At 60.8% G+C, this 57,018-nt stretch carries 49 protein-coding genes, 1 tRNA gene and 2 pseudogenes (1 of these 52 only partly in view); 25 read left to right on the forward strand and 27 right to left on the reverse strand.

The genetic code is table 11. The features are described from left to right. Positions 1–120: 120 nt before the first annotated feature. Positions 121–1,719, reverse strand: a complete 1,599-nt coding sequence (locus NKI18_RS19000; protein ID WP_352618792.1) for an alkaline phosphatase family protein — start codon at positions 1,717–1,719, stop codon at positions 121–123. Between the two features lie 208 nt (positions 1,720–1,927). Between NKI18_RS19000 and NKI18_RS19005 the strand changes: the two genes are divergently transcribed. The 4 genes from NKI18_RS19005 to NKI18_RS19020 all read left to right on the forward strand — a co-directional run bounded on the left by NKI18_RS19005 (position 1,928) and on the right by NKI18_RS19020 (position 5,044). Then, positions 1,928–2,860 carry a VOC family protein gene (locus NKI18_RS19005; RefSeq protein WP_352618794.1) on the forward strand — a complete coding sequence of 311 codons (933 nt, stop codon included), beginning with the start codon at positions 1,928–1,930 and terminating at the stop codon, positions 2,858–2,860. Positions 2,861–2,870: 10 nt separating this feature from the next. Continuing rightward, on the forward strand, positions 2,871–3,506 hold the full coding sequence (locus tag NKI18_RS19010) for an alpha/beta hydrolase (protein WP_352618797.1): 636 nt from the start codon (positions 2,871–2,873) through the stop codon (positions 3,504–3,506). Continuing rightward, positions 3,499–3,798 (forward strand): GNAT family N-acetyltransferase, encoded by a 300-nt coding sequence (locus tag NKI18_RS19015; RefSeq protein ID WP_352618800.1) that lies wholly within the window; start codon positions 3,499–3,501, stop codon positions 3,796–3,798. Before NKI18_RS19010 ends, NKI18_RS19015 begins: the two co-directional genes overlap by 8 nt. A 187-nt stretch (positions 3,799–3,985) precedes the next feature. After that, a complete protein-coding gene (locus NKI18_RS19020; protein ID WP_352618803.1) occupies positions 3,986–5,044 on the forward strand; it encodes a dipeptidase in 1,059 nt (352 codons plus the stop codon). 42 nt (positions 5,045–5,086) lie between these two features. Here the strand turns inward: NKI18_RS19020 and NKI18_RS19025 are convergent, their stop codons facing one another. Continuing rightward, entirely contained in the window at positions 5,087–5,347 is a 261-nt protein-coding gene (locus NKI18_RS19025) for a hypothetical protein (RefSeq protein ID WP_023678557.1), read from the reverse strand. A gap of 332 nt (positions 5,348–5,679) precedes the next feature. Here NKI18_RS19025 and betI point away from each other — a divergent pair, with 332 nt between their 5' ends. The 5 genes and pseudogenes from betI (at position 5,680) to NKI18_RS19050 (ending at position 9,239) form a co-directional block, all read left to right on the forward strand. Further along, positions 5,680–6,396, forward strand: a complete 717-nt coding sequence (gene betI, locus NKI18_RS19030; RefSeq protein ID WP_502900721.1) for a transcriptional regulator BetI — start codon at positions 5,680–5,682, stop codon at positions 6,394–6,396. Between the two features lie 76 nt (positions 6,397–6,472). Next, complete coding sequence (locus NKI18_RS19035) at positions 6,473–7,774, forward strand: flavin monoamine oxidase family protein (protein WP_352618807.1); 1,302 nt, start codon at positions 6,473–6,475, stop codon at positions 7,772–7,774. A gap of 20 nt (positions 7,775–7,794) precedes the next feature. Further along, positions 7,795–7,977, forward strand: a pseudogene (locus NKI18_RS19040) (aspartate aminotransferase family protein); the annotation flags it as partial. Between the two features lie 166 nt (positions 7,978–8,143). Continuing rightward, a complete protein-coding gene (locus tag NKI18_RS19045; protein WP_502894852.1) occupies positions 8,144–8,290 on the forward strand; it encodes an SDR family oxidoreductase in 147 nt (48 codons plus the stop codon). A 154-nt stretch (positions 8,291–8,444) separates the two neighbouring features. Further along, a complete protein-coding gene (locus NKI18_RS19050) occupies positions 8,445–9,239 on the forward strand; it encodes an inositol monophosphatase family protein (protein WP_352618810.1) in 795 nt (264 codons plus the stop codon). On the opposite strand, the gene NKI18_RS19055 is transcribed toward NKI18_RS19050, so the two are convergent. The 8 genes from NKI18_RS19055 to NKI18_RS19090 all read right to left on the reverse strand — a co-directional run bounded on the left by NKI18_RS19055 (position 9,229) and on the right by NKI18_RS19090 (position 19,838). Next, positions 9,229–10,305, reverse strand: a complete 1,077-nt coding sequence (locus NKI18_RS19055) for an ABC transporter ATP-binding protein (protein WP_352618812.1) — start codon at positions 10,303–10,305, stop codon at positions 9,229–9,231. The two genes, NKI18_RS19050 and NKI18_RS19055, sit on opposite strands and share 11 nt — an antisense overlap. After that, on the reverse strand, positions 10,305–12,593 hold the full coding sequence (locus tag NKI18_RS19060; RefSeq protein WP_352458281.1) for an ABC transporter permease: 2,289 nt from the start codon (positions 12,591–12,593) through the stop codon (positions 10,305–10,307). Before NKI18_RS19060 ends, NKI18_RS19055 begins: the two co-directional genes overlap by 1 nt. A 3-nt stretch (positions 12,594–12,596) precedes the next feature. After that, entirely contained in the window at positions 12,597–13,625 is a 1,029-nt protein-coding gene (locus tag NKI18_RS19065) for an ABC transporter substrate-binding protein (RefSeq protein ID WP_352618814.1), read from the reverse strand. 181 nt (positions 13,626–13,806) lie between these two features. After that, complete coding sequence (locus NKI18_RS19070) at positions 13,807–16,338, reverse strand: NAD-dependent epimerase/dehydratase family protein (protein ID WP_353020258.1); 2,532 nt, start codon at positions 16,336–16,338, stop codon at positions 13,807–13,809. A 190-nt stretch (positions 16,339–16,528) separates the two neighbouring features. After that, complete coding sequence (locus tag NKI18_RS19075; RefSeq protein ID WP_352618818.1) at positions 16,529–17,416, reverse strand: arginase family protein; 888 nt, start codon at positions 17,414–17,416, stop codon at positions 16,529–16,531. 375 nt (positions 17,417–17,791) lie between these two features. Next, on the reverse strand, positions 17,792–18,292 hold the full coding sequence (locus NKI18_RS19080) for a DUF6496 domain-containing protein (protein WP_352618820.1): 501 nt from the start codon (positions 18,290–18,292) through the stop codon (positions 17,792–17,794). Positions 18,293–18,414: 122 nt separating this feature from the next. Further along, the gene (locus NKI18_RS19085) at positions 18,415–19,092 is read right to left on the reverse strand and encodes a dienelactone hydrolase family protein (protein WP_352618822.1); all 678 of its coding nucleotides are present in this window, start codon (positions 19,090–19,092) and stop codon (positions 18,415–18,417) included. A gap of 11 nt (positions 19,093–19,103) precedes the next feature. After that, a complete protein-coding gene (locus NKI18_RS19090) occupies positions 19,104–19,838 on the reverse strand; it encodes a phosphoribosyltransferase (RefSeq protein WP_023677861.1) in 735 nt (244 codons plus the stop codon). 297 nt (positions 19,839–20,135) lie between these two features. Between NKI18_RS19090 and NKI18_RS19095 the strand changes: the two genes are divergently transcribed. Continuing rightward, positions 20,136–20,564 carry a CBS domain-containing protein gene (locus tag NKI18_RS19095; protein ID WP_023677862.1) on the forward strand — a complete coding sequence of 143 codons (429 nt, stop codon included), beginning with the start codon at positions 20,136–20,138 and terminating at the stop codon, positions 20,562–20,564. Positions 20,565–20,652: 88 nt separating this feature from the next. Here the strand turns inward: NKI18_RS19095 and NKI18_RS19100 are convergent, their stop codons facing one another. Beyond that, entirely contained in the window at positions 20,653–20,928 is a 276-nt protein-coding gene (locus tag NKI18_RS19100; protein ID WP_352618825.1) for an Hsp20/alpha crystallin family protein, read from the reverse strand. A 462-nt stretch (positions 20,929–21,390) separates the two neighbouring features. On the opposite strand from NKI18_RS19100, the gene NKI18_RS19105 reads away from it, so the two are divergent. Together NKI18_RS19105 and NKI18_RS19110 are read left to right on the forward strand one after the other, a co-directional pair. After that, positions 21,391–21,828: a DUF2267 domain-containing protein gene (locus tag NKI18_RS19105; protein ID WP_352618827.1), complete on the forward strand. Its 438-nt coding sequence runs from the start codon at positions 21,391–21,393 to the stop codon at positions 21,826–21,828. Positions 21,829–21,877: 49 nt separating this feature from the next. Beyond that, entirely contained in the window at positions 21,878–22,348 is a 471-nt protein-coding gene (locus tag NKI18_RS19110) for a YbhB/YbcL family Raf kinase inhibitor-like protein (RefSeq protein ID WP_023677865.1), read from the forward strand. Between the two features lie 24 nt (positions 22,349–22,372). Here NKI18_RS19110 and NKI18_RS19115 read toward each other — a convergent pair whose 3' ends face one another. The 5 genes from NKI18_RS19115 to dctP form a co-directional block, all read right to left on the reverse strand. Further along, positions 22,373–23,848: an FAD-dependent oxidoreductase gene (locus NKI18_RS19115; protein WP_352618829.1), complete on the reverse strand. Its 1,476-nt coding sequence runs from the start codon at positions 23,846–23,848 to the stop codon at positions 22,373–22,375. Positions 23,849–23,931: 83 nt separating this feature from the next. Continuing rightward, a complete protein-coding gene (locus NKI18_RS19120) occupies positions 23,932–24,843 on the reverse strand; it encodes a hypothetical protein (protein ID WP_352618951.1) in 912 nt (303 codons plus the stop codon). A 362-nt stretch (positions 24,844–25,205) separates the two neighbouring features. Beyond that, positions 25,206–26,576 carry a TRAP transporter large permease gene (locus NKI18_RS19125; protein WP_352618831.1) on the reverse strand — a complete coding sequence of 457 codons (1,371 nt, stop codon included), beginning with the start codon at positions 26,574–26,576 and terminating at the stop codon, positions 25,206–25,208. 3 nt (positions 26,577–26,579) lie between these two features. Then, positions 26,580–27,629: a TRAP transporter small permease subunit gene (locus NKI18_RS19130; RefSeq protein ID WP_352618833.1), complete on the reverse strand. Its 1,050-nt coding sequence runs from the start codon at positions 27,627–27,629 to the stop codon at positions 26,580–26,582. A gap of 109 nt (positions 27,630–27,738) precedes the next feature. Then, a complete protein-coding gene (gene dctP / locus NKI18_RS19135) occupies positions 27,739–28,857 on the reverse strand; it encodes a TRAP transporter substrate-binding protein DctP (RefSeq protein WP_352618835.1) in 1,119 nt (372 codons plus the stop codon). 389 nt (positions 28,858–29,246) lie between these two features. On the opposite strand from dctP, the pseudogene NKI18_RS19140 reads away from it, so the two are divergent. Beyond that, positions 29,247–30,431 (forward strand): annotated as a pseudogene (locus tag NKI18_RS19140) (IS3 family transposase). 15 nt (positions 30,432–30,446) lie between these two features. Here the strand turns inward: NKI18_RS19140 and NKI18_RS19145 are convergent. Further along, positions 30,447–31,544 carry a cupin-like domain-containing protein gene (locus NKI18_RS19145; RefSeq protein WP_352618837.1) on the reverse strand — a complete coding sequence of 366 codons (1,098 nt, stop codon included), beginning with the start codon at positions 31,542–31,544 and terminating at the stop codon, positions 30,447–30,449. A 182-nt stretch (positions 31,545–31,726) separates the two neighbouring features. Here NKI18_RS19145 and NKI18_RS19150 point away from each other — a divergent pair, with 182 nt between their 5' ends. Next, entirely contained in the window at positions 31,727–31,867 is a 141-nt protein-coding gene (locus tag NKI18_RS19150) for a hypothetical protein (RefSeq protein ID WP_352570605.1), read from the forward strand. Positions 31,868–31,934: 67 nt separating this feature from the next. On the opposite strand, the gene NKI18_RS19155 is transcribed toward NKI18_RS19150, so the two are convergent. The 3 genes from NKI18_RS19155 to NKI18_RS19165 all read right to left on the reverse strand — a co-directional run bounded on the left by NKI18_RS19155 (position 31,935) and on the right by NKI18_RS19165 (position 36,259). Further along, positions 31,935–33,260, reverse strand: coding sequence for an HlyD family type I secretion periplasmic adaptor subunit (locus tag NKI18_RS19155; protein WP_352618839.1), 1,326 nt, complete (start codon positions 33,258–33,260; stop codon positions 31,935–31,937). Further along, positions 33,257–34,864: an ATP-binding cassette domain-containing protein gene (locus NKI18_RS19160; protein ID WP_352618841.1), complete on the reverse strand. Its 1,608-nt coding sequence runs from the start codon at positions 34,862–34,864 to the stop codon at positions 33,257–33,259. The genes NKI18_RS19155 and NKI18_RS19160 overlap by 4 nt, the downstream gene beginning before the upstream one ends. A 96-nt stretch (positions 34,865–34,960) precedes the next feature. Continuing rightward, positions 34,961–36,259, reverse strand: coding sequence for a hypothetical protein (locus NKI18_RS19165; protein ID WP_353020262.1), 1,299 nt, complete (start codon positions 36,257–36,259; stop codon positions 34,961–34,963). A gap of 930 nt (positions 36,260–37,189) precedes the next feature. On the opposite strand from NKI18_RS19165, the gene NKI18_RS19170 reads away from it, so the two are divergent. From NKI18_RS19170 to NKI18_RS19190, 5 genes are all read left to right on the forward strand, one after another. Next, complete coding sequence (locus tag NKI18_RS19170; protein ID WP_352618843.1) at positions 37,190–39,340, forward strand: ATP-grasp domain-containing protein; 2,151 nt, start codon at positions 37,190–37,192, stop codon at positions 39,338–39,340. A gap of 46 nt (positions 39,341–39,386) precedes the next feature. After that, on the forward strand, positions 39,387–39,851 hold the full coding sequence (locus tag NKI18_RS19175; RefSeq protein ID WP_352457629.1) for a hypothetical protein: 465 nt from the start codon (positions 39,387–39,389) through the stop codon (positions 39,849–39,851). A gap of 311 nt (positions 39,852–40,162) precedes the next feature. Then, on the forward strand, positions 40,163–42,469 hold the full coding sequence (locus tag NKI18_RS19180) for a CapA family protein (RefSeq protein ID WP_352457628.1): 2,307 nt from the start codon (positions 40,163–40,165) through the stop codon (positions 42,467–42,469). 714 nt (positions 42,470–43,183) lie between these two features. Further along, a complete protein-coding gene (locus NKI18_RS19185) occupies positions 43,184–43,609 on the forward strand; it encodes a hypothetical protein (protein WP_352451186.1) in 426 nt (141 codons plus the stop codon). A 175-nt stretch (positions 43,610–43,784) separates the two neighbouring features. Continuing rightward, on the forward strand, positions 43,785–44,990 hold the full coding sequence (locus tag NKI18_RS19190; protein ID WP_352618846.1) for a TadE/TadG family type IV pilus assembly protein: 1,206 nt from the start codon (positions 43,785–43,787) through the stop codon (positions 44,988–44,990). A 337-nt stretch (positions 44,991–45,327) separates the two neighbouring features. Here NKI18_RS19190 and NKI18_RS19195 read toward each other — a convergent pair whose 3' ends face one another. From NKI18_RS19195 to NKI18_RS19205, 3 genes are all read right to left on the reverse strand, one after another. Continuing rightward, a complete protein-coding gene (locus NKI18_RS19195; protein ID WP_352618848.1) occupies positions 45,328–46,719 on the reverse strand; it encodes a UDP-N-acetylmuramoyl-tripeptide--D-alanyl-D-alanine ligase in 1,392 nt (463 codons plus the stop codon). A gap of 1,084 nt (positions 46,720–47,803) precedes the next feature. Then, a tRNA-Arg gene (locus NKI18_RS19200) sits at positions 47,804–47,880 on the reverse strand. 47 nt (positions 47,881–47,927) lie between these two features. Then, complete coding sequence (locus NKI18_RS19205) at positions 47,928–48,620, reverse strand: winged helix-turn-helix transcriptional regulator (RefSeq protein WP_352457625.1); 693 nt, start codon at positions 48,618–48,620, stop codon at positions 47,928–47,930. A gap of 339 nt (positions 48,621–48,959) precedes the next feature. On the opposite strand from NKI18_RS19205, the gene NKI18_RS19210 reads away from it, so the two are divergent. From NKI18_RS19210 to NKI18_RS19225, 4 genes are all read left to right on the forward strand, one after another. Further along, positions 48,960–49,286: a DUF1330 domain-containing protein gene (locus NKI18_RS19210; protein WP_352618850.1), complete on the forward strand. Its 327-nt coding sequence runs from the start codon at positions 48,960–48,962 to the stop codon at positions 49,284–49,286. Positions 49,287–49,413: 127 nt separating this feature from the next. Continuing rightward, positions 49,414–49,938: a hypothetical protein gene (locus NKI18_RS19215; RefSeq protein ID WP_502900722.1), complete on the forward strand. Its 525-nt coding sequence runs from the start codon at positions 49,414–49,416 to the stop codon at positions 49,936–49,938. Positions 49,939–50,058: 120 nt separating this feature from the next. After that, positions 50,059–50,349: a hypothetical protein gene (locus NKI18_RS19220; RefSeq protein WP_352451191.1), complete on the forward strand. Its 291-nt coding sequence runs from the start codon at positions 50,059–50,061 to the stop codon at positions 50,347–50,349. Positions 50,350–50,390: 41 nt separating this feature from the next. After that, a complete protein-coding gene (locus NKI18_RS19225; protein WP_198023575.1) occupies positions 50,391–50,534 on the forward strand; it encodes a glycine zipper domain-containing protein in 144 nt (47 codons plus the stop codon). Positions 50,535–50,606: 72 nt separating this feature from the next. Here the strand turns inward: NKI18_RS19225 and NKI18_RS19230 are convergent, their stop codons facing one another. Next, positions 50,607–51,770, reverse strand: a complete 1,164-nt coding sequence (locus NKI18_RS19230) for a M20 aminoacylase family protein (protein WP_352618854.1) — start codon at positions 51,768–51,770, stop codon at positions 50,607–50,609. Positions 51,771–52,040: 270 nt separating this feature from the next. On the opposite strand from NKI18_RS19230, the gene NKI18_RS19235 reads away from it, so the two are divergent. Then, positions 52,041–53,219, forward strand: coding sequence for a D-alanyl-D-alanine carboxypeptidase family protein (locus NKI18_RS19235; protein ID WP_352618952.1), 1,179 nt, complete (start codon positions 52,041–52,043; stop codon positions 53,217–53,219). Between the two features lie 4 nt (positions 53,220–53,223). Next, positions 53,224–54,351 carry a CobW family GTP-binding protein gene (locus NKI18_RS19240; RefSeq protein ID WP_023677879.1) on the forward strand — a complete coding sequence of 376 codons (1,128 nt, stop codon included), beginning with the start codon at positions 53,224–53,226 and terminating at the stop codon, positions 54,349–54,351. A 192-nt stretch (positions 54,352–54,543) separates the two neighbouring features. On the opposite strand, the gene NKI18_RS19245 is transcribed toward NKI18_RS19240, so the two are convergent. The 3 genes from NKI18_RS19245 to NKI18_RS19255 form a co-directional block, all read right to left on the reverse strand. Continuing rightward, positions 54,544–54,819 (reverse strand): sulfurtransferase TusA family protein, encoded by a 276-nt coding sequence (locus tag NKI18_RS19245; protein WP_352618856.1) that lies wholly within the window; start codon positions 54,817–54,819, stop codon positions 54,544–54,546. A gap of 5 nt (positions 54,820–54,824) precedes the next feature. Beyond that, complete coding sequence (locus tag NKI18_RS19250) at positions 54,825–56,150, reverse strand: L,D-transpeptidase family protein (protein WP_352618954.1); 1,326 nt, start codon at positions 56,148–56,150, stop codon at positions 54,825–54,827. A gap of 212 nt (positions 56,151–56,362) precedes the next feature. Further along, a protein-coding gene (locus NKI18_RS19255; protein ID WP_023677882.1) for an acetyl-CoA carboxylase carboxyltransferase subunit alpha crosses the window boundary here: on the reverse strand, positions 56,363–57,018 show its 3' portion. Its footprint extends 295 nt past the window's final position; only the last 656 of its 951 coding nucleotides appear in the window; its start codon lies beyond the right edge, outside the window — the gene reads right to left on this strand; the stop codon is at positions 56,363–56,365.

Consider the following 57,018-nt stretch of genomic DNA (forward strand, 5'->3'; position numbering starts at 1 on the left):
TTTGAGCATGATACTCACCGTCCCTCAGCTACAACCAGTACCAACACCCAGCCTATATGTGTCGAGACTACCTTTGCGGCCCACTCTCCCCCCCCCCCCCCCCCGCGCCCGGGGGCTTCCTCATGTTGAGGGAAAAGGCAGGCCGGCGACATGGCCGGCAATGCCACCCTGCGTCAATTCGGCGAGCGCCAGCGACTGATCGAGATGCTCGGCCCGCCACGCAAGCAATCTCTCGGCAAGTTCCAGCCGCGCCGACAGATAGGCTGGGTCGTCAGCGACGTTGGTCAGCTCGCCGGCCTCTTTCTTCAGGTCGAAGAGCAAGGGCGGTAGGCCGCCGCCGAAATGCACATATTTGAACTTTTCCGTACGGATGACGGCGAGATTGCACTGGCGTGAACCGATGCCGAAATACCGTTCGGCATCACCATCCGCGATCGAGCGGAAATCGAACTCCCAATGCGCCGCATCGCGCCAATTGTCCGGCTCCGTTGCGTCCAGGAAAGGCGCCAGCGAGCGGCCGTCGAGATGCGGCAGCACTTCGCCGCCAGTGAGCTCGAGCCCAGTGAGCTCAAGCAAGGTCGGCGCCAAATCCACCGCCTCGGTGAAGCGGTCGACGCTGCTGCCGGCAGCCTTGCGGCGGCGCGGATCGCGAATGATCAGCGGAATATGGAAGCTGCCGTCGAAGAAACCGCCCTTGCCCAGCATGAAATGATCGCCCATCATCTCGGCGTGGTCTGAGGTCAGCACGATGACGGTGTCGTCCCATGCATCGGCCGCCTTGACCGCTTGCCAGACACGGCCAAGCTGCGCGTCGACCTCCGAGATCATGCCGTAATAGAGCGCCCGGATGCGGCGAAAATTGTCGTCGCCCCAGTCGCGCACCTTGCCCTCCGAGCCGGGACGGAATTTCGACCGTTCCTGCCGGTCAAGTTCATAGGCGAGATAAGGGTGACTTGCTGCTTCGGCCTGCCAGCTTTCGGCGCGGTCAAAAGCTGGACCAATGGCCGGATCGTACATGGCGTTGTAAGGCGCCGGCACGATGAAGGGTGGGTGGGGGCTGATGAAGGAAAGATGCGCGAACCACGGGGCATCGCGCTCCTGCTCGCCGAGCCAGCGGATGAATTCGCCGGCCAGGAAGGCCGACGGCGTCTCGTCCTTCGAATAGATTGGCGGACCGTTGCTGATCGCGCCGTCGTTTTCCAGGATTTCGCCCGCCGGGCGGTGAATGGCGGGGGAGCCGGCGCCGGCATCGACGCCGCGCGCCTTGAGCCATGACAGCCAGGGCTTCTGGTGCTCGGGCAGAAGCTGGCGCACGGTGAAGCCGGGCAGCACGCCTTCATAGCTTTTCAGCTGCGGGTCGCCAGGCGCCAGCGTGCGCGGGTCGCGCGCCATGTCGGTATAACCGAACAGCGTCGGATCATAGCCGAGGGCGCGTGCCCAGAGGGCTATGTTGCCGTGGCGGGCGTCGAGCGGCGTGCCGTTGCGGCAGACACGATTGTTCATCTGGTAGAGGCCGGTGTAGAGGCAGGCGCGCGCCGGCGAGCAAGGTGCGGCGCCGCCATAGTGCTTCTGGAACAAAACGCCCTCGGCAGCCAGCGCGTCGGCATTCGGCGTCCTTACCACCTTGTGGCCAGCAGCTGACAGGCAGTCGCCCCGCCACTGGTCGCAGGTGATCAGGAGAATATTGGGGCGTTTTCCACTCAACCGCTGTATCCTCATGCTGGCTACATGCGTCGCTCATGGAGCGCAATTTCGGCGAGTATGCAAGCCGGTCCGGTTCGCCGAATGGTGAACAAAACCTGCTTGATCGTTCACTTTAACAGCACAGTCCATTCTGTGTTTGCCGCCTTTGCGGCCAGGAGGCGGATGCTCATATTTGCGTGGACAGCGGCAAGGGCCGCACCAGCGCAAGGGAAGGAGCAGAAACATGCTCGACCAGGTCAAGGGCCTGCATCACGTAACCTCGATGGCCAGCGATGCACGCCAGAACAACGAATTCTTCACCGGCACGCTCGGCCTGCGCCGGGTCAAGAAAACAGTCAATTTCGACGCACCCGACGTCTACCACCTCTATTACGGCGACGAGGTCGGCACGCCCGGCTCGGTGATGACCTATTTCCCGTTCCCGAACATCGGCAAAGGCCGCCATGGAGTCGGCGAAGTCGGTACCACCGCTTACTCGGTGCCCGAAGGCACGCTCGGTTATTGGGAGAAACGGTTTGCCGAGCAAGGTGTCACTGGGCTGTCCCGCGAGGAGACGTTCGGCGAGAAGCGTCTTGCGTTCGCCGGTCCCGACGGCGACGGGTTTGCGCTGGTCGAGGACAGAGCGGACAACCGTGCGCCATGGGCCAAGGGTGGCATTCCCACCGACGAGGCGATCCGCGGCTTTCACTCGGTGTCGCTCAGGCTGAAAGATGGCGGCGCCACCGAAGAGCTGCTGAAATTCATGGGTTATGAGGAGATCGACAAGTCCGGCAATGTCAGGCGGCTGGCGGTGAAGAACGGCAACGGCGCCGATGTCGTCGATATCGAATCGCTGCCAGGGGCCGGCTTCGCCAATCTCGGCGCCGGCTCGGTCCACCATGTCGCCTTTGCCGTCGAGAACCGCGCCAAGCAGCTCGAAGTGCGCAAGGCGCTGCTCGACACCGGTTATCAAGTGACGCCGGTAATCGACCGCGACTATTTCTGGGCGATCTACTTCCGCACACCGGGCGGCGTGCTGTTCGAAGTCGCTACCAACGAGCCGGGCTTCGACCGCGACGAGGATACCGCCCATCTTGGCGAGGCGCTGAAGCTGCCGTCGCAACACCAGCATTTGCGGCCCTATCTCGAGCAGCATCTGCAGAAACTGGAAGACTGAGGGCAAGATCATGAGCAAGGATTCGTATATTCACAAGGTGCTGCCCGGTTCACCTGATGGACCGCTGCTCTTCGTCTTCCATGGCACCGGCGGCGACGAGGCCCAGCTTCTGTCGCTTGGGCGCGATCTTGCGTCGCAAGCGACGATCGTCGCCCCTCGCGGTGATGTCTCGGAACAAGGCGGCGCACGCTTCTTCCGCCGTACCGGCGAGGGCGTCTACGACATGGGCGACCTCACGCGAGCGACGGACAAGATGGCCGGCTTCGTCAAGACGCATATCGAGGCGGCAAAGCCATCTTCGGTGCTCGGCCTCGGTTACTCCAACGGCGCCAACATCCTGGCCTCGGTGCTGTTTGCCGAACCGTCGCTGTTCGACGCAACGGTGCTGATGCATCCGCTGATCCCGTTCGAGCCGGAGGTCAAGGGCAGCCTTGGCGGCAGCCGCATCCTGGTCACCGCCGGCAGGCGGGACCCGATCTGTCCGCCTGATTTGACGGCGCGGCTTGAAGCCTATTTGCGCGCCGATGGCGCCGATGTCACAGTCGAGTGGCATGACGGCGGCCATGAGGTGCGGCCGACCGAGATCGAGGCGGCGCGGCGACTGTTTGCCCTTGCGCCGGATGAAAGGACCGCAAGCCATGTCTGACCTATTGCCGGAGATCGAGCTGGAGGACCGCGGCTCGAAGGGCCGCTATCTCCTGCGTGGGCCGGACGGCGCCGAGGCTGAGATGACGTTCACCAAGGTCGGCGAGCACCAGATCATCATCGACCATACCGAAGTGCCGGATGCATTTCGCGGCCAGGGCGCGGGGCTTCGCCTGGTCACCCGTGCCGTCGAGGATGCACGTGCGGCGGGCAAGACGATCATCCCGCTTTGCCCGTTCGCCAATGCTCAGTTCCGCCGCCATCCGGAATGGGCGGACGTGCTGAAGCGGTAAGCACAGCCCCTCGATGAATGACAGGAGAAGGGGTGCGCGGCTTTACCGCGTGCCCCTTTGGCTATCGGAGGCGTACAAACGCAAGGGGCAAACATACGGGATTTGCGCAGAGCGCCAACCTTGCCTAAGTATTGCCAGCAACCGGCTCGCCGTCCGCGGTCCGACCACTTCAACCGAATGGCCCTCCATGACCGAATCCGATCTCGTTCCCGTCTTCGACGGCCACAACGACACGCTGCTCCGGCTCTACCAGTCGAAGGATGCGGACGTCGAAAAGCTGTTCGTCGAGGGGACGCCGGGTGGCCACATCGACCTGCCGCGCGCGAAGAAAGGCGGGTTTGCCGGCGGCATGTTCGCGATCTTCCCGCCGCCTGTCGAGAAATCCAAACGCGGCGCGGTGCCGCTGGCGCCGAGCGACAGCGAGCCCTTGCCGCCCGAGGTTCCGCGCGCCGATGCGCTCAACTCCACCGTAGCGATGGCCTCGATCCTGTTCAGGCTGGAGCGGGCTTCGGCGCTTACCGTCTGCCGCAGCGCCGGCGATGTGAGGAAGGCGATGGCGCAAGGCTCGATTGCGGCGGTGTTTCATATCGAAGGGGTCGAGGCGATCGACCCTGAGCTCACCCTGCTCGATGTCCTCCACGCAGCCGGCCTGCGCTCGCTCGGCATCGTCTGGAGCCGTTCCAATGCCTTCGGCCACGGCGTGCCGTTCCGCTTCCCCTCGTCGCCCGATACAGGGCCGGGGCTGACCGATGCCGGCAAGGCGCTGGTGAAAGCCTGCAACCAGCTGAAGATCATGATCGATCTTTCGCATCTCAACGAAAAAGGTTTCCGCGACGTCGTCGAGATCAGCGACGCACCGCTGGTCGCGACCCATTCCAACGTGCACGCGATCTGCGGCCATTCGCGCAACCTCACCGAATGGCAGCTCGGCGCGATCCGCGACTCCGGCGGCATGGTCGGGCTGAACTTCGCCACCGGGTTCCTGCGCGAGGACGGCAGGATGAACGCCGACACCGGCCTCGACATCATGGTGCGCCATGTCGATTCGCTGCTGCAGGCGCTGGGCGAAGACGGCGTCGGCCTAGGCTCGGATTTCGACGGCGCCATGATCCCGGCCGTGATAGGCGATGTTGCCGGCCTGCCAAGACTGCTCGACGCATTCGCGGCACGCGGCTTCGGGCGCGCGCTGATCGAGAAGATCGCCTATCGCAACTGGCTAGGCATGCTGGAAAGGACCATCGGCTAAGCGGGTGATGCCGGCTTGACCGGAACGCGTTTTGGGGGCGGACTATTCGAAACCCATGCGTTTAAGCCAGTCCTGGCCAATGCCGCGATCACGGATGATCGGCAGCGGATCCGTCGAATCCAGGCGTGCGCAGATGCGGTAGACCTCGAGCGTCTCGGCGTTCATCTCGCCGCGTTTGTAGAAGAACATGGCCGCGGCATAGCGGGTGCGGCCCGACCATTTTTCGCCGAGCGGCGTGTTGATCAGCTGCCACTGTTCGGCGGCTTCGGTGTCGAGTTCGGGACTGTCGGTGTCGTCGGCCATATTTAGAAATCCGCGGGCGGACTGGTGCGGCGGTCGAGTTTGATGACCAGCCGCGGCGCCAGTTTGGCACGCCTCAGCAGCTTTTGATATTGCAGCTCGCGCCTGGCGTAGATCTCGACCCAAGGTCCGCTGCAGGCGGGCTCGGCGGCGCTGATCTGGTCTGCATCGCCGGGATCGCTGCCCTTTCGCCGACGGTGCCTTCGACGTCGTTTTCTCCAAGGATGCAATCTCGACGAGAACATTCGAATATGGGCAGCCGTGCAGAAGGTGCTTGACAGTGGCAAACACCGTCCCACTGATCTTCGCGGCCGAAGCCGATCGGCTAGCCGGCGATGCTGGAGACCATCACCCCGATGAAGACAACAGAGGCGCGCGAAGCCCTCCTCGAACCGGCGCGAAAAAGCGATTCCGAAAAGCGCGGCCGCAAAGCGTCGAAAGAGACAAGGCAGGTTCAACTGATCGAAGCGACTATCGATTCATTGGCCAAGCGCGGCTATTCGGAAACGACTATGGCCGACGTCGCCGACGGCGCCGGCCTGTCGCGCGGCATCGTCAATTTCCATTTCGAGAGCAAGGAGAAGCTGCTCGTCGCCACTTTGCAATACATGCATGACGAGTATTCGGCGCATTGGCGCAGCGCCTTGCAAAGGGCCGGCGATGATCCCGCCCGCCAGCTGCAGGCATTGGTGGCAGCCGATTTCAACCGCTCGATCTGCAACAAGCGCAAGCTGGCTGCCTGGTGTGCCTTCTGGGGCGAGGCCAAATCGCGACCGAAATATCAGGCGCTGAGCAGCGCACGCGATGCCGTCTACCAGAACATATTCATCGATCTTTGCGTGGCGCTCAAGCAGAGCGGCTTCTATGCCTACGAGCCGCAAGTCATGGCGCTGGCGCTCAGCGCCATGCTGGATGGTCTGTGGCTGCATTTGATGATGGGCACCGAGGACGCCACACGCGAGACGGCGCTGCAGGCCGCGAACGAGTTCCTGTCTGCGGCATTCCCCAAGCACTATCCGAACTCTGCAGCCCGCGGTGCCAGGCAGGCGTGAACCATCAAAAAGAGGGTGGACCAGCAATGAAGACAATGATCCGGCCCCTGACATTCGAGAAGATCAAGGCCGGCTAATGAAGTTCAAGATCGAACGAGCCGATGTGGCCATCGTCGGCGCCGGCTTCACCGGCCTGTCGGCCGCGCGTGAATTGAACCACGCCGGCATCGATGTCGTGCTGCTCGAAGCCCGCGACCGTGTCGGCGGCCGCGTCGAAGCCGTGCAGAACGGGCTCGGCGAGCGGATCGACAGCGGCGGCCAGTTCCTGTGCGAAGACATGCCGGAATTAATGGCGCTGGTGCGAGCGCGCAGCAAGACATTGGTCGAGACCCATGTCGCAGGCGAATTCGTCACGCAGCCGCGAATGAGCGAGGCGCAAGCCGGGCGCACTTACGGCACCGCGATGCGAATGCGCGAGCGGATGAATGCGATCGCACCCACCGACCCGACCATTGCCGGCTTGACGGTCGCGGCATGGCTCGATCGCCAGGCCGATCCCGACGATGCGAAGGCCGCCTTTCGGTCGATGATCGAGGGCCTGTGGTGCCTGGCAATGGAAAGGCTGCCGCTGTGGTACTTGATCGACAATGATCGCCGCATCACCAACGAGGTGTCGGAGCTGCAGTATTTCGTGGGCGAAACCATGCATTCGCTAGCGGATGATCTTGCGCGGGATCTCGGCGATCGACTGCGGCTGAATACAGCTGTCGAGGCCATTGAGCACGGGCCGGGAGGGGTTCGCGTCGTTTCGCCGGCCGGCGCGATCGAGGCACGAGCGGTACTGGTCGCCGTACCGCCGATGATGGCCTCGAGAGTGGATTTCGTGCCGCCGCTGCCGGCTGTGCTGAAGAGAGCCCTCGGCGTCTGGCAAAGCGGCGCGGTGATCAAAATGCTGGTGCGCTACCCCAAGGCTTTCTGGCGCGACAGGGGCTTGAGCGGCATGGTGATGTGGCGCGACCCGCACGGGCTTTTTGCCTGCGATGCCAGCAGGGACGAGGATCACGCAGCCCTTGTCGTCTTCATCGGCGGGCCGCTGGCGCAGCGCTGGCGGGATCTGGACGACGCGGCGTTGCGCGCAAAGGTGACGTCAAAGCTGGAAGAGGCGCTCGGTCTCGAGGCGGCCGGCATCATCGATCTCAGTTATCGCGACTGGACTGGGGATCGCTGGAGCGGCGGCGGTTACAGCGATCTGATCGTCGATGCGACGGCAACCGATGCCGAACGCATTATCCGCGCCGGCGCGTCGCGGATCCATTTCGCCTCGTCGGAGCTGTCGCCATCATTTCCGGGCTACGTCGAGGGCGCCATCGTCGCCGGCCGCATTGCTGCGCTAAGAATTGTTCAGTCTGCCATCGCCAGCAGAGCCTCGGGGTCATAAGCGAGGCGGATCAAGGTGCCGAGCGGATCGACGCGCGTTGCCACGAGCTCGGCCTGCTGGTCCGGCCACTGATCAACATGTGCGTGATGTCGCCGCCATTGATCATCACGCGCGAGCAGATCGACGACATGGTGTCGATCCTGCGCGAAGGCATTTCGCGCACGATGGACGATCTGCGCCGCGAAGGTGTCTGGCGGGGATAGGCGTTTATCGCCGGCAATCTCGCCATTGCTGACAGCGGTCGTCCGCGCCTACGATGTCCGGCAGGGGCCTCGATCGCCTGTCTCTGGCCGCATCTCTGGGGAAACAAAGCATTGATGACCTATCGGACCTGTTCGGCCTCGCCGGTAAAACCGCCTTAATTTCCGGATTGAGCCGCGGCATTGGTCGGCCGCTGGCAACGTGGGCGAGGTCGATGAACTGGGCGGTGCCGCGATCTTCCTGGTTTCCGACGCGTCGAGCTTCATGACCGGCCAGATCATCTATGTCGACGGCGACATGACCGGACCCGTATGAGCGCGACTGTCGCTGTCGGGCGCATGGAAGGTCGGTCGGCCTCGGGGCCGCCCCGCAAAAGGCAGGGCTCGTCATTTGCACACTCTTATCTTCACCGCTAAGCTTCTCTGGCTGGGGTATTTTCCTCAGATCACATTCGCATCCCAAGGATCTCATGACACCCGAAACAGCAACGCGCGAACAGTTCGCCATCGATCTCGCGCGGCGCGCCGGCGCGCTCGGCCTGAAGTATTTTCGCGACCTCGACAGCCTCGCCATCGAGAGCAAAGGTCATCAGGACATGGTCTCGCAGGCTGACCGCGAGGTCGAGCTGTTCATCCGTGCGGCAATGAAAGCCGCCTACCCGACCGATGGAATTGTCGGCGAGGAGCATGCCTCGGTCACCGGATCGAGCGCGCATGTCTGGGTGATCGATCCGATCGACGGCACCGCGAACTTCGTGCGGGGCATTCCGGCCTGGTGTGTGGTCATCGCCTGCGCCCTGGACGGCGACACGGTCGTGGGTGTCATCCACGAGCCCTCCACGGGCGAAACCTTCCATTGCCGCAAGGGCGGCGGCGCCTTTCTCAACGGCAGGCCGATCAGGGCAAGCGCGGCCACCAGCCTGACCGACGGCTCGTTGGGCACCGGCTTTTCCAACCGCGTCGATACGCAAAACGTCGCCACGCTCATCGGCTTGCTGTTTTCCAAGGGCGGCGTGTTTTTCCGTAACGCATCCGGCGCGCTGATGCTTGCCTATGTGGCGGCCGGCAGGCTGCTTGGCTATGTCGAAGAGCACATGAACGCCTGGGACTGCCTGGCAGGCATGCTGCTGGTGGAAGAAGCCGGCGGCATGGTCGTCAAATCCGATCCAAAGACGGTGCTGGAAAACGGCGCGCTGGTGATTTGCAGCGGTGGCGGCGTGTTCGCCCAGGTTCACCAGCTCTGCGTGCAATCCTTCAAGCTTTGATCAGAACCGGTCCGCGCTCCGGAAAGCCGACCCCGACATCGTCGCCCGCCTGAAACGGCGCATCGATATCGTGCGATATTGCAAACACCTGGCCGTGCGGCGTGGCGATGACAAGCTCGAGATGGCTGCCGATATAGGTGACCTTTTCGAGCCTGCCGGTGATCGTCCGCGGCCTGCCGGCAGGCCCGATCCCGATGCGGCTCGGACGGACGGCCAGCTTCGCCGGCCCGGCCCGGTGGCTACGCGCCGGCAGTTTCAAGGCCAGCGAACCGAGCCGGACGGTGGCTTCATCACCTTCTACCGAAATCACCTCGCAATCGAGGATATTGGCTTCGCCGATGAAGTCGGCGACGAAAGCGTTGGCCGGTGCGTCGTAGAGTTCGCGTGGCGTGCCGTCCTGTGCGATCACCGCTTTGTTCATGACGATGATACGATCCGAAACCGCCAGCGCCTCTTCCTGGTCGTGTGTGACATAGACCACCGTCAGCCCGAGCTTGATCTGGATTTCCCTGATTTCCTCGCGCACGTGCCGGCGCAGCTTGGCGTCGAGATTTGACAGCGGCTCGTCGAACAGCAGCACTTGCGGTTCGAGCACCAGCGCGCGCGCCACCGCAACACGCTGCTGCTGGCCGCCAGACAGTTCGCTGGGCAGGCGCGCCTCGAAACCGGTCAGGCCGACCAATTCCAGCCCGGCACGGGCCCGAGACGCAGCCTCCTTCTTGTCATGGCCGGAGAAACGCAAGCCATAGGAGACGTTCTCCATCACCGTCATGTGCGGAAACAGTGCATAGGACTGGAAAACCATGGACACGTCGCGGTCGGTGGCGGGCAGGCGGGTGACATCTTTGCCGCCTATCAGAATGCGGCCGCTGGACGGCATTTCAAGGCCGGCGATCATGCGCAGCGTCGTCGTCTTGCCGCAGCCGGAGGGCCCGAGAAGGGTCACCAGCTTGCCGGCTTCGATCGCAAGCGAGATGTCGTCGACCGCCGGCATGCTGGCGCCCGGATATGTCTTGGTGACATGGTCGAAGGTTACCGAGGCGGCGTTGCTGCGAATTTCGGCCATCACCCGGCTCCTGCTATTGTGGTCGGGCCGCCGGCCGTTCCGGGCAGGCTGACATTGGTGCGCACGCTCCAGCCGCCGTCGCCCTGCTGGATGCCGCGCCGGCCGATATTGCGGCTGCCGACAAGCAGCTGCATCAAGCCAATTACCATCAGCATGACGACGATCAGCACCGTCGAATAGGCGATGGCGATGCCGTATTCATTGTTCTCGACACGTCCAACGATGTAGCTGGTCGAGAGATCGTAGCGCGCGCTGACCAGAAAGATGACGGCGCTGATCGCGGTCATGGCGCGCACGAAGGAATAGACGAGCGCTGCCAGCATTGCCGATCTCAGCAAAGGCAGGATGACGCGCCTGAAGGTCTGCCACGAGTTGGCGCCAAGCGTCAGCGAGGATTCATCCAGGCTACGGTCGATCTGCGACATCGAGGCGACGCCGGCGCGCACGCCCACCGGCATGTTGCGGAAGATGAACGACAGTACGAGGATGATGCCGGTCCCGGTCAGCTCGATCGGCGGCACGTTGAAGGCAATGATGTAGCTGACGCCGATGACGGTTCCCGGAATCGCGAACGAGAGCATGGTCGCAAATTCGAAGGCGTTCTTGCCGCGGAAATTCTGGCGGACCAGAAGATAGGCGGTCAGAAGCCCGATCCCGGCCGTCAGAGGCGCCGATATCAGCGCGATCTCCATGGTCGTCCAGAAGGAGCTCCATGCCGAGCCCGACCAGTGGATGCCGAATTCGTTCCAGCCGACGGAGAACGCCTTGCGGTAGTGCTCCAGTGTCAGGCTCTGGTCGACCCCCCACAGCTTGACGAAGCTGCCATAGAAGATCACCGCGTAGACCAGTACGGTGAATGCCGTCCACAGTCCGGCGATGACATAGAGCGCGTATGTCAGCCCGGCAGGCAAGCGCGGATGGACGCCGGCGTCGCCCTTGCCGGTGACGGTGGTGTAAGAGCGCCTGCCGATCCAGAAGCGCTGCGCATAAAAGGCGCCGAGCGTGAAGGCCAGCAGCACCAGCGCCAGGATCGCGGCAAGTGCCGCATCGTTCTGCGCGCCGACAATGGCAAAGAAGATTTCTGTCGACAGCACGTCGTAATTGCCGCTCAGCACCAGCGGATTGCCGAAATCGGCCATGCTCTCGATGAAGCCGAGCAGAAAGGCGTTGGCAAGGCCCGGCCGCATCAGCGGCAGGGATACGGTCCAAAAGGTCTGCCAGCGGCTGGCTCGGAGCGTCTGGGAGGCCTCTTCCATGGACGGGCTGACGCCTTCGACGACGCCCATCAGCACCAGGAAGGCGATCGGCGTGAAGGCGAGAACCTGGGCAATGAGCAGGCCGGGAAGTCCATATACCCAGCGTGTCGGCTGGAAACCGAAGAGACCGGCCACGCTCTGCGTCACTGCCCCTGACAGTCCGAACAACAAGATGATGGCAAGGCCGATGACGAAAGCCGGCGTGATGATCGGCAACACGGTCAGGGCGCGGAGCAGCTTGCCGTGGCGGAAACCGGTACGGGTCACGACCAGCGCGAACACCAGCCCCAGAAACATGGTCAGCAGGCCGACGAGCACGGCCAGCAGCAGCGAATTCCAGGCCACGCCGCAGCGGCTGCCGCCGGCAAGACAAGCCAGGCTCCACAGCCGCGAACTGAACAGCTTGGCCAGGAACGCGACAGGCGAGTAGCCGCCGTCGTCGGTCTGCATGGCATTGGCCAGCATCATCAGGATCGGCATGAAGATGAAAATGGCAACCATGGCGACGACAAAGCCGATCGAGCCGACGACGAAGACGTCGCCAGAGACGGCGCCGCGCGCGGCAACACCCAGGGTGAAAAGGAACAGAAAGGCACCGCTGACCAGCAAGGCGCCGTAGCCCATGCCGAATTGGCGGTCGCCAAGTTCGCCGAACAGGCTGGTGAGCCAGCCGAACTGCCAACCGCGCAGCCCGATGGCGAAGCCCTGGAACAACAGCCAGCCAAATCCGGCGGCGCCGACAATGATCAGCAGCCGGCTGAAAACCGGATCGGATTTGGTGCGGCCCCACAGAAGCAGCGGCACCGCCAGCAGCAGGCCGAGCGGCGCCAGCCACAGTTTCTCGCCCTTGAGAGCCAGAACCAGTGCCGGCGCGAATTCGCTGTCGGACGGGTAACCGTCGAACAGCCAGGAAAAGCCGAAGAACCCGTCCTCGATGCCGTACCAGGGCAGCACGGCAAACCCCAGCCATCCGACCGCCATCCAAAGGACGGCGACCGGTTCAATCGGCCAGCGGGTTTCGCGGAAGCGCATCTGCTATTGCGGCAGCGATGCGACCTCCTCGTCCCATTTTTTCAGCAGGCGCTTGCGCTCTTCGCTCGAGCCGTACTTCTTGAAGTCGTAGTCGATCAGCTTGATGGTCGAGAGGTCGGGCGCCTTGTCGGAGGTTTTTGCCGCCTTGTTCGACGGAACCTGGAACGACCCCGCCTTTTGCGCCATGGACTGGACGTCGGCCTCGAGCGCCCAGTCGTAGAATTTTTTCGCAGCCTCCAGGTTCCGCGCCCCCTTGATGATCGATTCCGAGCCGATCTCGTAGCCGGTTCCCTCGCAAGGGGTGACCGGAACGATCGGGAAACCAGCCACGACCTGCGACACGGCGTCGTGGATGAAGACGATGCCGATGGTGGTCTCGCCGAGACCGGCGGCCTTGATCGGCGCCGAACCCGACTTGGTGTACTGGTTGACGTTCTTGTGCAGGGCTTTCATGTATTCGAAACCCTTGTCCTCACCAAACAGCTGAACGATGGTTGCCAGCATATTGTATGCGGTCCCCGAGGAATTGGGGTTGGCGACCTGGATGTGCCCCTTGTATTCGGGCTTGATCAGATCGGCCCAGCATTTCGGTTCGGGCAGATTGTTCTCGGCCAGCAAATCCTTGTTGTAGCCGAAGCCCAGCGCACCCGAATAGATGCCGACCGTGCGGTAGCCGGACGTTTCCGCCTGCTTGATCGCCCAGGGCTGCAACTGGTTGAGCAGCGGCGATTTGTATTCCACTGTCAGGCCCTCCTCGGCTGCCTGCAGATGCGGATCGCCGGTGCCGCCCCACCAGATGTCTGCCTTTGGGTTGGCGGCCTCGGCGCGCAATTGCGCATAGATTTCGCCAGCGCTCTTGCGGGTCATATTGACGGTGATGCCGGTCTTCTCCTCGAACGCCCGCGCCGTCTGCTGGCACCAGACCTCGTCAACGCCGCAATACATGGTCAGGCTTTCGGCGGACGCCGATGACGACGCGGCCCACATACCGGCGGCGAGGATGCCGGCGCCGAGAATTGCCCTTTTTATCATGTTGAAATTCCTCCCTAAGTTATTTGCCGACTTATGAAACCCAGATACGCGGAAAATTCAAGTTGGAAGGGTACGGCCGCCTTTGCGCCTTTCGCCGACTTCCCGCTCGATAAGTTCGACAGGTTGATGCGGATCAATCTTTGCAGTCACCTGGCCGATCGTCCAGCGCTGCTGAACATCCTCAGACGATGGCCCGGTCCCAGCCGCCATAATGCGCAGCGCTGCGCGTGCCGCGCGGCAGGCTGAGCCCGACCAGCAGGGCTCCGATCGCCAGATTGGCGAGGCTCGCGGCCGCACCGCCGACGAGGATGAACGGAGAGAGGGCAATCCAGGCTCCAAGCGCGATGTTCAGAAAGCGGACGGCGCGCGCCACCTCGGCCATCGCGGTAACGGCTACCATGATGACCAGGCAGCCGATGACATGGTCGCTGAAGTAGAGCGGCGGGCTTGTGCCGAAGCTGAGCGGCGTGATCATCAGCAGGGCGCCGGCGAGCGTGCTGGCGACAAGGGTCCACGGGAAGTTCACACCGCCGGTGATGAAGTCCCGCGCCACTGCCGATAGCGGCCGGTCGAGATCCGGCGTCGGCGTCTGGTCCTCCGAAAGCGCCGGGCCGCCGCACCAGAATGTGCGCCAGAACGGCTCTCCCGCCTGTTTCGCACGCCAAAGATACTGGCAGCTCGCCAGCACCTCGTCGACCGAATAGGGGATGAGCACGACCGTGACGGCAGCCTGGACGATGCAGAGCGTGCACAGCGCCCCGATGAGCGGCGGCTGGATGATGATGAAGCCGACGCTGACCACGCCGAGCGGGATGACCAGCAAGCCGAACAGCAGCACCATCCATGGCATGGTGCGCCAGCGGCGGCGGTCCCCGATCGCGCCGGCGAGGATATCCAGCGCATAGGCGAAGGCGCCCAGCCCGGCATCGGCGATCGGAAAGCCCTTGGAGACCCATGAGGTGACCACCGCCTCGCTGCCATTGCCGGCCGGCGTTTCGCCCGGGCCGAAGAACGGTTCCCAAAGGCCATCGATATGGCCAAGCTGATAGGCGGCGAGATAACGCGAGACGAACAGGCCGACAAAGGCGAGGCCGATTATGGGAATGCGCTGGGTGAAGAGGGAGGGCGAATAGCTCCAGCCGAGCGGGCGGTCGTCATCGGCGGCAAGGGCACGCCGGCTGATACCCGGCGTCGGCGGGATCATCACCGCGAACGCGACGATCAGCATGCCGGCCAACGTGTCGGTCGCGTAGGCTCCGGCGCTGGTGGTCCAGAACAGCAGCGGCGCGAACATCACCCAAACCCCGATCGAGGCGGTGATCCATTGCAGCCCGTGCCAGCGCCGGCGCATGCCGACAAGCGCCAGCGACAGGATGGCGAGGCCGGATACAATCTCACTGATGCCGAGCCTGCCGTCGCGCGTCTCCGGCGAGGCGATCTCATGTCCGAGCGCCGGCGGAATCGGTGCTGAAGCGGGATCGAACAGGCCGAGCGTGAAGGGCGACGCCACGAGCCACAGCCCGATCGCAACGTTGGTCAGCGGCGCCCAGAGCGTTGCGGCCCGGTGGCGTTCGGTTTCCGCCTCGACCTCGTCGTCCGAGCGCTCGAGCGGACGCTGCAGCCGTTCGGCGGCTTGGTCGAGCTCGGGCGCGGAAGCGGCGACCGCCGACGATTCAAGCTTGTTCTTCCTGTACCAGTCGGTAGGGTCCGCCTTCAGCCGCCGGATCATTTCCGGCAAGGTAGCGGTCAGGCTGTGCCGCGGCTTCCAGCCAAGCAGGCGCCTGGCGCGGGAGATGTCGATCTCGTAGTGATCGTCGGCGTTCTCGATCATCCATGGCTTGATGTCGGTCTCCTGGTCGAAAACCTTCTCCTGCATCCAGGCGCCGAGCTTCGTCACCTCTTTTGGCAGGGACAGGGTCCGCCAGGTCTCGCCGTGCAGGAGCTGCCCGATCTGCTTCTGCATGTCGTCGTAGGACGGCGTCTCTTCTTCGCCGATCAGCAGTACGGTCTCGTTGGGAAGCGCGCTACGCCGGTCGACGGTGCGCACCACGGCGTCGACGAGATCGTCCAGATGCAGGTAGGGCTGGCCGGTGGTGATGTCGCCGGTGAAAAGATAGGCGGTCGGCATGCGCTCGAAAATGCGGGCGATCTGCTGGGCGATGAAGGCCGCGTGACAATCCTCGTCATAGACACCCGCCAGTCGCAGGATCGCAACCTTGATGTCGCCGTGCTCCTTCAGGATCAGCGTCTCGGTCTCGGCCTTCGATCTCGGATAGGCCCAGGCCGGATCGATCGGCGATCGCTCGTCGATCCTGGCGCCCTTCGCCGGGCTCGGCGCATGCACCAGCAACGTGCTCGAAAACACGAACTGCTCCGTCTCGAACCCCCTCAGCGCGTTCAGCAGCCGGCGCGTTCCCTCGACGGTCACCGCGCCGTATTTCGGATTATCCTCGCCGGTCGTATCGTAATAAGCCGCGAGATGGATCACCGAGGCAACGCGGCCGCCACTCCGCTCGCGCACCTCGGCCAGTGCCTTCGCCACGCTCGCGTCCAAGGTAAGGTCGATCTCGATCGTCTCGACGCCGGGCAAGGATCGTCTGGCAACATCAAGGCCGATGATGTCGTAGCGCTCCATCAAGCCGCGAGCGATGGCTTGGCCCAGAAACCCGCTGCTGCCTGTGATCAGGACGGTGGGACGGGTTTTGCCGGTCATGGCGAATCTCCTTGGCGATAGCCGGGTAGAAGAAGCCGAATGCTTCGGTCGCACACTTGGAACCATGTTCGTTGAGAACGGTTCCCGATGAGGTAGCACCACAGAATGGGTGCGCGCGGCGATCCGTCAGACCGACGGCCATTCGTGCCGGCGGATTGCGTTCGTGCACAAGTGCAGGACTCCCATTGGTCTATCGGCCGCGAAGGGAAGCGACCAGAATGTCGATCAGCAGCTTGCCGCAGCGACGATCCGGATCGCGGTCGGGATCATAGATCGTCACCTCCATCCCAATCACGCGTGGATCGTTGCACCATGTGCGAAGGGCTTCGACAGCTTCGTCGGGCAAGACACCGCCGGCCTCCGGCGAATCGACAGCCGACATGATCTCGCTGTCCAGCACGTCGACATCGAAGTGAACGAATACACCCTCGACGTCCTGCCCCGCGACCGCGTCAAGCGCTATGCGTGCCGCATCGGCGAAGCCGCGCCGCCGCACTGCAGCCAAATCCATCCGGTGAACATCGGTGTCGAAGATGGCCTTGGACGTGTAAGTCGCGGGGTCCTGCACATCGCGATAGCCAAACGCGACTACGTCGGCCTCACGGACCAAAGGAGTGTGCTCGCCGAAATCGGTCAGGAGCGTCGGGCCATGGCCGGTCACGAAGGCCAAATCCATGCCCGCGGCTCCCTTTGACGGCGAGGTATCCGGCAATTTGAAATCGGTGTGCCCATCGAAGAAGATAAGGCCGTAGCGGCCACGACGCCGTAGCGCGAGCGCAGGGCCAAGCAACACACTGCAATCGCCGCCGAGCATGAGCAGGAACCCTCCCGAGTTCAGCTCCTCGTCGACCGCTTCGGCAAGCGTCTTGGAATACTGGCGCAGGGCCTGGGCATTGCGCACGCCCGTCGCAGGATCCACCTCAGGCCGATAAAGCGGAGCCCGAACCGAGCGCAACGGACTGGCGCCCAAACGGTCGGCGAGACCAAGCGATTGAAGTGCCTCCGGCGCCTTCCACACGCCGGGCTCCGGCTCACCCTCCTGCGGCATCAGCCCAAGATTAGAGGGCGCGCCGAGCAAAGCGATATGTCTCGTCTGAGTGGTGGCTCGCGGCATTGTCGTGCTGGCAGCTGAGGTCATGATCAGAGTTCTCCGCGTTATGGGCGATACGCATCATGCTCAAGAAACAGGCTGCGCTTTCCTGACCGGTCTCCCGCTGCCCTTGCCGCCGAGTACCTCCGGTCGGTGTCACGCGTCAGGCAGCATCGCGAGCGACGAGTATTGCTCGTCAGCGCCACCGTGTCGTCAGCGGTGATTTCGAAGTCGATGTTGTCCCGCAGATGCAGGCTCTGGTTCGCCTTGGGTAGCGGCGTTGTCCCGCGCTGCCGGGACAGAGCTCGATACCGGTCGTTTGGGCCATATCGGATTTCCAGGAGGCGAACTGCCGTCTTTGAACTATGCGTGGTGTGCGCGCGTTCTGGCGGCCTTCTGCGCCGCCGCCTTCCTTCCGCTGGCGCCTTTCGTCTCGGCGGCCTTCTTGGCGGCGGCCGAGCGCTCCTCAGCCGTGCGGCGCGAGGCCGCACGCTTGGCCTGCTGCGCCAGCGCCTCGTGCGACGCCGTGCTCTTCGGCTCGTGCTCGAGCACCTTGGAGACGGCTTTCGAGACCCGCGGGCGGCGTTTCGGCGTGCGTTCACCCTGGCCGGCCTCATAGGCGTATTCGGCGCTTTTGCGCGTGCTCTCCTTCGCCTTGCCCTTTTTGGGCGGGGGCAGGTCTACGCCTGCGCGTCTCGCCTCGGAAAGCCCGATGGCGATGGCCTGCTGGGTCGAGCGCGCGCCGTGCTCGCCGCGGCGGATTTTATCGATCTCCTCGTGCACGAACTCGCCGGCCTGTGTGCTCGGCGATTTGCCCTCGCGCTTGTCCTTTCGGGCCTTCTCGATGGTTTTCTTGTCCGGCATTGTCTTTCTCCCACATACGGGTTGCGACAGCCATTCGGGTTGCAGCTGCGCGCGGTCTTATGAGGATCATAACGCGTTGAGGACGCAAATGATCCCGGCACTGGTGATCCAAGCCCCAGCCGTCAGGACGTTGACGCCGATCTGTCCGAAACCAGATGGCGCAAAAACCATCGGCTCGCCAGACCCGCGACTTCGTCCAGGGCGCCAGGCTCCTCGAACAGATGTGTCGCGCCAGGGACGATGGCGAGCTCCTTCTCGCTGCGGAGCGCCGCCAGCGCCGAGCGGTTGAGTGCGATCACTTGCGTGTCCGCGCCTCCGACGACGAGCAAGGTCGGCGCCCGGACGCGCGGCAGGGCGTGCGCTGCAAGATCGGGCCGGCCACCACGCGAAACTACGGCCGCGGCCTGGTCGGGCCGCTCGGCCGCCGCCACCAGGGCGGCACCGGCGCCCGTGCTCGCGCCGAAATAGCCAAGACGCAACCCCGACGTGTCCGGCGAGGCGCCGAGCCAATCCGTGACGCCGACCAGCCGGTCGGCGAGCAGTCCGATATTGAAGCGCAACTCGGCCGTGACCTGGTCGATCCGCTCCTCTTCGGCCGTCAACAGGTCGATGAGGAAGGTGGCGAGGTTCGCCTCGTTCAGCCTTTTGGCCACGTGGCGGTTGCGCGGGCTGTGGCGGCTGCTTCCGCTGCCGTGGGCGAAGAGCACAAGGCCGCGAGCATCCGGGGGCAACGAAAGATTGCCCTCAAGCGCGACAAGCCCCGCGGGAACATGCACGACGTGCTCGCTATCCCGGTCCATATCCACCTCCGCTATGTCGATCTGGTGCCAGGCGCCGGACCCGCGCTCGCGCGCCCAGCCAATTCCTCTTCGGAAGCGGCAGGCTTGTGGGAAGCCGCAGGCTTGGGCACGGACCTGGCGAGGAGCGCGCGGACCTCTTCATCGCTCGTCTGCGAGAAATCCACGTACCAGCGCCCGACACCCAGCAATGGCTCTGGTGTCGTGGCGCAAACGACCTCGTCGGCGTCCGCCCGCATCGCGTCGCAAGTGTCGGGGCTACCGACGGGAACGGCCGCGACAATATGGGCGGCGTGGTTTTTTCGCAGCGCCTTGATCCCGGCCCGCATGGTCGATCCGGTCGCAAGCCCGTCATCCACGAGGATAATGGTTCGTCCATTCAACTGCGGTGGGGGTCGCCCGTCCCTATAGAGGTGCTCGCGGCGCAGAAGCTCTTTTTCCTCCTTTGCAGCGACCGCGTCGATGACATGTGGCGGGATCGCGAGACCGTTGACGATTTCGTCGTTCAGGACACGTACACCTGAGGGCGCGATCGCCCCCATGGCCAGTTCCTCGTGACCGGGGACGCCGAGCTTGCGCACGACGAAGACGTCGAGCGGTGCCTTGAGTGCCTGCGCGACCTCGTAGCCGACCGGCACGCCGCCTCGGGGCAGCGCCAATACGATCACATCGTCGCGGCCGGCAAAGCGAACGAGTTCCCCGGCGAGTTGCCGCCCGGCCTCGCGGCGATCTGAAAAGATGATAGCCATGACCTTCAATCCGCGTGCATCTGTTTCCCGGTGGATGTTTTTTCACCAGCCTGCGGCCACATTCCGTGGGATGGCTGCGGCACCGGTACCATTTTGGAACTCGCTCGCTGCCTGGACGTTCCAAGAATAGTTTCGATCGCGAGGTGCCGGCACCGGCACGCGGCTCAGCGCGGATCGGGAAGATCGGAAGATAGTGATCCGTACATGCCTCGTCCGGCCAGCTGGCAATCTAGCGATGCGTGGCAACAGGCCCGTCTGGCGACTTGTTGCCTCAGCAATCAGGGAAAGGAATATCCCATGCAAGTTCAGGAGATCATGAGCCGTCGGACCGAACTGGTTGGCCCGAACACGACAATCAGGGATGCCGCCCGGAAAATGCGGGCCGACAATCTCGGCGCCCTTCCGGTCGGCGAGAATGACAGGCTGGTCGGCATGGTGACAGACCGCGACATCGTGATGCGCGGCGTCGCCGAGGAGCGCTCAGCCGGCAACACGACCGTTCGCGAGGTCATGTCCGAGCATGTCTATTGGTGCTTCGATGACGCCGATATCACCGATGCGGCGAAGATCATGGCCAAGCATCAGGTGCGTCGTCTTCCGGTGATCAATCACGACAAGCGCCTCGTCGGCGTCATTGCCCTGGCCGACCTCGGGCGGACCGATGAGGAAGCCGCCAAAATCGCTCTCGAAGGCGTTTCCGAGGCAACGGACGATCCCCGGCGCTAGACGCTCGCCTGGGCGGTTGCCGCCGTGCTCGCCGTTCTTCTCCATCTGGGCTGAACGCCGCCTGCTCAGGCAGCCTTCAGTTTGGCAACTATCGCGCTTTCACTTCTATGCGGCGTGTCTTGTCCTTTGCAGCGGGGTTCTTCGGAAGCTCGACAGCCAAAACGCCGTTCCTGAAAGTGGCCTGCACCTTGTCGGCATCGATCTCCGCTTCCAGGGGGATGGTCCGCTGAAACCGGCCATAGCTGCGTTCGCTGTAGGTGCGGCCGCCGTCGCCTTCCTTGTGCTCCGAACGCTTCTCGCCCGTAATAAAGAGGGTGTTTTCGCGCAGCTTGAGCTCAACGTCCTTCTGCTCGAGTCCCGGCAATTCGGCGGTGACCTTATAGGCTGGTCTGTTTCATGTACGTCGACGCTCGGCCAAAGATCGCCGGCCGTAGTCGCTTCGGCCATCGGCGCGAAGAAGTCGTCGAACAGGCGGTCGATCTGCCGGTGGAATGACGTAAGCGGGTCGCGCGCGGATGGGTAGAGGCTGCGCGATGGCGTCCGGGGCGCCAAATCGTGATGTGCCATGGTTCTTCTCCTGTTTTTTGTGTCTGCATCACTCGTCACCATGTGATCGGCGACGGCAAACAAAACTCGTCCACCCATGAGGATGTTCCGGGTGCCGGCCAAGAAAGGTGGTCGAAAACAGCGGCAAAAAGCCGGCCCGAATTCCCTCATGACGGGACCTCCGACAATAAATGCGCATCAGGACATGCGCATCGGGGAACAACGGGCAGGTACGGCTGTTTGGTCACATCACCTAGTCGGATTTGGAAGGAGGATTTCGATGAACGCCACCGGACTCGACGTATTCGACAAGACACTGCAGACCACGAACACCTGGCTCGACGAGATCATGGACGAGATTGGACCGGATCGGCAGGTCGCCTGGCACGTTCTCGGAGCGGTGCTGCACGCCCTGCGCGACCGTATGCAGCCGGATCTTGCAGCCCACCTCGGCTCGCAGCTGCCGATCCTGGTGCGCGGCGCCTTCTATGACCAATATCAGCCTTCCAAAGCTCCCGAGAAGCTGCGGTCGCTCGACGAGTTTCTGGCCAAGATCAAGGCGGAGCTGGAATTTACCCGTCCGGTCGATTCCAAGGATGCATTCAGGGTCGTGTCCAAGGTGCTCGCCCATCACGTCGGAGAAGGACAGATGCACAAGGTCTGGGAATCCCTGCCAGGCGAGATAAGACGCGTCGCCGAAGCTCAGCAAGCGGCGTGAACGGCGCAGGCGCGGGCTTCTCGGTCGCAACCTCCTTGGGGAAATAGCAATGCCACTCACCCTTATCAGCCCGGCGTTCCGGGCAGGCGGAAGACTTCCCGAAAAATATGCGCGTGACGGCCAGAACGTCTCGCCGCCGCTGAAGTGGTCCGGTGTCCCGGATGGTACCAAGAGCCTTGTTCTTGTCGTGCGGGATCCCGATGCACCAAGCGGGATTTTCGGGCACTGGGCGGTGTTCAACATCCCGCCGGATGCCGGCGGACTCGCCGAGGCCGAAGACGGCAAGCCCGGCCCGTCGGCACTCAGGCAAGGCACCAACGATTTCGGCAATGCCTATTACGATGGTCCGCAGCCGCCTGCAGGGCACGGCGTCCACCATTACCACTTCCTGCTGGCCGCGCTCGATGTGCCGAGCCTCAGCGTACCAGGACAGGCGGGCGTGCATCAGGTCTGGAAGCAAGCCCAGAAACACGCATTGGAGGAGACGGAGTTGGTCGGAACCTACGAACGGCCGGCGTGACGCGGGCCGTGTCGGTCGCCGCCTTCACAATGTAATCTGGGCAAGCGGTTTTCGGGCAGGGCCGTGGATGACCGAACCGTCGGCGGCGAAGATCGAGCCGTGGCAGGGACAATCCCAGGTGTGGTCCGCATTGTTCCAGGTTACGGTGCAGCCCTTGTGGGTGCAAATCGCCGAAACCGCCTGGAGTGCGCCTTCGGTGTCTCTCCACGCCGCAATCTTTTCGTCTCCCCTGACGATCACGCCACCCATGCCAGGCGCAATGTCGTGGGTGCTCGAGACGATCGATTGACTGCGGCCGTTCTTGTGGAAGTCCTCGGGATAGGGCCGCGCCGGATCGTAGAGTTTTTGCCAAGGGCTCGGGCGGCCACAGATCAGGTCGGCGATCATCGTGCCTACGGCCGTCCCGTTGGTGATGCCCCAGGCGTTGAAACCCGTGGCAATGTGGAAGCCGGCGGCCTTGGCGGGATCGGGCTCGCCGGCATATGGAATCCTGTCGGCCGTATCATAATCCTCATTGCACCAGCGCCACGCGACGTCGCCGACCGGAAGGTTCTTTCTTGCCCATTTTTCCAGTTCGACAAACCGCCTCGCCACGTCGCCGTCCCAGCCGGTGTTGAACTTGGGGCCGAGCGTGACCAGCAGTGTACCTTCGGCATCACGGCCCGACCGGATGGAATGCGTCGGGTCGTCGATGCCGATGAACATGCCGTCGACAGGGAGGGGATCATCGATCCGAAAGGCCATGGCGGTGTGGCAGCGCGGTTGCGTCCGGTTCGCCATGCCGACGGGGCTCTTCACCGTCATGTTGGTGGCGACGACGACTTGCCAGGCATCAACGGCGCCGCCATCGGTGACGACGCGCCAGCGGCTTGCCTCGTCGATCGAGGTGGCGCGGCTGTTTTCGAAGATCCGACCGCCACGGGCCGTCACCGCTTCCGCCAGGCCAACCAGATACATCGCCGGGTTGAACTGCGCCTGGTCGGGGAACCGTAATGCCGCGGCCGTTTCGAAAGGCAGCGGCGCGCGGTCGAGGAGATCGGCCTCCAGCCCGACATGGCGCGCGGCCTCCGCCTCGGCCGCGACCTCCGCGCGCCGGCTTTCATCGCAGGTGTAGCTATAGGCGTCCTTGCTCTCGAGATCGCAGGCAATGGCGTAGTTGTTAACCCAGTCGCGGATTTGTCGGGCGCCGGCGGAATTCGCATCGGCATAGGTCTGCGCCAGGTCCAGGCCTAGGCTGTCGATGAGATGACGATAGATCAGCGCGTGCTGCGTGGTGATTTTGGCCGTCGAGCGGCCGGTTACCTGGCCGCCCGTGCGCAGGCCTTCGAGGACGACCACCGACCGGCCCGCCTCGCAAAGCCGAAGCGCCGTCGTCAGCCCGACAATTCCAGCACCCACGACAACGGCGTCCGCACGGATCGAGCCTTCGAGCTGGGGATAGTTCGTGGAGGTGGCTGCCGCCACCCAACAGCTTCCCGGTTTTCCCAAGAGAATGGCCATTTCAACCGCGTCCCTTGCGTCTCCATGCACCACTTCCATCGACAACCGCGCCGGCGGAGGAACGTTCCCGAGCTTGGTCGCTTTCAATCATTGTCTCGCCACCCCCGGGTCAGAAAAGCACCGGGAAGGTGCGAGGTGCAGGCCATCACCCAGGTGATCGCCTCGCGGTCGTATTCGTCGCCGGAGCGCCAGTCCTCGAAGAAGGCGTTCAGCCTATCGACACGCCCCGGCCAGATACCGGCGGCCTGCAGGCCGAGCGAAACGCCGTAATTGGTGAAGGCGAACTTGGTATCGCGCAGCCATGGCGCGCGGCTGAAATAACCGGGCGGGTCGACCCACATCGTTTCCAGGGTTCGCAGCGAACGCCTCGTCTGGGCCTCGGCCCACGGCTCGTCGGGAAAGAAATGGGCGAGCCACAGCATCATGCCGAGGCCGAGGTCCTGGTCGATGTCGAGGCTGCGCCAATCGCGCTCCATCAGGTCACGCATCTGCGCGATCTCGGGCGCCAGTTCCTCGTCGTCGAGCATTCGGTAAGAGACGTAGCCGTCATAGGCATCCATGCTGCCGAGGCCGTAGCCGGGGTAAGGACCGCTCAAATCCTCCTGCATCTTCCAGATCACGCCGCGGCCGGGGACCACAAACGCCGGGTGAATGTCCCGCGCCAGCGTAATGCCGCGCTTGCGGTATTCCGGCTTCAGATCGCCGAGACGCGCCAGGGCGAACAGCCACATCGCCAGATAGTGGAAATACTGGCCGTCGCGATCGGCCGCTTCGCCGATCCTCAGTCCGCGCCGGCGGCCGAGCACACGCTCGACATCGGCCACCAGCCGCTCGGCTTCGCCCAGCCAGCGCTCTTCGCCAGTTTCCGCATAAAGCGAGACGTAGAGCACGACCCCGAATGCATCGGTCCACAGATATCGCAAGCCGTTGGGCCAGATGCCTTCGGCGCGCATCCAGTCGAGTTTTTGCAGGACATAATCGACGTCACGCAGCATCGTCACGCAGCATCGCGCCAAGCCCCGAACTGGCAGAGCCGGCCCGTGTTCGGTGTCCCGCGATTGTGAGCATGCAGAATTTCGAGCATGTCTCTCCTCGTCCGATTGATCTATCGCGAAACGATCTGATCGGCGGCGGGTTCCTTGGCCATCTCGGCAAGGACAGATGGGGCGGCATTCCCGGGGCGGCGTAGGCGAGATAACCAAGACTGGTCGAGTGCGATAAACCCGCACTCGCAGCCAGGATTGTTTCAAGAAGCGATCTCATGACGACGCGCAAAGGAAGGCAAAAAGGTGACGCCGTTCAAGCGAAAAGCTATCAAATTCGACTGATCCTCGGTGTCGGCAAGCCGCAAATGTGGTCAATTGCCTCCGTACATGACCTTCGGGAGCCAGACGACGATTGAGGGGAACACGATGCATAGTCCCACTCCGATCGCCTGCAGGCACAAGAAGGGGACTGCGGATCGAAAGATCGTCGCCATCGAGATCTCCGGCGGCGCAACGCTCTTCAGATAGAACAGCGAATAGCCGAAAGGCGGGCTAAGGAACGCCATCTGCATGTTGACCATGAAAATGACACCATACCACAGTGGCACGTCTTCAGGAGCCACACCGGCTAGCCCAAACGTGCCGCCGAATTCGAGTGGCTTTAGGATGGGCAGAAATATCGGTACGGTGAGAAGGAGAATGCCCACCCAGTCCAGAAACATGCCCAGGACGAACAGAATGATCATCATCAGAACAAGAACGCCGTAAGGCGCCAAGCCTGTTCCGAGTATCGATTCGGCTACGAAGTTCTGCCCACCTTTCAGGATGAAGAAACCGACGAACATGGTGGCGCCGAAGAATATCCACATGACCATCGCCGTGGCCTTGAGCGTCGCGATACAGGCCTCCCGGATCGTGTCCCAGGTCAGGCGCCGATGTGCGGCGCAGACGATGAAAGCCCCGAACGTACCGATGCCGGCGGCTTCGACCGGCGTGGCAATGCCCATGAAGATGACCCCGAGCACAAGCAGGATCAGCAGTATCGGCATGAACGTCCGGCGCAAAAGCTTGAGTTTTTGGGCGAAGTCAATGCGCTCGTTCGGCGGCAACGCCGGGCCGAGTTTGGGGTCGATGTAACAGCGCGCCGTCACGTAGGCGACATACATCCCGGACAGCAGCAGCCCGGGAAATACCGACCCGATCAAAAGCTCGCCCAGCGACTGCTGCGCCACGACGGCATAGACGATCGCCATGACGGAAGGGGGTATGAGAATGCCTAGGGTCCCGCCAGCAAGAAGCGAGCCGCAGGCGAGCTTGGCGTCGTAGTTGCGGCGCAGCATGGCCGGGAGCGCGATCATGCCCATCGTCACTTCCGTCGCCCCGACGACACCGACCATCGCGGCCAGCAGTGTGCAGGAGATCACCGTGGCCGATGCGAGCCCGCCTTTGAGTCCGCCCAGCCATTTGTAGACGACATCGAACAGCTCCTCGATGATGCCCGCCTTCTCGAGAATCGCGGCCATGAAGATGAAAAGCGGCACCGCCGAGAGCTGATAATCCGTCATGAACGGGAAGACCCGAGACGGCAGCATGTTCAGCATGGCCGAATTGCCGAACAGAAAGAGGAAAAGCACGGCAAGGCTGCCGGTGCAAAAGGCCATCGGTAATCCGAGCAGCAAAAGTACGCCCAGACCCCCGAACATCAATATGCTGAGCCACAGGATCGGAAGCTCGAGGCCCATCGCTCAGCCGACCCTTCCAAATGCAGTGGCGATGTCTCGCATCAGCCGGGATAGGCCCTGAAGCAACAGGAGCGCTGCCCCGATGGGGATCGCGAGCTTTACCGGCCAGTATTGGATGCCCCATTCGGTGAATGAGCGTTCGCCAACCGCCGTGGCATCGCTCGCAAATCGCCATCCTGTGACCAGCATGGTGCCGGTGAACAAGAAGAAGAAGGCCGAGGTGATGATGTCGCAGACAGCACGACCGCGTTCGGAGAGATGGCTGTAGACGATGTCTACCCTGACATGCGTTTCGTCACGGTAGGCATAGGCGCCTGCCAGCATGTACTGGATGCCGAACATAAGAAACATGCTTTCATGTACCCAGTTGGTCGGTGAGTTGAAAACAAAACGGGCCACCACTTCGTAGTAGTACGCCACCACTGCGAGAACCGACCAATACGCGACGAACTCTCCCGTCACGCGTACCAGCCAGTCGACCGGCTGGAACAACGCGAGCGGTTGCTTGACGGGCGTGGCTGGCACATCGACTACGAGCGGATGGTCGGCCGCGGCGCGCTCGATCTCACGGGTGCGGGCGCGCCGCACAAGACCGGGTATTAGAAGGGCGTCGCCTGCGAGAGCGAGACCAAGCAGAAGTCCGGCAATTCGGCCGATCCTGTTGGCGCGCTCGAGCCCATGGGCGGCGGCGCTCAGATTATCGCGCGCCACCGTGGCGTCTGCCTCAGCTTTCGCCAGGCGATTGGCAGCGCCTTCTTTGCTGGCTGCTACATCTGCCTTGGCACGCGGCAACAGCCTTTCGGCGTGTTCGCTCTGGGATCGCGCGAGCGACACTGCCTCACGTCCGTCGCGTACCTGGGCGCTCGTCCAAAGCACTGCAATGAACAGCGGGATAAAAATGAATCCCCACCTGCTCTTCAGATAAAACCGGTGCATGCCGAGGAAGCCTGCAGTGACCAGGAACAGGTAAGCAAGAAAGAGATTTGGACGGCCGGCATCGCGCTGTGCCCGCTCGCGATGGACAAGGAAGACCGCAACGAGCGGGAAAAGCACGAGGCTTGACCAGTATAGCCAGTGCGGCAGCACAAATGTGAGTGAGGGCATCGGCGACTGCCTCTTGCAGGAGAGTGCGCCCGCCCGGACAGGACGGGCGCGGAGAGCCTCAGAGGTTGATCGACAATCCCTGATACATGTCCGGCGTAACGTAACCGACGGTCGGGTTCTCCATCACCTCAAGCTGCAGTTTGAAGATGCGCGCCGCGTCCTTATCCTTGTTGGCCCACTCGAACCAGATTGGCACCGCGATTTCCTGGAACTTCTGGAGGTCCTCCGGTCCAAGCCGATTGATTTCAATGCCGGCATCCAGGAATTTCTGCCAGGCCTCCATGTCGGCCTTCTGGATGGCCCCGAAATGGACATTGGAATAGACTTGGATTTCGTCTTCCACGAACTTCTTGAGGTTGTCCGGGAGTTGGTTCCAGACATTCATGTTGACGGCAAAGTCCATCAGGTCGACGGGCTGGTATACGGACATCAGACCGGCTGGGCCCATGGAAATGTACTTGGTCACCTGCTGGAACCCGAGCGCCCAGTTTACCGCCGGCCCAGTGTAGTCGGCTGCATCGATCGTGCCTTTCTCCAGCGCGGAGAACACCTCGCCGCCCGGCAGCAGCGTCGTCTTGGCGCCGGCTTTTGCGAATGTCTCGGCGATCATGCCGCCAGGTACGCGCAGCTTCAGGTCTCTGAAATCCTCGATCGAGCGGATCGGTGTCTTTGAGTGGATGATGTTCGGGCCGTGATGAATGCGGTTGACGTAGTAAAGACCTTGTTTCGCATAAAGGTCGCGCGCGGCCTGCAGACCACCTTTCGAATAGAAAAAGATGTCCCATTCGTGCGGATAGCGTAGCCCCATCGTGTAAGAGGAGAGGAACGCCGCAGCGGGAAGCTTACCGGCCCAGTAAAGTGAAAACGAGTTCATCGCTTCCAGAACGCCGTTCTTCACCCCGTCGAGGAGTTCGAAGTCACCAACGATGTCCTTTGCCTTGAACGGCTGAAATTCGAGTTGGCCTCCGGTCTTTTCCTTGATGGCCGCACACCAGCTCTGGAAAGTTTCAAGTCCGACGCCAGCCGGCCACGAGGTTTGAATTTTCCAGATGATTGTGTCAGCGGCTCCTGCCCTTCGAACCCAGGGAGCGGTAACCGCCGTCGCCGTCAGCCCGGCGACAAGTCCGCTCGACTTCAGGAAGCTTCGCCTTGATTTGGAATGCGATTCTCCGTCCATTGTCTTCCTCCCTGTTCGGCAAGCGGACAAACGATAGGCCCACCGCCGGTCTCAAAAACTGAAAACCAATGACACATCCTTTTTGAGGGATCAGAGCATGCCAGCGCCACGAACGACAGAGAAAGAAACGGCGCAGCATGCAAATAACATAGCGCGACGCAAGCATTTTCAACCACTGCGCGCCCGACCCGTAATATGCTCGTGCGGTTTCAATAAATCCACGGTTTTAGTGGGTTATCGGCTAGTCAACGCGGCGTTCCTTCGGCTTATACGAAGCTCGGTGCGGCTTCCGTCCCTGCTTCTCAAGCCGAAACATTGGCCAGGTTGACCTTGCCCCTCTGATCTAATGCGGTTTGAAGTTCGTTCTGGCCCATCGAGAGGACCAGGACATGAAACGTAGCCGCTTCTCTGAAGAGCAGATCATCGGAATTTTGAAGGAACATGAGGCCGGGGGATCGGTTGCCGATCTGTGCCGCAAGCACGGGGTCAGCGACGCCTCGATTTTCAACTGGAAGGCCCGCTTCGGCGGGATGGATGTCTCCGAGGCTCGGCGAGTGAAGGCTCTGGAGGACGAGAACACGCGGCTGAAGCGGCTTCTGGCCGACGCCATGCTCGACAATGCCGCGTTGAAGGATCTTGTGGGAAAGAAATGGTGACGCCCGCGGCCAAGCGGAAAGCTGTCGCTCGCCTGAAGGAAGGCTTCGGGATGAGCGAACGGCGGGCGTGTAAAGCCGTCGGCTGTTGCCGCATGACGGTTCGCCACGAGACCAGCAGGCTGGACGACCGCGAGCTTCGCGAGCGGATGAAGGCGATCGCGCAGGAGCGTCGCCGGTTCGGCTACGGGCGTCTTCTCGTGATGCTGAGGCGGGAGGGCCTGGTCGTGAACCACTAGAAGCTGTTCCGGCTCTATCGGGAGGAGAAGCTCGCCGTTCGCCGCCGTGGCGGCCGCAAACGGGCGATCGGGACCAGCGCGCCGATGGTGGTGCCGCTGAGGCCCGACGAGCGCTGGTCGCTCGACTTCGTATCGGACCAGCTCACAGACGGGCGCCGCTTCCGCATCCTGGCCGTCGTCGACGACTGCACGAGAGAGTGCCTGGCACTCATCGTTGATACGTCTCTCTCGGGCATGCGGGTTGCAAGGGAATTGGACCGGCTCATCACCGAGCGCGGCCGGCCGAAAATGATCGTCAGCGACAAGCGAGTTCACCTCGAACGCCATCCTCTCCTGGGCGGATCAGAACCGCGTCGAATGGCATTACATTGCGCCCGGCAAGCCGATGCAGAATGGCTTTATCGAGAGCTTCAACGGCCGACTGCGCGATGAACTGCTCAACGAGACGCTGTTTACTTCGCTGGCTTAGGCACGCGTCGCCATCGCCCTGTGGCGCGCCGACTACAACACCGCGCGGCCGCATTCCCAAATCGCCTGGCAGACACCGGCCGAGTTCGCCACCACCTTCAATCTGCGACGGTCGCTCGCGCTGCGCTGTGCCAAAGGCTCCGCGCAAGCGCCCGTCGCTTCACCCGCCCAGCAGGGCACAACCCACGCCGGAAACGAACTCAAAACTGGATAGAAACTGGGGGCAAGGTCACTGCCGAACAGGTAGTTCAACCGCGGGATGCGAGAGCGCCTCAAACTCTGCCTTCGTTAGGTCTTGCTCGGTCTGAAACCACCGCGCCATGAGGACTCCGAGATCTTCGGGGATCCGCAACGCCTTTGCTTGGTCCCGCCCCAACTGCGCCAGGAATGCGCACCATTGATCGTATTCCGTTTTGCCGGTGTCGCTCTTCCACTCAACATAGGCATGCTGGGCCAGAGTCTTAATTTCGTCGGTGGGGATCGGTTCGATGCCGTAACGGTATGCGCCTTGCAGGACCTGATAGCCGAATACAAGCAGTGCGCCGGCCCAGTCCAGCGCACTCCGTCTCAAACGCCGGTTGATGCTGACAGAGAATCCCTCGGTTTCAACCTCATGCCACCAATCGACCGGCATATACAAAACGTCACCTGCATTCAGTACGGCAATCTCTCCATGCAGTTGATTCAACAACGGGAACTGGTCAAAATCGGGATTATTCAAATCCACAAGCGCCCGCCTGGGCTTGTCGGCCGTCTTTTCATGCTGCGGATAGATGAAACTATAATCCCAAGGGGGGAACATTTTCACGGCTTTTGTCCCGTGTAGCTGCACCAGGAATGCGTACCAATGATCATAATGCGCCTTGGCGGTAACCCCTTCGGAAGCAACATAGGGAGACGAGCCAACGAACTCCAGGTCGCTTGGCCAAGGCAATGCCTCCAGAAGACTGCTCGGGACTTTCCCGCCAAACATGTAGTAGCGCTCGTTTGCATCGATCAGTGGTTGCCATTCCCCCTGGCCTAGGATCCGCTCGAACAACTCACGGAAGGTCATTTCGTGTGTCATCCCGCTCTTGCGTAAGACATAGGATGCAGTGGAAACCGTGGTCTCGTCCCCTGGAACCACCGTAACCTGCCCGGTATGCCGCGCCCATTTGGGGTCATCCAATCCCCAACCGTCGGAGGCTGCAACCCAGCCTCGAACAACAAACGGCCGATTTTGTCGGATTGCCGTGGAGATTTGCTTGCTGTCAATCTCCTCGATCGGTTTCATGTTAAGCTTTGGCGTTTCGCGAGCTGATTCAGCGAGTTTGGCGTTGCTGGCCATGGTTCCACCTTTATTGAGATGACCTTAATCAAAGAAATGAAATACAAATTGCGTTTCAGTTGGATGATATGTGGCTGTCGGGAGCGATGTCGTCGTGCATTCGAATGGCAGCGATCCAGACACTTGGTGTTCAATGGCCGTGCTGATCGACGAAAGCCGTCACCTGGCAGCGGGATACGCCGATGGCCTGGCAGAGCTTGGCGCTGTTTCCATTCCTCACCGTGCGCGAGAATGTCGAGTTCGGCCTGCGCATGCGCGCCGTCGACAGGGCCGAGCGGCGGCGATGCGTCGACTGGTGGCCGCGAATCTGGAAGAGGACATAATACTCAATACTCGCCCAAATTATACTTGAACGGGAGCGTAAAAGTCTTTGTCTATTGCTCGTTCTCTTCATTCACGAAGAGCACGTCCCATAGCGGCATAGACCGGCGCGCTGAGATACTCCCATGCTGACCTCGCTCCAGTTTCGATCATGACCTGTGTGCCCATTCCAGCTTGCAATGCTCCAGGCTTCAAAGACTCCGGCCTCAGAACAATTCGGACTGAATAAAAAGCCTGACCGGTCCGAGGGTCAATTAGCCGGTCAGCCGAAAGAGTGCGAACGTCACCGCTCATCGGTTGCTGGTAACGTCTGTTCACAGCGCTAAGCCACACCGTCGCGTGCAGTCCCACTTTCACCTGATCGACGTCGAGGGGGTCAACGTTTGCCACAACAACGAAGCTATCCTCCTGAGGGACGATGTCCATCAGCGGCTCTCCCGCCGTTACGACCCCTCCATTCGTGTGGACCTTAAGTCCCACTATGGTGCCTCCGATAGGAGCACGTATCTCGGTACGCGTCGCCACGTCATCAGCAGCGGCCATTCGCTGCTCGTATTCGTATATTTTGGCGCGGGTTTCTCCTAGTGTCTCGACGATATCGGCCGTCGTCGAGGCGCTAAGTTCGGCAATCTTGAATTTCGTCTCCTCCATCTTTTGCTGGGTCGCGCCGATCGACGCTACATACCCGCTTAGGGCACCTCCCACGTCCGCCTTTTCTCTTTCCAAATCTACAAGGCGCGTCCTGACTACCAACTTCCTTTCGTACAGGCTGCGCACATCACCTAATTGCTCCTCGATCAGCTCGAGCTTCCGGGTAGCCGCTACCACTTGCCCTTCAAAACCCTCTATCTCCTTCGCCATGCTTCCGGTTGCTTGCTGCAGCAGGGAGAGCTGCTCTCTGAAGAGGTTTTGACGTGTCCGAAAGACACTCTCCTGCCCGGAAACAGCATCCGCTGCCAATTTGCCGGACGCTTTCAATTCAGGCGGAATTTCGATCGAGTCCTTTCCATCTCGTTCCGCGACCAAGCGCGCTTCCGTAGCCTTCGCCTCGTACCACTGCGCCTTGATTTCATTTGCAGCAGCCGCCGAAGCGGTGTTTTGCAATCGTATCAACACCTGGCCTGGCGACACGCGATCTCCTTCTTGAGCCAATATCTCTGATATGATGCCGCCTTCGAGGTGCTGAACTGTCTTTACGTTTGACGCGACATTCACCACCCCGGTGGCCAAGACCGCACCCTGGATAGGTGCCGCGACAAGCCACATGCCGGTCAGGGTCGAGAAGGCAGCGACAATCGCGAAACCAGAGATCACTAAACGCCTACCAAACGGCGGCGGATCTTCGGCTCGCTGGGTACCGGGGTGTTTGGTGCCAAGAGCGAGCGAAGCTATCACTTAACGCTCCGCAATTCAGTTTTCCCGAAAGCAACGGGACGAACGGAACCTCCGGTGAGCTCGGGCGATCGACTTCCTAGGATCAGCGACCTATCAACTAATCCGGCAAGACGGTTGGTCTGTCCGGATATGGTGACAATTACCGAGCTTCCCGCATCCTTCATAAGCCTAACCGCCGACTCGAGGGTCTTCTTCGAGGCAGCGTCCAAATTGGCGAATGGCTCGTCCAAGACAATAAGTCTCGGCGCGCGAAAGAGCGCGCGGGCAAGGGCTACTCGCTTCCGTTCACTCCCGGACAGGCCGACCGAGTCGTTAAGCAAAGTGTCATAACCCTGGCCCAGACGAATGATAACTTCGTGTATTCCGGCTATTTTTGCTGCGGAAACCACGTCATCGATAGAACTTTGTTGAAAACGTGCAATATTTTCCGCGACGGTTCCGTCAAAAAGTTCAACGTGCTGAGGTAAATAGCCGATGCCTCCAACTCTAACATTATCCGGAAGCCTGGTTATGTCCATGTCTCCCAAGCGGATCTGACCGGTGCGGGGCTTGAGCAAACCAATGAGAAGACGAGAAAGCGTCGTCTTGCCGGTGGCTGCACGTCCTATGACCAGCAGCAATTCCCCAGGAGCCAGAGAAAGCGACAGTTTCCTAAATACGTCTGCTCGCGATCCAGCATGCCTGAATGTAACTTGATCGAGAACTAACGAGCCTTGCGGCGTTCCAGGAAGCAGGGACGGCTCTACGTCCAACGGTTTGGCAAGCTCCGCCTTGATCTGAGAGTATCCCTCCCGCGCTTCCCTGAGGCTTCTGAGCTCCCGAACTGCCTTTTCCACCATTCTGTAAGCAAATCTGGCAATGAGCCGGGCTGCAAATACGCCTCCGAGGGACGCCGAATCGTTCAGGAACAGCCAGATGCCCGATGCCAATAGAACTATGTAAACGCAACGGTTCAGCGCCCGGATCGCTGCATCAAGGCTCGATCCTCTGGCATTAAGCCGCTCCCGCTGCAAAAAGCCATCTACTCTGTTCCTACCCCAGCGACCGGCGATCGCGTCGGCCATTGCGAAGGCGCCGACTACGTCTTTGTGCCTTTCCGCTGAGATCAATACCTCTTTCGCCTGCTTGGCAGCTTCACGTTCAGCTTGGCGGGGCTCTTGTGTGATCTTTTCTTTGAGCAGGCTCATACCTGTCAGCAAAGCCATGCCTGCCAACGCGATCAGGCCGAGAACAGGATGGATCAAGTATACACATAACAGGAAAACGGGAGCCCAGACCACGTCCAGCCAAGCAGCTAGCCCTCGCTCAACAAAGCTGGAGACTTTCTCGATGCTGGTCAGAAGCGGCGGATTGGGGACGCCTGCCGTCAATCCGGCTTTCACGGACTGGCTGGTCAAGTGGTGCTCGATCCAAACGCTCCAGCGGGAAAGCATACGACGACGAATGGCTTCCAGCACGACGCCGGTTACCAGAGCGAGCAAGGCGGCCAAGGTCAGAATAACGAGGGTTTCCACGCTGCGGCTGGAAATGACCCGGTCGAATATTTGTATAAAATAAAGCGGCCCAGCAAATCGGAGCGCATTGATACAGACACCAAAACCCACAACCGCAGCAAGGCCAGGTATCGACCTTCGCCACATTTCGCTGAGGGGGGCGCTGTACCGCCGCCTACCTCGTGTTCTCAGCAAGGACACCGTCTTTCACGCCCGTCCAAGCGGGGCATGCTGGTCGGGGTCCTCGTTGAAAATTCCCGAGAAATTCATGATCATCCCATCCAAATCGTCATGAGGGCTCAAAGCAGGTCCCGCAAGAACATTTGGCTGAAGCCGATTTGCTGCCCAAAGGCGTTCATCGTGATCAACTGCCTCGAACATCGACCAAGCTCCGCTCACGAGGTTGTACATTTGGGTGGCGGACAGGGGAGGGCACCCGAGGGCTTGGACCAGGCTGCCCAGAGATGACTTGAGGGCTCCACGGGTTTTTGCCAGCACTGCCGCTTCTATCAACTCAGCGGGCGCCTGGATCGACATAAACGCGGGGTTCGAGCTTTGCGATAGCAACTCGGGTAAGGTGACCGAGACGCTCCCAAAGGGACTGGGCCATGTCGCCCTGCTGTCACTGGCAGGCCTTCCCGGACCAGGTGTTTCTCCCAACTCTGCCTGAACCAGTTCGTGCGCAAGCTTCCCCAAAAAATCAATTCGCAGCTGGGAAGAGTAGGCTCGACCCTGGTCGAGTGCCGTCATTGGATTTGGGGAATCAGCAATACGCCGTAGATATGGATTATTGCCCTGTCCGTTAGCCAGTTTTTCAGAAGCGCGAGCCTTTAGAACGGGGCTGAGTGCCCCATCCTGGAGCTCCCATGGGGAATAGACATGCAGGCCAGTGGCTTCTTCAGCCTCCCTCACACCGAGCGGCGATCGGCCGATCCTGCCACTAATTGCAAGTACCTTGTGGCCAGCAGCGCGGAGGGTATCAACTCCATACTTTGCTCCCATCGCGTCATAGGAAGCGAAAATCGCGCCAAGAGCCATGCTCCGAAAAGATTCAGCCAGAATTAGCTCGGAAGTTTCCTTCTGCTGCAGCCCATCGGCAATCTCAATAACAGCGACGTCACATCCATTTTCAGCGGCATGGTTCAGTAGGCGGAAAGCACCCTTCTCAATCAACTCTACCGGGGCTAAATACGTCGTTGCAAATCCGGCATCTGTGAAATCAAGAACGATGTCGGCTCCGGCATCCCGCACAATCCAGGTGTCGCCACCCGAGCCAGTTCCTGTAATTTTCAGTGCCGCGACCTTCAGTCCCGCCTTTTTGAACCCTCGGACCAATGACGTTGCCGTCAATGTCTTGCCGGCGTTCATTGACGTCCCAAGCGACAGAACAATCGGCAGAGAAGGGGGTAAATCGTCTGAGCTGACCTTGTAATCCCACACGTTTAGCCGGCGGCCGAACTTGTCGCCAATCAGGCCGAGCGGGGTGATCTTGGTTGGCGCCAGCATGCGAGCATGCCTGGAAAGCTCACATGCCGCGATGCCGCCCCCCGCTACCAAGTCGCACGGCCCCAGATCGGGGCCTATTACCGCCTCGAACTGGTCAGGAGCGTACCTGTTTCCATAACAGAGGATTATCTCATCTCCGCGAAACATGATCGCCTTTCGCCCGCAGATGAGCTCCAGTCTGCTGTGATTGCCGAGTTCATCAACGCGCGCCAAAACAAGATCGCCAGCGACGGGCTGTATAGGTCCGGTAACGAGTGTGCGCATGTGAGATGCGGCGACCCGGCGGGTGGCGAATGCTCGTTTAGCTCTCTTCAGGCGCCCGCGCTTAATTCTTGAAACGGACATGAACCCCCCAACTTACATTTGGATGGCATTTAGAAGTCTTTTCTGTTCTATGTATAAGATTAAGCCCTTTTCTATACTCCTCTCCGTTTGCAATCGATTATCCAATAACCAATATGATTAGATAAATATGATTAGCTAAATAGCATTAGATGCCTAAAATACATACCCAAGCTGACGACTTTTAACGGCTATTAACACTATAATGTCTGGATCTCTGCCATTCGAATGCATGACGACATCTCCCCGCGAGGCCACATACCATCCAGCTGCATTGTCCGGATCAGGCCGGCGGGAAATCCACTGGTCTTTCAAGAGAATAAGAACGCGACTTCCGGATGCTGCGGCCGTAGCGTTTAGGCTGAACGCGGGGGATCAGAGATAAAGCGTGCTTAAATGTGGTGGAATGCGCCACATCTTCGCCCCTTCACATCGGGTCTTGCCGAAGCCGCTCATGCCCATCGATGCGATGCCCGTTTCGAGATGCATTTGAAGTGGCTGCAGCGGAAGCGTGGTCAGGAAGTCTGTATTGTGGGAGACGGTCGAAAAGCAGGCGGAGCGTGAACATCCGGGGTCAAAAGTGGGGTTATGGTCAGCCTATCTGAAGAGTTTGGACAAATTGAGATTGTCAGTTTTAAGGTGCTATCGGGACTTAACGTGCATAGCACGAACACGGTGGTCAAATTAACCCTGAATATCGGGCGGCTAGCGGTTTCTTGCATCTCCGATTTTACTGCGCTGGCTCGCTCAGCGCTGTCCGAAATGTTTCCCGGTTGTGCACAAAACGCTTTGGTCCCTCGCTACATTGCCGACGCAATCCTGTCCGCTGATCTTGAGCTTCGCCGCGCGATGAATTTCTATTCGTTTTCGCCGACGGCGTCGCTAATAGGCGATCCGTCCGAAAGCCATCTTGCAATCGTTTGGGAGTCGGATGACCCGCAGATGTCGCGCGCGGCTGCTTCGGCTGTCGTTGACGCGATTGGTGAGGCGGCGCGAGGCGAGGACGGGGCAGCGAAATACGCTCGGACTCGGGAGCTAAACCTGGAAAGGGCGAAGAGACGACGTCTTTCAAATTCGACCGCTGTGCTTGTAGCTGCAGCTAAGAGAAATCACATCCCGTTCGAATTCATTGCCCGTAACCACCTTCGCCTTGGCCAAGGCAAGCACCAGAAGCAGCTGTTCTCGACGATATCGGGTTCTACATCGTTTGCGTCGGCGAAGGTGGCCTTGGACAAAAGGCTGGGCAACAGACTTTTGGCGCAAGCGGGGATCCCAGTACCCCGTCAGATTACCGTTCGCACCAAACCTGAGGCCGTCGCTGCCGCCAAACAGCTGGGTAAGACCGTCGTGGTCAAACCGGTTCAGGGAAATCAGGGGCGGGGAGTCTCGGTTAAACTGCGGGGACGCCGTGCAGTTGAGGCTGCATTCGATATAGCGCACGACGTCACTCAGTCAGAGCGGTTTGGCGTCTTGGTTGAGCAGTTCATCGCCGGCCCGGAATTTCGAGCGACAGTCGTTGACTATCATCTCGTGGCGGCGGTCATGTGTTGCCCCCCCCAAGTCGTTGGCGACGGTGAAAAAACGATAGTTGACCTGATTCATGATTTGAACCGAGAACCCGACAGAGACGGGAGACGTCTTTCTCCTGTAGAGATTGACGATGAGCTGCTACGGCACCTAGCCTTGCGTCGTCTTACGCTGGAGTCCGTCCCAATTTCCGGGCAGCCTTTGGTTCTCCGACCTACCGGCCACCTCGCCCGTGGAGGCGTCCCGGTCGATGTTACAAACTCCGTTCATCCAGATAACAGGCAACTGTGCGAGCGCATCGTGAGAGTCATCGGCCTTAACATTGCCGGGATAGATCTCATCATGCCCGATATTGCAAGATCATACAAAGAGGTCGGGTGTACTGTCATCGAGGTAAATGCACGGCCGGGGATCGAGTTTCATCTTTGGCCGCGAGCGGGGACCTCGAGAGATGTGAGTGAGATAATCCTGGCCAATATGTACAATGAGCCGGGCTCTTCGGAAATTGCCACCGTACTCGTCATCGGCGATCGACACACTGGTGCGGTGGCGACAGCAATCGATCATCGGTTCCAGGCGGAAGGGCGAAGAGTTGGTCTCTTGTCGAAAAGAGGCGCTTACATCAACACTGTACCCCAGGAATTTGGGCGGCGGACAACCCCGCAAATGCTGGCCAGAGACCCGTTCCTGGAAGCCCTGGTTTATGCAGCCTCTCCGGACAGACTTTGGGCGAGCGGTCTTTGTCTGGGTGCTTGCCGTGCGGTCTCGATGACTCGAACGGATGCAGACAATGGTACAGTTCTCGAAGATCTCGCCCAGCGAGTGTTGCAGTGCGGAAACCAGGGCTATTTCATTGTCAACAGCGAAGATGAATGGCCCCGCCGTGCGCTGTCGACCTTGCCGATCACACGACTAATATTGGTCAGTTCCGAGCCTGATACTGATACCGACCTACGTCGGCACCTACAGAGTGGTGGTTTGGTTCTAACTTTGAGATGGAGCACTGACGGATCGGGTGCCAAAATGGCGCTTTTGTCGAGATCTGGTGAGCTAGCCGCGGAACCCCTCGCATCTATGTCTCAGTCGCGGCCACCGCAAATAAAGGCTGCCATGCACGCAATGGCAATGTCGTATTTGGCAAAAAAGGATGGCTGGTTCGATGAAGTGGCCCCGTTTCCTTCAGTTCGGCCCGAGACGAACGACGTTCGATAGCAGTGATGAGTTTATCGATTCTGCTCAAGCTAAGGAGAGTAAGGTTATGAACACTGTTTCGCCGATTGCAACACCGAGTGTTTCGCTAAGTGATGCGGCGACACTCGTTGCTTTGACTTTGAAACGCACCACAAACAAAGCAGGACAGCCGCGAACCCGTGCAAGAATGTCGTACAAGACATTCAGGCGCCTGACCGGACGGCGTGTCGGCGGGGCGGCGTTCGTGAGAGGCTTCACGGAGGAATTGTTGAAGCTAGGCTGGCTGATGGTCCGTATGCCATCGGCTTACGGCTTCGTGCGCGCCGCCTCCCTCGACAAGTGGCGTCTCATAAAATCAAATATGGTCGCGGAAGAACTTAAGGTGATTAAGGAGGGATCTGCGGCGAAGGCATTGGAGAGCGCTCGGCAAGAACTCGCTGGATCGGGTGAGAATAACGGTTCAGCAGGCGGCCTCAGTAAGGCAGTTCGAATAAGCGGAGAGAAGAAAAAGCCGGTCGCAAGCATCGGATAGATGTGCCTCGTCAGGAGATTGATTTGTGTAGCCCCCATCAGGGGCAGGCGAATTGAGGCCAAAACGCTGCCGGAAGCTGGGCTGCAGACTCGGATCCAGCTTCCCACCATGGAGCGAAAATGCGGCCTCAGAGCATGTTGAAGGACAATCTCCACGCCCTGTAGAGAGTTGGCCTCAGGGCAACCGACGGCATGTCCTTTCGATCAATTTCAGCACCCGTCGGCGAAAGGTTCGCAGGATTGCGGAGCGCAAGACTTGTGAATTCTTGCGTCTCAGCGTTCGCAGAAGAAGCAGTAGCTTTGGGGAAAAAGATGGCGACTGGATCTGTTTACGTCTGGGAGCGTTGCGATTCAGATTTTACTGGCGGCCGGGTGCATTTAACCGAGGTCGAACTGCCTTATCTTTGCCAAAACACGGGGAGGCAAGGGCTGCGTGGGCGGTACGTGGACGTAATCGGTCATCCAGCCACGGATGTTCACTGGCCCACGGGTGAGATGGGCGAAGCACTGCCCGACAAGCAAGGTAACTATGTTTTCAAGCCTTTCGGCGGCGGAATTCTTGGTGAACAGGAAGGTTGTGAGGCCGCGGCACGCTTCGGCCAGGTCAACGTCTACTACCACGTCTCCTTGATAGCTCATCGAGTGAACGAAGTGCTGCGTTCACTCGGCGAGGGCCCGTTGCCGAAGGTCAGAGCGATCGTTAATGCGCACCAGCCGAAACAAGGGGGAGTTAACGGGGATCTGCTTAGGTTGGTGCCGGTCAAAGGGACCAAATACCGATATCCAGCAAGAATCGAAAATCTCGATGATTTTTCGATCCCCCTCTGTGGGGAATTGCTGTTCGGCCCGGGGCGTGCAGTCACAGCGGAAGGGTGGCTTCCACGAATTTCAGGCGGTGCTTATCTGTGCGACCCCTCGCACAATGCCAGTTTCATATATCAGGCATTCGGGTTTCACGTGGTGCGCCATACCGCTGACATCCAAGCTGACAGGCTGCATGCACCGCGCGCCAGTTTCAGTAAGCCTGGTCCCCTTGAGTACGCCTTGAGCGCATACTTTGCGGCCGCGATGCTGTCGACTCCCTACGTATGGTGTTGGCACCTCCGTCATGATGCCGAGTTCGTACCATCGGATACTCTTGCCAATGATTCGCGTATGGACGACGCCGAGATGCCACCGCCGGAGGCGCTGGTCGCGCAAGTCATAGCGGCGACAATGTGGGACCTACACAAGGCTTTTCCGGGAGACGAACTTACTTGCATTTCGTTAGTTGTAGCTGCCCTTTTGGCGCTGGGACGACTTTCTGATAGCCCGTATGCTCCTTCCGGAATTCGAACGCGCGCCCTCAGGTCACTTCCGAAGAGCTTTGCCTCGTGTTTGCTTCATGCAGACCGAATGAGATTCAGCAGCCGTTACGAAACACTGATCCGAAGCGTTTTTGAGAAGCGTGGGATCGGCTTTAGTTCTTCAGCGGTTGAGACATTGTTGGCACCCTCCGTTCAGCCACCCCTTTACCGCCTCAGTGAATCGGAAGAAGTCCGGCGCCATGTTGTAAAAATTCGCGAGAAGTTTTCAGAGGTCATAATTCCGGATGACATCGATCTCATCGACCCGGACCAACTTGAACAGTTCCTCTCTTCGTCCGCCAGCGCTCCGTACCATTTGGCGGCGGTCGGAGATGTGATGACCGGGATGCGGATGCGTCATCGTATCCGCAGGTTTGGCCCAGACTATGCCTTCGCCTGGGTCAGGCCGATCTTTAGACGCTGCGCTTTGATAACGGGAAACCTTGAGGGGCCGTTCTCCACCATCTCTGAGAAAGCAGATACCACTCGGAACTACTCATACAAAGTCGACCCCAAGTCAGCCTCTGTCTTACGTCGTGCAGGCTTCGCTGCCATGACTGTCGCGAATAACCACATTCAAGACTGCGGTCGGGGTGGCGTGGTTGAGACGCTAGCCACGTTAGAGCGACAGTATATCCAACCGTACGGTGGTGGTAGGAACCAGAGCTCTGCTTACCACCCCGCGATTTTTGATGGCGCAGATATCCGCATCGGACTTCTCGGATATTACTGGAACCGTCGAACAGCGGCTCGTGGCGAACTTCCAGGCTCCGCACAAGATGTGCCCGAATTCATCGAGCGTGATCTGGCCCAACTTCGTCCACTGGTCGATCGGATCGCCGTGATGGTACATTGGGGTTTGCCATACCAGCGCCAACCTACCGAGCAAGACCGCATGAAAGCACGGCTATTTATCGACCTGGGTGCGGACGCAGTCATCGGCCATCATCCCCACATCCTTCAGCCGATCGAGATTTATAACGGTCGGCCGATATTATACAGTGTCGGCAATTTTGCATTTGGGTCCGGAAACAGCAAAGGGGAGTCCATTCTCCCTTGCTTCCACTTTAGTGCGAAGCAGATCCGTTTAGATATTTATCCAGTTTACGTTCAAAACAGAGATCCGCGCCTCGACTACCAACCAAAGATAATGGGAGGAGCAGCCGGTCGCGCGACAATCGATCGGTTGCTGGCGTTGTCGCCTGGACTCGCCGATGTTGTCGTAGCCGTTCAAGACAGATGCCTTAGATTGGCCATCCCTGCACTGGCGTGAGGCTCCGAAGCTCATGCGTATGCCGTACGCGGATTTGCACTGGGTTCCTCGATCGCAATGGCGGCGCGAGCGATACGTGCCGACAAAACAAGGAGCCGATACCCTGTCACGCAGGAGGTGCCGCGGAGGCGTCGCTTGCGAACATTGCGAGGACCAGACGTGGAGAAACGAACTCTTTACTGCTCAGCCGGTTTTGATTTGTTTAGCTGCCGCTAATGGGATATGTCATCCCTGCGGGATCGTCCATGGGAGCGACAGGTGCGATTTCTAATCCGTCTGTTAGGGGCAGTCGTCTTAGGCTGTAGTCTGACGTATTCAGGCCAAGTACTTGCCTGGAAGGTCGGCAAAGGTACGACCTCAGCAACTATTAACGGTATAAAGTTGACAGTATACACCTATCATCCGAAGAACTGTGCCAGTCCATCGATCCTGTTCGTGTTCCATGGACTAAGCCGAACGGCCGAATCCTACCGAGACTACGCGCAGCCTCTTGCGGATCGAAATTGCCTGATCGTTATGGCGCCGCTTTTCGACCTGGAAAGGTTCCCAGGCTGGAGCTATCAGCGGGGAGGCATTGTCAACTCGGGCACAATTCAACCTCGGGACAGGTGGACTGTCTGGTACGTGAAGGGCTTGGTAAACTGGGCGAGGGCCCGAGAGGGGCTGCCGACTGCGCAGTATTACCTTTTTGGGCACTCGGCGGGAGGTCAATTCATGTCGCGTGTTGCAGCATTTGCCTTGTCGGATGCCAAGAGAGTGGTCGTAGCCAATCCGTCGACCTACGTATTGCCCTCGCTAGCAGAGGCGGCAGCCTACGGGCTAGGATGTCTCTCCTCGGGTTGCGTCTATACGCCGGATCAAGCCTCTCAGGAGTTGAAGGCCTATCTGGCTTTGCCTCTAACGATCTATCTTGGAGAAGACGACACTGGCGATGTCGATCTAAACGAAAGCGCAGCTGCTATGCGCCAAGGAGAGACGCGTTTGGATCGGGGGCAGTTCACTTTTGAGCTGGCGCAAGCTGTCGCGACCGCTAACGGGTGGCCTTTCAATTGGCGTCTCGTGATTTTACCGGGTGTCGGACATTCGGCGCGCGACTTGTTGCAGTCTGACCAGGCTCAGCAAGTCTTCGGCCTTAAGTAGAGAATTAGCACATCGCTGACCTCAAGGTCTGCCGCGTTTCACTCAGCTCAATGAGCAGCGAGACAGCTTGCATCGCCTTTTTGCCGAGCGTGAATTGCCGCTGCGTTTTGTTGTTCTAATTTAGTAAATTCTAAACCATCTTCGGTCTAAGTTGCTCTTAAGAGAGGGCTTCTGGATGCGGAGACTGCAAGATCTGCCGCCCGAAAAACGGGGGAACTTTGCCGTCGCGATGGCCTTAATGGTGGTGCCACTGGGCTTGGCCCTCGGCCTTAGCATTGACTTTACCAACGCCGCTTCCTGGAGATCCAAGCTGCAGGAGATAGCCGATTCGGCGGCTCTTGTTGCTGTCGAGAGCGATGGAGGAAACGAAGCAGCCGTCCAGGCCGCGAAGAATTGGGCGCTGGCCAATGGCTCCTTCGTGACCGGCGCTGTCGTTGGGGTGAGCATCACCACTCCTTCTGCTGGGACGCGAGAGGCGGCGGTTGAAATCTCAGCTGGAATGCCAACCGCTTTCATGAGTCTTGCTGGAATTCGGAGCATTAACCTTCACGCGGCGGCAACGGCCCGAAAAGCCGCGCCGGATTATTGCTTCTATGTCCTCGATCCTGCCTCAAATGGAGCGCTGACGGTAATGGGTTCCGGGGGGCTTTCGGTGCCAAACTGCGGTATCCAAGTGAATTCCTCCAGTCCAAGGGCACTGAGGCACGTTGGAACCGGAAAGATTGTCGCCAGAAAAATCTCTATAGTGGGCAATTACCAAGGCGGCGGTTACACCATCATCCCGAAAACCAACCAACCCGAACTTGCAGACCCCCTTGTCGATCTACCGCAGCCCGTTCCACCGAACGGCTGCGACTACAGTGATCAGATGCTGACCGATGTTACCATTCCGGCCGGCCGGGTGTTCTGTGGAAACATTGACCTCGATGGAAATGTCGTTCTTTCTCCCGGAGTTCACTATTTTCAGAACGCAACAGTGAGCATCGGCAGCCATGTGAATCTCTCGGGCGACGAAGTCACGATATTCGTTGACTCCGAGTCAAGCATTATTCAGTCAGCAGGCAAAGGTGGCGTAAGGATTTCGGCTCCCACGAGCGGCATTTACGCTGGCATCGCTATCTTCGGGTCACGCACAGTTACGCCCTCTGTGCCCACGGTCTCATTGTCCGGAAACAAAAACTACTTAATTGAAGGGGCTATCTACCTGCCCCATCATCGTTTTCGGATGAGAGGGACAACAGACCTGAAGTCGACTGCCAACTCAGGTTGGATTGTTGCGTGGCAATTTTTCTATAGTGGCAACTCGAGTGTGGCCCTGGACTGGTATGGTGCGACTCCGCCGAAAGGCCTTGGAGACTTAGGAATAGTGCTCCTTCGCTGAAGCAATGCTGATGTCAGTGCTCGGCACAGGGCTAATCTTTGTTGTTGCTGCATTGGGCTCGGACCAACCAACCATTCCCGGCGGCTGCCGTTATATGCATGGCCGAAATGACCGAGCGGGGCATGACTGTGCGCAGCTCTTCGGTTGGCGGCGTCCAGCCGGCGCTACCCTGGTCACCCGGAGGCAGCACAGATCGAATCAGGCGGCGAAGCACAATTTTCCGCCAAGTGCCTGAGACTGTTTGGTTGTGGAACCAGTCATGGGCGGAGCTGATCTCCGGTCAATTTTTCTGCTTTGGTCCAAAAAAACAGCGAAATTCGACGTATATCGCGGCGGACTAGCGTCCAAATTGCCGGCGCAAGCGAGTTACAACTTCATGCAGACCCATGGCATTCGAAGCTTTCACAAGAAGGCGGTCCTTCGCGCGCAGGATAGTGGCGAGCTCGGGCAACACATCGTCTGCTGTCGCGAAGTGTGGGCCGAGGAGGTACTCCGGCAGGGCACGACGGAGATATGTCATCTGCGTCCCAACCGTCATCACCATATCCAGATCGGCCGCGAGAACGGGTTCCGCCAGACCGGCGTGAAATTCGGCCGATCGTGGCCCGAGTTCCCGCATGTCGCCAAGAAGGGCAAGCTTTCGGCCCCCACTTGCGCGCTTCCCCTCAGCGAGTGCCGCCAGCACGGCGGCCACCGATGTCGGATTCGCGTTGTAGGCCTCATCGACGACATGGACCTCGCCGGACGCGAGGGCGATGCGTATGACTTCGCCACGTCCGTGGATGGCCTGCACCTCCCCGAGCGCGTTGGTCGCAGCTCCCAGATCAAGGCCGAGCGAATCGACAGCCGCCAGCGCGCTGAGGCTGTTGACTGCCATGTGCCGCCCTGGATTACCTAGCTTGTAGGCGAAATCCCGGCCCTTCAGGACCGCACGCACCAGTTGATCTTCGTGCGAATAGTCCACGAGCCGGTAGTCGGCCTTAGCATGTCCACCGAAGGACACGACCTTCGCCCCGAACGACAGCGCGCGGGCTCGGAGATATTCGAAATGCTCGGAATCCCGAGGCATGATCGCAGTGCCGCCCTCAGCGACATCGTACAGGCGGGCTTTCAACTTGGCGATGGCCTCACGCGAGCCGTACTCTTCGAGATGGGCGTCGCCGATCGTCGTGATAAGAGCGACATGCGGCTTGAGCGCAGATACCTCAAGGAGCCGCCGAAAAAAGCCAATCGACACCTCGACAGCGTGGATGCCATCAGGGGGAAGGTTGGCGATCAGGCCGAGCACGCCGGAGACGGTATTGAAGTTTTCGCCCGGAAAAGGTGGATAACCAGCTGCGGTGAGAATGACGTTGATCATCGCCGTGGTGCTCGTCTTGCCGACGCTGCCGCCAACCGCGATCAGGCGTCCGCCGTAAGCAGACCGCGCTCGCTCGGCGAGATACTTCATGGCGACGCGGACCGAAGCCACCCGGAGCAACGGCAAGCCTTCGAAGTTGGGCCGGTACTCTCGGTCCGCGAGGAGCGCGAGCCCCTGTCGCCTGAAGCGCCTGATCTTCCTGGGGTGTACTCCGTAACGGTAGGTGCCAACGCGCGGGATGACGAGCGCGCCGGGGCCGATCAGTGCGTCGCAGAAGGCTATGCAGTCGGTCGTCCAGGCTTCCGGCAGGTCGCCTTCCCATATGCCTCCAGTGATCTCCGCAAGCTCAGCTTTCGTCCAAGGGTGCATTTCTCCCCCTGTCCCGCCGATCGACCCGAATCACGTTAACCCGCGCCCCGGCCACCTTGAATGGGTGGCCGTCCGACATCCCTGTCCTGTGGTTCGATCACTTTCAGCCAATTCCGCTCAATGTGCAATGGTTCCGGGTACCACCTGAGACCTTTGCCGGGTTCAAAGCGGCCTTCGCCAAGCCCGCTACTTTAACGACCACATCCGCAATCACTTTTGAGATCGTCTGGTTGGGACCGATCACCATCTTGGATGAGCGAAACCATCTGTTCGAACGCTAGTCACCTATTCATCGAGTTCAACGGCTCATGGTCGGGGAGACAGTGATGCAGCACCTCGCCAAGGTTTCGCTTGTCGAACGTCTGGCCACAAACGGGGCAGAACTCGAAATATCCTGCTTCGTCGTTGGCCGGCGGCCCGTGGCGCTTGCCCTTGATGCCGGTTGCGGGGTTGTTGGTTCGATCTCGTCTCACGTTGGTCGCCACCGCGCGTAACTTTCATGGGGACGGGCCGACAGCCGATCGGGGTTACCTGCGGGCCGCCGGGCCTACCGGCTGCCAGTGGCGCTGCCGGGTAGAGTTAATTGTAGGCCATTTCATGCGTCATTACTAATACAACAAAATGATAGCGTTCCGTTCCTCTAGCCGCCGGACCGGGCGCGTCCATTCCCCCTATGATGCGGACTTTGGTGGACAATCCGCCCTAAGGGGACGGATGGACACACGAGTCGAGTTCGACCTCGTGATCGATGATGCCGATGTTCAAATTCTTACTCGCCGCGGTCTCGATTGAACGACGAAGTAGCGAGACCTTTCGGCGCCGCCAAGGAGACGTCGACGCTGACGGTCGGTAGCGGCTGTCGTCCGTCGTCTCGGTGCGTCGAAAAACGGGCAAGTTGATTGGGAACAACGATTACCTACCTCGATTTAGGCATCGTAGCGCCGCGCTTCGCAGCGGTTTTGGGCCGCTTCGCCCTTGGAATATGGGTGCCCAAAGTCTGAAGGTCTGCGAAATTCGCCGTACTTATTTCGCAAAAATCCTCCAAAAAAAGTACGGCGATTTCGCGCTAAGTACTTGAAAAACATGGTGATCCCGACAGGAATCGAACCTGTGACCTACAGATTAGGAATCTGCCGCTCTATCCTACTGAGCTACGGGACCATCGCGCCCGACACATAACCGCTTCGGGACGTTTCGCCAAGAGGCAGCTAGGCAGCTCGCTTGGGTTCGACCGCGAACGGGCTCAGGCCCAGCCAGGTCTGCATTTTGCGCGCGATGTCCTGGTCTCCCGTCAAGATGACTTTCGGCCCGGCCTTCTCGACGGTGATCAGCCCCATCCAGATTTCGGTCATAGTGTGCAGGTCGGTCGAGACGTAGAGATCGACATCGAAGCCCGGATCGTACCAGCAGAGGTCGACCTCGCCGTGCTTCTCGACGATCAGCCACCACGACCGTTTCGAGGCGGGGAGCTCCTGATATAGAAATTGTATCACCGTGCGGCCGTCGGGCAGCGGCGACGCGTTGAGATTGCGCCGCATGTCCCACATCAGCAGCGACGGATCGAGGTTCTTCAGCGACAGCCGCGACTCGACCCATTTCTGCCCCCAAAAGCCCATCGCCTCGACAACGGATCGCAGATCCCTGCCTGCCTCGGTCATCCGGTATTCGAAGATGCCTTTCTCGCCGCGCACCTCCTTGCGCTCGACGATCCCGGCCAGCTCGAGCTCCTTGAGGCGTTGCGACAGAAGGGTCGGCGACATTTTGGGGACGCCGCGGCGCAGATCGTTGAAACGGGTCGAGCCTGCCACCAATTCGCGAAGCAGAACCATGGTCCAGCGGGTGCACAGCACCTCCGCGGCCATCGATAACGGGCAGAACTGTTTGTATCCGGACTGGGTCACGACGTTGCCTTCCCCTCAAACTCAGTCGGGACCATAGGCCTTTCCCGGCGGCGCGGCGAGTACAGAAACTGTACCGGCCCAGTGTGGTGGATTTGAAGTTCCTGCTTTCTGGGTGGCATCAGCGTTAGGAACTTCAAATCCAAAACCACACTGGAAATCCAAGCATTTGCTGGTGTGGCTTTTGAATCCGAAATTCGCTCGCTGCGTTGCTCCAAAGCGAATGCGAATTTCGGATTCGCCACACCAGTACAGATCGGGGACTGGCTGGCGCGACCCTTGCCATGCGACCCCTCTGCCGCTGCACGGGATACCCCTGTGCACGACCAGGAGACATGACCCATGACCGCTTACGTTATCGCAGACATCAAGGTGAAGGACCCGAAGTGGATGCCGGCCTATGCCGCGTCGGTCCACGACCTCGTTCACAAGCACGGCGGCAGATATCTGTCGCGCAGCGGCAATGTGAAGACGCTCGAAGGCAAGCCGCTCGACACGACGCTGATTGCCTTGATGGCGTTCCCGAGCGAGGCCGCGGCGCGCGCCTTCACCGACGATCCTGCCTACGCGCCGTTCGTTTCGGCCCGTCAGGGCGGCAGCGACAGCCGTTTCCAGCTGATCGACAACTCCGATCTGGCCGGAACCATCCCGTATCTGCCGAAGGGATGATCTTCCCCTGCATTCGTCGCATCGGGACAGGGATCTCCCAGCAACAACAGCCACAGCGCCCACCTGCCGGACCTCCTTACTTCCGGCGGCCGGCCGGGCTGTGCTTTTCAAGAAGAATGGAATGACTATGACAATCAACTTTCGCAATAGACTTCTCGCTGCCGCGGTGCTGCTGTCGGCCTGCACTGCGTTGGCGCAGGCGCATCAGGCAGCGCCCGCGTCCGGTCCCAATCCGCTGGCCGACATGGTACGCGCCGCCAACAGCCGCTTCGAGAATGTGGCGGCGGCAACCGCCGAGGGCTATGCGCCGATTCCCTGCGCCAGCGGCATCACCGGCGGCGCCATGGGCATCCACTACGTCAATCCGGGCTACCTCAAGGATGACGCGGTCGATGTCGCCAAGCCTGAAGCCGTCATGTACGAGCCGATGGCCGACGGCACGCTAAAACTGATCGCGGTCGAATACATCACCTCGAAAGGCCCGGCCTCGCTCGATGGGCATCTGTTCAACTTCAACAGCGCGCCCAACCGCTATGGCCTCGGCCCGTTCTACGAGCTGCATGTCTGGGCCTGGAAGGGCAACCCGACCGGCGCGTTCGCGGACATGAACCCGAACGTGTCCTGCGAACCGACGACTGCTGCCAGCCAGTAAGCAGCCGAGCCAGGCGGCGCCAACGCCGCCTGGCCGAATGTGGGAGCAGGCCCCAAAGAGGTCGGGATAGCGGAACTTTCGGGACGCCGGCGCGCTTTAGTGTCCCGAAGGAGAGACCGCATGAGCGCGACCAAAGAGTTCTTTGAAACCTGGCTGCAGGAGAATGTCGGCAATCTGCCGGCCGAGAGCGAGGTGAGCGTCGCCGTCCTGGCGCAGCAATTCGAACAGGATGCCGACGCTGCCGGCTATGGCCACGAGGTTCGCGAAGACGAGCTCGGCAATATCCAGGAGGCGATCGAGGCAGCCCTGACGAAGGCGAGGACAGGCGAAGAGCCGCAGGCTGCCGACGACAATGAGCTGGCGCCGGTCATGGAGGCGCTGGAGGTCGAGGATCCGAAGAGCGGACCGTAGCGGTTGCGGCTCTTCCCTTCCACGCTACATGACCGGGCATAATGGATGCCAAACACCTCACACTCGGCGTCGTGATCGGCGTGGCTATCGGCGTCGTGTTGGACAACATTGTTGCGGGCATCGGTATAGGTATTGCTCTGGGCATTGCCTTCGGCCTTGCCCGGAAGTCGTCCGGCCGGAAGTGACCAGCAGAACATGTCCTGCCCGGTTTTGCCGCCCAGAGGTGCGGCGGTTGCCGCACCGCCGATGCCGAACGGCTACGCCGCCAGCGCCGTTTCCGCCAGCTTCACCCAATAGCTCATGCCGTGCGGGATGACCTCGTCGTTGAAGTCGTAGGCCGGGTTGTGCAAGCCGGCGGTATCGCCATTGCCGATGAAGATGAAGGCGCCCGGCCGCGCTTCAAGCATGTAGGAGAAATCCTCGCCGCCCATCACCGGCTGGATCGCGCGGTGCACATGGCTGTCGCCGGCGATGTCGGCCGCGATGTCGCTGGCAAACACCGTCTCTTCCGGATGGTTGAAGGTGACGGGGTAATTGGCATTGTAATCAACCTCGATTGTCGCGCCGAAGGCAGCGCCGAGGCCTTGGCAAAGTGCGCGGATGCGCTCTTCGGCCTTCTTGGCGACATCCTTCTTCAGCGTGCGTACGGTGCCGGCGATCTCGGCGGTCTCGGGAATGACGTTATAGGCGTCGCCGGCGTGGAATTTCGTCACCGAGACGACCACCGCCTCGACCGGATCGGTGCTGCGCGAGGCGATCGTCTGCAATGCGCCGACGAGTTGGCTGGTGATGACGATCGGATCGATGGTGCCGTGCGGCATCGCCGCGTGGCCGCCCCGGCCCTTGACGGTGATGGTGAATTCGGCGGTCGCCGCCATGATCGGGCCCGGCCTGATGGCGAACTGGCCGACCGGCAGGCCCGGCATGTTGTGCATGCCGAAAACCTTGGAGATACCGAAGCGCTCCATCATACCGTCCTTGACCATCTCGTTGCCGCCGCCGCCGCCCTCTTCGGCCGGCTGGAAGATGACCGCGACGGAGCCGGCGAAATTGCGCGTTTCGGCGAGGTATTTGGCGGCACCCAACAGCATCGCGGTGTGGCCGTCATGACCGCAGGCGTGCATCTTGCCGAGGACGGTCGAGGCATAGGATTTGCCGGTGATCTCGTTGAGCGGCAGGGCATCCATGTCGGCGCGCAGGCCGATGGTCGAGCCTTCGCCGTGGCGGCCGCGGATGATGCCGACGACGCCGGTCTTGCCCAAACCCGTCACGATATCGTCGCAGCCGAAAGCCTTCAGCTTCTCGGTGACGAAAGCGGCGGTCTTGAAGACGTCGAAATTCAGCTCCGGCGTCTGGTGCAAATGGCGGCGCCAGCCGGCCACCTCGTCCTGCATTTCGGCGGCTCGGTTCAGGATCGGCATGATGGTTCCATTTCGCTGTTGGAGCAGGCGGTCTTGGCCTGCTGCTTTGCAATTGTGCCTGCTGCCTTGCAACCATGCACGCTGCTTTGCATTGTGCTGCTGCTTCCACATTGTGATCGGCAGCACTTTGCCATGTTGACGTCACATAGAGTAAATAGCACCGCGACTGTGGTCCGGGAACAGAGGGCCGGACCATTATCCTGGCGATCGTGTAACGAAATCTTACGGAGCCAGGTGGGACTGCGGCAAGAGGCTATTTCGGTTTTCATGATGCGCTACAGGCATTTCCTCAAACTGTTGGTGGCGGGCACGGTGGTGCTTGCGTCGCTGGCCGGGCCTGCCTTGGCCAATCCGACAATCCTGTTCGACCTGAACAGCGGCAAGATCCTGCAGCACCAGGAGGCGTTCAGGCGCTGGTACCCGGCTTCGCTGACCAAGCTGATGACCGCCTATGTGGCGTTTCGTGCGATTGCCGCGGGCGAGGTCCAGCTCGATTCGCCGATCAAGGTAACGAAACATTCTGCCGGCGAGCCGCCGAGCAAGATGGGCTTCAAGCCGGGCTCGGTGATGCGGTTGGACAATGCGCTGAAGATGATGCTGGTCAAATCGGCCAACGATATCGCCATGGCGGTCGGCGAGAATATCGGCGGTTCGCAAGCGGCTTTCGCCGAACGCATGAACGCCGAAGCGCAGAGGCTCGGCATGAGCGGGTCCCATTTCGTCAATCCGAACGGGCTCTATTCGCCGGACCAGTATACGACAGCGCGCGATCTCGCTTTGCTGGTGATGGCGATTCGCAAGGAATTTCCGCAATATGCCCCCTGGTTCTCGATCGAGGGCCTTGCCGTCGGCAAGAAGGCGATCTCCAACTACAACCTGCTGATCGGCCGCTATCCGGGTGCCGACGGCATGAAGACGGGTTTCGTCTGCTCGTCCGGCTTCAACATGATCGGCTCGGCGACCCGCAACGGCCGCACCCTGGTCGCCGTAGTGCTCGGCGAGCAATCGGCAGTCACCCGCGCCGAGGCGGCGGCAAAATTGCTCGACCAGGGCTTTGCAACGCCGGCGCCGAGCTGGCTGACGGTAGCGGCGCTGCCCGCCTATGGCGACACCATGTCGGCCAACGACATGAACGACGAAATCTGCAAGAAGAAGCCGGTCGAGGAGCAGTCGGAAACCGCACCCGCCGTCGGCGACAAGGGCAAGGACGTGCCGAAATCGCCCTATCAGGAAAAGCTCGACCATGTACCGACGCTGATCGCCGTCGGCCTCGGCGGCGCCACGGGACCGAAGCCGAAGGCGATGCTCGACGCCTCCGGGCAGGAATATGCCGACGTGCCGCTGCCGACATGGCGGCCGGACCGGGCGCCGCCGGCCGGCGCCGAGCCAGTTGTGGCCGGATCCGCCACCGCCGCGCAGGTCCAGCAGCCGGCCAAGGCGCTGAACTAGCCGCATGGCCGGCTTCCCGATCCCCGTTTCGGTGCTCACCGGCTTTCTCGGTGCCGGCAAGACGACGCTGCTCAACCGGCTGCTCCGGGATCCGGCGCTCGCCGACACCGCCGTCATCATCAACGAGTTCGGCGAGGTGGCGATCGACCATCTCCTGGTCGAGCAGGCCTCCGACGGCATCATCCAGCTCTCCGACGGCTGTCTCTGCTGCACGGTGCGCGGCGAGCTGGTCGACACGCTGGCTGACCTCGTCGATCGCCTGCAGACCGGCCGCATCGACCGGCTTGCCCGCGTCATCGTCGAGACCACCGGGCTCGCCGATCCCGCCCCCGTACTGCAGTCGATCATGGCACACCCGGCCCTGGTCCAGGCCTTCCGGCTCGACGGCGTCATCACCCTGGTCGATGCCGTCAACGGCAATGCGACGCTCGATGCGCATGTCGAGGCGGTGAAGCAGGTGGCCGTCGCCGATCGCATCGTGCTCAGCAAGGCCGACCTGACCACGGATGCAGGCGATGTCGAGGCGTTGCGGGCGCGGCTCAGGCAGCTCAACCCGGGCGCCGTGGTGCTCGACGCGGGCGAGGCAAGCACCGCGACCCTGTTCGATAGCGGCCTCTACAATCCGGCCACCAAATCCGTCGATGTGCAGCGTTGGCTCGGCGAAGAAGCCGGCCACGACCATGACCACGGCGGGCATGACCACGGCGGGCATGATCACGACGGGCATGACCATGCCGACCATGATCACCATGACCACAGGCACGATTCCCGCGTGCGTTCGTATTCGCTGGTTCATGATGGGCCGGTGCCGTTTTCGGCAATCGAGATGTTCCTCGATCTGTTGCGCTCGGCGCATGGCGAGCGCCTTTTGCGGATGAAAGGCGTCATCGAGCTTGCAGAAGACCCGTCGCGGCCGCTGGTTATCCATGGCGTGCAGAAGATCCTGCATCCGCCGGTGCAACTGCCGGCCTGGCCGGACAGCCAGCGCGGCACCAGACTGGTGCTGATCACGCTCGACATGCCCGGAGACTATGTCCGGCGGCTGTTCGCCGCCTTCACCAACCGGCCGTCGATCGACACGCCGGATCGCGCAGCACTGGAAAGCAACCCGCTGGCTATTGCCGGATCGTGATCTCCCCCCTTGAGGGGGAGATGTCGCCGAAGGCGACAGAGGGGGTCGCCTCGGCTGGCGCGACGCACTGTGGGACGAAAGAAAAGGTTGGCACTTCACGCGCGGCAACCCCCTCTGGCCTGCCGGCCACCTCCCCCAAGGGCGGAGATTATCCCGCTCAGCCGCTTTCGCCAGAACGAGCTAAGTCGAGACTCAGCCGATCCCGCGCTCGACCAGGAAGCGGTGGCCGCCCGATATCGCTGCCGCTTCGATCAAGCGATGTCCACTCTCGGCGCAGAAGGCGGGAATGTCGATGACGGCGAGCGGGTCGGTGGTTTCGAGCCAGAGGCGGCTGCCCGGCTGCATTGCGGCCAGGCGCTTTTTTGCCTTGAGCACGGGCAACGGGCAGTTCAGGCCTTTGAGGTCGTAGACAGCGGCGGGGCTGGTTGAGGGCCCGTGTTCTTGGCCCCCATATTCTTGCTCAAGCATGAAGTTCAGCCGCCAAACATGCCGAGCAGCTTTTTCTTCAACCTTGTCGCCGTGCTTTCGGCGTCCGCAGCCTGCGTTTCGACTGCCGGGGCGGCGTCCGATGGCGCTACGGTCGCGGTGGCGACAGGCATCTCGGCGGCGGTCTTGGCAGCTTCCTTTTCGGCGACCGCCTGAGCCTTGGCGGCTTCCTTCTCGGCCAGGGCCTGTGCCTTGGCTGCCTCTTTCGCGGCCTTGGCCGCTTCTATGGCGGCAAGCCTTTGTTCCTCGGCCTTCTGCTTGGCGGCCTTTTCGGCATCGAGCGCCGCCATCTTGCGGCCGGCCGGCGAATCGATGCGGCCCATGCGCGCCGTTTCGGCCACGGTGCCGTCCGGGTTGAGCGAAGGCGGCTCGATCGGAACGCGTTCGCCGCGCGCACGCCGTTTCGACCAGTCGGAAACGATGCTGGCTTCCTTGATCCCGGCGATGGTCGGCTTGGGTGCCGGCACGCTGGCCTTGACGGCGCCGTTGAAGGCCGCCTCATAGGTGCTTTGATAGGCGTTGATGGCGCTCTTCAGCGAATCGGGCTGGGTGGTCGCAGGGCAAGCGCCGGTCGGATTAAAGGTCGAGCCGTCGGCCGCAACCTGGTTGAAGACGTAGCGCTTCTCGCAGACGTCGACTTTCGGCGGCACCTTGGTAACCTCGAAATTGTCGTAGCCGACCTTCAGCATCTTCCAGAATTCGTAGTTCGGGTCGTTGCGGTAACGCGCCATGTTGGCGGCGGTCATGCGGAACGGAAAAGCCTGGATCTGGAATTCGGTCTGGCCGCCCTGGAAGGCGTCGCGGCCGAAGGCGTAGATCTGCTCGATCTGCGCGTCGGTCATCGAATAGCAGCCGGACGACGAGCAGGCACCATGGACCATCAGGTTGGAACCTGTGCGGCCATTGGCGCGGTCATAGGCGTTCGGGTAGCCGATATTGAAGGACAGGTGGTAATTCGACCGCGGGTTCATCTGCGCCGGGCGGACCGTGTAAAAGCCTTCCGGCGCCTGGCGGTCGCCTTCGGTGAATTTTGGCCCGAGCTTGCCCGACCATTTGCAGATGTCGTAGCTGGCGACCAGGTCGTAGCGGCCGTTGGTCTTAGCCTTCCAGATTTCGAGCTTGCCTTCTTCCTTGAAGATGCGGGCCATCACCGAGGAGGTGCGGACCATGCCCTTGGCCTTCATCTCGGTCAGGATCTTGTCCGGCAGCGGCTTGTTGGCTTGCGGCGCAAAATCCTTCATCGAAGCATCATTGCAACCGGCGACGCCGATCGCAGCGATCAGAACTCCGGTGCGGGCAAGCTTGGCAAACATGGATATGGCTATCGTCTTCATCTCTGCACCGCGGATGCCGCGGCTGCTAAACTGACCACTGACGGACCCTAAGCCCGTTAACCTTGAAAATTCCTTACCGCAAACATGCTGGCGCGTCCCCTTACGGCAACCCCACTGAGCCGAATGCGGCGGCATTTTTGTGGCGAAACTGGTTCACGCCGCCACATTTCGGGCCGCGTGCCTGCCGGATGTTATAGATTGCGGCCCATCGCCAGGTATTTCTCGCGGCGATGCTCGCGGAAATCGGTGTTGGCGCCGGAGAATTCCTTCATCGTCCTGGCGATGTGGTCGCCGGTTGCGGCGATCACCGTTTCGGGGGCGCGATGGGCACCGCCGAGCGGCTCGGCAATGATGGCGTCGATGATCTTCAGCTCCAGCAGGTCCTGCGCCGTGATCTTCATGTTGGTCGCCGCGTCCTTGGACCGCGTGGTGTCGCGCCACAGGATCGAGGCGGCGCCCTCCGGCGAGATCACCGAATAGATGGCGTGTTCGAGCATGTAGACGCGGTTGGCGGTGGCGATCGCTATGGCGCCGCCGGAGCCGCCTTCGCCGATCACCACCGAGATCGACGGCACCTTCAGGCCAAGGCAGGCCGAGGTCGAGCGGGCGATGGCTTCCGCCTGGCCGCGCTCTTCGGCGTTGACGCCGGGATAGGCGCCGGCAGTGTCGACCAGCGTCAGCAGCGGGATTTGGAAGCGGTCGGCGAGTTCCATCAGCCGCACCGCCTTGCGGTAGCCCTCCGGCCGGACCGAGCCGAAATTATGCTTCAGCCGGCTTGCCGTGTCGGAACCTTTCTCCTGGCCGAGGATCGCCACCGGCTCGCCACGGAAGCGGGCGAAGCCGCCGA

This window comes from Mesorhizobium sp. M0800, assembly GCF_040320095.1.
Classification (GTDB): Bacteria; Pseudomonadota; Alphaproteobacteria; order Rhizobiales; family Rhizobiaceae; genus Mesorhizobium.

Excerpts from the sequence above, each read along its gene's own strand:
- NKI18_RS19090 (WP_023677861.1), bottom strand. The coding sequence starts at position 19,838 with ATGGCTATCATCTTTTCAGATCGCCGCGAGGCCGGGCGGCAACTCGCC.
- NKI18_RS19215 (WP_502900722.1), top strand. The coding sequence starts at position 49,414 with ATGACAATCAACTTTCGCAATAGACTTCTCGCTGCCGCGGTGCTGCTG.
- NKI18_RS19025 (WP_023678557.1), bottom strand. The coding sequence starts at position 5,347 with ATGGCCGACGACACCGACAGTCCCGAACTCGACACCGAAGCCGCCGAA.
- NKI18_RS19015 (WP_352618800.1), top strand. The coding sequence starts at position 3,499 with ATGTCTGACCTATTGCCGGAGATCGAGCTGGAGGACCGCGGCTCGAAG.
- NKI18_RS19220 (WP_352451191.1), top strand. The coding sequence starts at position 50,059 with ATGAGCGCGACCAAAGAGTTCTTTGAAACCTGGCTGCAGGAGAATGTC.
- NKI18_RS19190 (WP_352618846.1), top strand. The coding sequence starts at position 43,785 with ATGCGGAGACTGCAAGATCTGCCGCCCGAAAAACGGGGGAACTTTGCC.
- betI (WP_502900721.1), top strand. The coding sequence starts at position 5,680 with ATGCTGGAGACCATCACCCCGATGAAGACAACAGAGGCGCGCGAAGCC.
- NKI18_RS19210 (WP_352618850.1), top strand. The coding sequence starts at position 48,960 with ATGACCGCTTACGTTATCGCAGACATCAAGGTGAAGGACCCGAAGTGG.
- NKI18_RS19150 (WP_352570605.1), top strand. The coding sequence starts at position 31,727 with ATGGCCTGGCAGAGCTTGGCGCTGTTTCCATTCCTCACCGTGCGCGAG.
- NKI18_RS19170 (WP_352618843.1), top strand. The coding sequence starts at position 37,190 with ATGGTCAGCCTATCTGAAGAGTTTGGACAAATTGAGATTGTCAGTTTT.
- NKI18_RS19095 (WP_023677862.1), top strand. The coding sequence starts at position 20,136 with ATGCAAGTTCAGGAGATCATGAGCCGTCGGACCGAACTGGTTGGCCCG.
- NKI18_RS19165 (WP_353020262.1), bottom strand. The coding sequence starts at position 36,259 with ATGCTGGCGCCAACCAAGATCACCCCGCTCGGCCTGATTGGCGACAAG.
- NKI18_RS19240 (WP_023677879.1), top strand. The coding sequence starts at position 53,224 with ATGGCCGGCTTCCCGATCCCCGTTTCGGTGCTCACCGGCTTTCTCGGT.
- NKI18_RS19020 (WP_352618803.1), top strand. The coding sequence starts at position 3,986 with ATGACCGAATCCGATCTCGTTCCCGTCTTCGACGGCCACAACGACACG.
- NKI18_RS19145 (WP_352618837.1), bottom strand. The coding sequence starts at position 31,544 with ATGGCCAGCAACGCCAAACTCGCTGAATCAGCTCGCGAAACGCCAAAG.
- NKI18_RS19085 (WP_352618822.1), bottom strand. The coding sequence starts at position 19,092 with ATGGACCGGGATAGCGAGCACGTCGTGCATGTTCCCGCGGGGCTTGTC.
- NKI18_RS19035 (WP_352618807.1), top strand. The coding sequence starts at position 6,473 with ATGAAGTTCAAGATCGAACGAGCCGATGTGGCCATCGTCGGCGCCGGC.
- NKI18_RS19055 (WP_352618812.1), bottom strand. The coding sequence starts at position 10,305 with ATGGCCGAAATTCGCAGCAACGCCGCCTCGGTAACCTTCGACCATGTC.
- NKI18_RS19230 (WP_352618854.1), bottom strand. The coding sequence starts at position 51,770 with ATGCCGATCCTGAACCGAGCCGCCGAAATGCAGGACGAGGTGGCCGGC.
- NKI18_RS19005 (WP_352618794.1), top strand. The coding sequence starts at position 1,928 with ATGCTCGACCAGGTCAAGGGCCTGCATCACGTAACCTCGATGGCCAGC.
- NKI18_RS19000 (WP_352618792.1), bottom strand. The coding sequence starts at position 1,719 with ATGAGGATACAGCGGTTGAGTGGAAAACGCCCCAATATTCTCCTGATC.
- NKI18_RS19065 (WP_352618814.1), bottom strand. The coding sequence starts at position 13,625 with ATGATAAAAAGGGCAATTCTCGGCGCCGGCATCCTCGCCGCCGGTATG.
- NKI18_RS19080 (WP_352618820.1), bottom strand. The coding sequence starts at position 18,292 with ATGCCGGACAAGAAAACCATCGAGAAGGCCCGAAAGGACAAGCGCGAG.
- NKI18_RS19120 (WP_352618951.1), bottom strand. The coding sequence starts at position 24,843 with ATGCTGCGTGACGTCGATTATGTCCTGCAAAAACTCGACTGGATGCGC.
- NKI18_RS19050 (WP_352618810.1), top strand. The coding sequence starts at position 8,445 with ATGACACCCGAAACAGCAACGCGCGAACAGTTCGCCATCGATCTCGCG.
- NKI18_RS19115 (WP_352618829.1), bottom strand. The coding sequence starts at position 23,848 with ATGGCCATTCTCTTGGGAAAACCGGGAAGCTGTTGGGTGGCGGCAGCC.
- NKI18_RS19185 (WP_352451186.1), top strand. The coding sequence starts at position 43,184 with ATGTCGCGTGTTGCAGCATTTGCCTTGTCGGATGCCAAGAGAGTGGTC.
- NKI18_RS19125 (WP_352618831.1), bottom strand. The coding sequence starts at position 26,576 with ATGGGCCTCGAGCTTCCGATCCTGTGGCTCAGCATATTGATGTTCGGG.
- NKI18_RS19010 (WP_352618797.1), top strand. The coding sequence starts at position 2,871 with ATGAGCAAGGATTCGTATATTCACAAGGTGCTGCCCGGTTCACCTGAT.
- NKI18_RS19195 (WP_352618848.1), bottom strand. The coding sequence starts at position 46,719 with ATGCACCCTTGGACGAAAGCTGAGCTTGCGGAGATCACTGGAGGCATA.
- NKI18_RS19250 (WP_352618954.1), bottom strand. The coding sequence starts at position 56,150 with ATGTTTGCCAAGCTTGCCCGCACCGGAGTTCTGATCGCTGCGATCGGC.
- NKI18_RS19175 (WP_352457629.1), top strand. The coding sequence starts at position 39,387 with ATGAACACTGTTTCGCCGATTGCAACACCGAGTGTTTCGCTAAGTGAT.
- NKI18_RS19060 (WP_352458281.1), bottom strand. The coding sequence starts at position 12,593 with ATGCGCTTCCGCGAAACCCGCTGGCCGATTGAACCGGTCGCCGTCCTT.
- NKI18_RS19180 (WP_352457628.1), top strand. The coding sequence starts at position 40,163 with ATGGCGACTGGATCTGTTTACGTCTGGGAGCGTTGCGATTCAGATTTT.
- NKI18_RS19235 (WP_352618952.1), top strand. The coding sequence starts at position 52,041 with ATGCGCTACAGGCATTTCCTCAAACTGTTGGTGGCGGGCACGGTGGTG.
- dctP (WP_352618835.1), bottom strand. The coding sequence starts at position 28,857 with ATGGACGGAGAATCGCATTCCAAATCAAGGCGAAGCTTCCTGAAGTCG.
- NKI18_RS19245 (WP_352618856.1), bottom strand. The coding sequence starts at position 54,819 with ATGCTTGAGCAAGAATATGGGGGCCAAGAACACGGGCCCTCAACCAGC.
- NKI18_RS19225 (WP_198023575.1), top strand. The coding sequence starts at position 50,391 with ATGGATGCCAAACACCTCACACTCGGCGTCGTGATCGGCGTGGCTATC.
- NKI18_RS19105 (WP_352618827.1), top strand. The coding sequence starts at position 21,391 with ATGAACGCCACCGGACTCGACGTATTCGACAAGACACTGCAGACCACG.
- NKI18_RS19070 (WP_353020258.1), bottom strand. The coding sequence starts at position 16,338 with ATGACCGGCAAAACCCGTCCCACCGTCCTGATCACAGGCAGCAGCGGG.
- NKI18_RS19110 (WP_023677865.1), top strand. The coding sequence starts at position 21,878 with ATGCCACTCACCCTTATCAGCCCGGCGTTCCGGGCAGGCGGAAGACTT.